Genomic DNA, 55,474 nt, shown 5'->3' with positions numbered 1-55,474 from the left:
GGCCAGTTGACCAGCAAGCTGCGCGAGCGGCTCGTAGCGATCCAGCGCGGAGCGGCTGAGGATCGCCACGGCTGGGTAGTCCGGCTCGACTGAAGGTCTGAATGGCCTTCCGCCTCAAGGCTAGCGACGGGTCGCTTGAGGCAAGTGTAAAGCGGATTGCGGCGGAACAACTGGACAAGGCGCTGGCCTCGATCGAGAGCCAGGGTCCCGATCGCGCGATCCACGCGGTGCGTGAGCGGTGCAAGAAGATGCGCGCCCTCCTTCGCCTCGTGCGAACGGCCTTCCCAAACTACGCGGAAGAGAACGCGTTTCTTCGCGACACCGCGCGCCTGGTGTCGCGAAAACGCGATGCTTACGTCATCCGGGAAACTTTCGCGGCGCTCACTGGCGAGCCGGCCCAGATTGTTGCGGAGCCCGCGCAGGACATCAGCGCCTTGCTTGGGGAATGCCGCCTACGCTTGCTCGCGGTGAAAGCCCGCACCCCGTCCTGGTCGGTCGACGAACGGGGCTGGGATGCGCTGTCGGGCGGCTTCACCAAGACGACACGCGACGCTCGCAGAGCCGCGAAGACAGCTCGCCAGCACCCTGACGCGAGGTCCCACCACGAACTTCGAAAGCAAGTGAAGTACCATGGTTTCCACTGCCAGATCCTGCGTCCCATCAAACCTAGAAAGCTCAAGCGCCGCGTACGCGAGGCGGCTCGGCTCGCCGACGCTTTGGGCCGGCACCACGACCTCGTTTTGCTCACCTCACACCTCACCGGCGCTCCGACGGACTTCATCTCGGTCCGCCGCTCCCATGAAATCCTGATGAAGGCGTCAAACAGCTCGGCAGCGCTCGAACGCGTCGCAAGACGCCGGGCGCGGAAGCTACTGGCCCAGCGTCCCCGCCGATTGTCGAAAAGTTTGGGCAAGCAATGGAAGACCTGGGCAGCCGAAGAAAAATTCGAGCTATGATCAGAAGAGCGCCGTGGTGACCGCCCTTCTCGCCAAGCGGCCGATCGCCTGTCTCAGGCTGCTTCGGACCCGTCAACGCGCTCGGCTACCGTCGAGGGCTGAGCGCTGAGGAACAGGCGAATGTGGTCGAGCAAGGTCGGGTCGAGCGGCTTGGCAAAGCGCACGCCGTGCATCGCGCCCACGCGCCATTTGACCCGTCCTTCGAGTGGTTCCGCGCGCCCTACTTCAAGGCTCACGGGTGAGCCGACCTTGAAGGTGTGGCTCGATGAAAGACGGCAACCGCTCCAGGAGAGATTGGTCACCAGTACCGTATGCGGCTTGCCCAGCTCTTCCTTGAGCTTGGCGCTGACCTGCACGCTATAACGATCAGCGCGTCGGCGATTGATGCTCATTCTCCGCCCCTGAAGACTACCCAAATACCAGGGACGGTATTAGCGATGATTTGTTAACTGTGAGTTAGTTGCTGACTTAAGTTTAGTTGAGATCCCGAAGGCCGCCCAACACCAGGTCGCTGGCCCTTTCGCCAATCATGATCGAAGTTGCATTCGTATTACCCTGAGGGATCGTCGGCATGATCGACGCATCGGCGACCCATAGGCCCTGGACCCCGCGAACGGCGCAATCGGGACCGGTGACCGCGAGTGGATCGCTGGCCGCGCCCATCTTCGCGGTGCCGACGGGGTGGAACATCGGGATTGTCGCCGCGCCGACATAACCTCGCAGCGCCTCGCGACTATCCGCGGATGCGCCGGGCCTTATCTCCGCCTTCACTTGCGGCGCGATCGCGGGCTGGGCCATGATCTTGCGCGCGATCTCGAGCCCCTCCACTAACTGCGCGGCGTCGTCTTCCTCACCCAGCAAACGATGTTCAATCAGCGGCGCGGCATAAGGGTCGCCCGACCGAAGTGAAATCCGCCCGCGCGACTTGGGCCGCATCACCGCGATGAAAGTACTGACCGCCGCATCCTTTGCGAGGGCCAGGTTGCCCTTGGGCGTGATCTCGAAGGCGAAGGCGCTGAAGGCGAGTTGGAGATTGGGAGCCGGCAGCCCCTCACGGCTCTTCACGAACGCCTGCGCATGACCAATCCCAGTCGTCAGCGCGCCGCTACGGGCAAAGGCCAGCTCCAGCACTTGGCGGAATCCGGCAAACCCCCGGGCGTCATCATTGAGCGTGTGAGCCGAGACCGTATTGACCAGATGGCAGCCGGGATGTTCCTGCAGATTCTGCCCAACTCCCGGCAGGTCGGTGACGAGTGCAATCCCATGCCCTTGCAGTTCGCTTGCAGGGCCTATGCCCGACAGCATGAGCAGCCGTGGCGTGTTGAGCGCACCCGCGCTCAGCACCACGCCGTAGCGAGCGGTGAGGGTCAGCACTTCGCCACCTCGACGGATCGTCACACCGCTAGCTCGACCATCCTGCACCTCGATCTTGAGCACTTGCGCCTCAAGCAGAAGCTCGAGCGTCGGTGGCCGGTTTCGCAGGTACCCCGCTGCCGTCGAGCAGCGCAGGCCGTTGCGTTGAGACAGTTGGATCATGTCGACGCCTTCGCCGACTTCGCCATTCAAATCCTTCGACCGCGCAATTCCCGCCTCTTCTGCCGCCTCGATCCATTCGTCGGTGATGGCATAGCGAGAGCGCACTTCCGAGACGTGGATCGGACCACCCTGGCCGCGCCAGGCATCGGCTCCGCGCTCGTTGTGCTCCAGCCGGCGGAAATAGGGCAGCACGCTCGCGTAGTCCCAGCCGGTAGCGCCAAGCTCCGCCCAATGGTCGAAATCCCACCGATGCCCGCGAATGAACATCATCCCGTTGATTGATGAGCCGCCACCGAGGCGCTTTCCGGCCGGCCACACGTCGGGCCGCCCACCCACGGAAGGATCGGGTTCCGCGCTGTAGCACCAGTCGAAGCCCGGCTTGTGAACCACCCCGCTCATCAGCGCGGGGATCGCGATCCGCGGATCCTTGTGGTCCTTACCGGCCTCGATCAGCAGGACCCTCAATCCGCTTTCGGCCAACCGCGTGGCACAGGCCAGTCCGGCTGAACCGCCGCCGACGACAATCAGGTCGGGCTCCCGCCCCATCCGCAATCCCCTCTACCCTTGGACAGAGGGGCGTAGCGGCATTCTACGGCTTCACAAAGCGCTGACTGATCCAATCTGAAATGACATCGAGCGCGGCCGGCGAGACTGTTTCCTCGATGTCGCGATACTCGCCCACCGAGCCGGTAGTGGCCGTCTGGAACAAGTGGTTGAGCCCAGGAAGCTCAACGACCGTGGCGTCCGGATTATTCTTCAGAGCCTCGCGAATGACAGGAAGGTTCTCCTTCGCAGGCACCTGAAGGTCGAGACTGCCGTTGAGCGCCAGTACCGGCACCTTGATCCGCGCAAGGTTGGGCACGGGATCGTACTTGAGGAAATACTGGAACCACGGCCCTGAAATCTGCCGCACCACGAGCGCACCGTCCATATCCGCCGGCATGCCAAGCGCGGTCTTCGCCTCTGGTGTGAGTACCGCCATCGCCGCGTCATAGCCCGCCTCAGGCGTATCGGCGTCGGCCATGGCCTTGAACAGGGCCGCCATGATCGGTTCCTGCCTGTCAATTTCCTCTTCGCTCAGGCCCATCTGAGCCGTCAGCAAGCGACGCTGGGAAAGCATGAGCTGGGATAGGTTCGTGCCCGGCCCGGCGAGCGCGACAAAGTAGGCGACGGCGGGATTGGTGGACATCGCGATGGGTCCGATCATTCCGCCTTCGGAGTGACCGATGAACCCGATTGCGTCGTGGCGAATGTCCGGACGAGCCGCCAGGTAGGCGAAGGCGGCATTGGCATCGGTGGCGAGATCGGCCGAGGTAGCGCTGGGGTAGTTGCCGGTCGACTTACCAACACCACGGTCATCGAAGCGCAAGACGGCGATGCCATGTCGCGTCAGATGATCGGCGATGACGGCGAAAGGCTTGTGCTCGAGCAAGGTCTCGTCACGGTCCTGCGCTCCGGATCCCGTGATCATAATCGCGGCGGGGAAAGGTCCCTTGCCCTCGGGCAGAGTGAGCGTGCCCGCAAGATGTACGTCGGCGAAGGCCGAATTGTCGAAGGCGACCTCTTCAACTTTGTAGGGAAACGGCTCCTTTGGCGTTTGAGGCCGGGAAAGCTGAGCGCGCGCGGCTATCTGCTCTTCGGTGGCCCGCGCGAATGTCATGGTCACGTCGGGTTGGTTGGAGCCCGTCCAGGTGCCCGTGAGCTCGTTGCCGGCCTCGGACAGCGTAGCTGCGAATTTTGCCATGCCGCGAAATACCGAGAGTGAGACGGACTGGCCGTCGCGCGTAAGGTCAGTCACTGGCACGGCCATAACCAGCTGGTCCGGCGAATCGTAAAGCGCGACCGTTCCGCGCTCCGAGGTCTTGATGCGCAGAACCTGCCGTAGCTTCGCTCCGTTGCGTTCGACACTGCCGACCCATACACCATCAAGTCCGGCGACGACCGGTTTTGGCGGCGGACTCCCCTTCGAAAGGTTCAGCTGCAAATCCATTCCCTGAGTCAGGGTGCCCTTCCACTGCTGATCCGCTTCGTCCCAGGTTCCCTGATAGGAAGCGTTGATCGGAGCGACCTTGAAAACAAGCTTGCCGCCAACCGCCGTGATTTCCGTTATCGGCGCCTTGTTGCCCGGATTTTGCTCGTAGTTTTCGATGGATGCGCTCAACACTCCGTCTTCGCCGCGGGTGACATAGAGGACCAGTGTCACGTCGCCGGTATTGGTCGAAATCTTGCCGTTCCAGGTACCAGCCACGTCGGGCGCCTCCTGCGCCACCGAGGGAGAAGCCACAACAACAGCGAGGGGGGCCGCCATGGCGAACGCGCACCTGATAAATCCTGTCATGCAAACTCTCCGAAACCCCTTCGGGCACTTAGTCGGCCAGCCGGACCGAGTCTTACTAGGACCGCAATTATTCCTCTCCTATAGCAAGGATGCATGACATCCTGTCAAGTATCATTGACTCCCTTTGTGGCAATTTGGCCGAACCCGGCTTCTGCGCTAGCAACCGGCATATGGCGGACGACGATGAAGAACGTATCGCAATGCGGGAAAGCGCCGGTTCGAGGCTGGCGCTGATCGCGGAAAGTTATGCCCGATTGACCGGAGAACCGCTTGTCGACGGAGCCTCGGGAGATGTCGAGGAAGCCTTGTGGCAATCTCCGCGCGTGATCATCGTGCACGGAACCGAGCCGGTCCCCCGCATCTTCTACGCCAACCGCAAAGCACTGGATCTATACCATATGTCGGCGAAGGCCTTCATCGGCATGCCGTCGCACCTTTGCGCCGAACCGGTGCGTCGCCACGAGCGGACGCGGGTCCTGAACGCGCTGAAGCGGAGCAACATGGTCCAGGTCGACACCGGAGTGAGGGTCGCCTCAACCGGACAGCGCTTCGAAATCGTACGGGCGCAATCATGGAACCTGCTCGACGAGCAGGGAGAAATCCACGGCGTCGTCGCCAGCTATCTTGAGTGGCGGTACATCGATCCGGCCTAGCCGCCGCGTTTCCAGACGCCCTGCCCCGGCAGGCGGCCGCGTTCGTGTGGAGTGGTGAGGTCGAGCCTTGGACCGATGGCCACGATGTGGTTCCGATCGGACAGGAACCAGTAACCGAACTTGATGAGTTCGAGGTCGACCGTACTCGCGATCCCGGGCCATTGGTAAAGCTCGCGCAAATAGCCGCGCAGGGCCGGATAATCCTCGATCCTCCGCAGGTTGCACTTGAACGCACCGTGGTATCCCACATCGAAGCGTACCAGCGATGTGAACGCCCGCCAGTCGGCTTCCGTCAGGAACTCGCCCGCCAGATAACGATGGCGTGAAAGGTGCTCTTCCATCGTATCGAGGGTGGCAAATACCTCGCGCACGGCTTCGTCATATGCCGCCTGTGTGCTGGCGAACCCGCTGCGGTAGACGCCGTTGTTCAGCCCCGGATAGATCAGCCCGTTCCATCGCTCGATCTCCGCGCGGAGCACCTCAGGATAGAAGTCGAGCCGATTGCCCGTGACTCCGTCGAACGCGGAATTGAGCATTCGGATGATCTCCGAACTCTCGTTGTTCACGATCCGTCGCTGTTTCTTGTCCCACAGCGTGGGCACAGTGACCTTGCCGGTGAAATTCGGATCGTGCTCCACATAGAGCCGGTGCAGCGGATAGCCGCCTTCGACGGGCCCGTCTGGGCCCTCGTCGAATATCCATCCCTCCTTGGGCAAGCCCGGGCGAGCGAAGGAGACAGTGATCACGTCCTCCAGGCCCTTGAGTACCCGAAAGGCTGTCGTGCGGGCGGCCCACGGGCAAACGGCCGCCACCCAGAGATGATAGCGGCCCGCTTCGGCGGGAAAGCTCGCGGCAGGATCCGGCGATATCCACTCCCGCAGCGGACTGTCGATCCGGCGAAAGCGCCCGTCCGCCCCGATCTCCTCGGCCGCCGGGAGTGTATCCACCCACTTGCCGTCTACCAGCTGCGCCATTTGCTCGTCTCCTCACAGCCCACCTAGGCGAAGTTGACCTCCGCACAAGTCCAGGACGATTTTGATTCAGGCCCGAGGTCGGTTACATTCCCCGCGGGGTCGCGTGGAGAGGGGAGACACATCATGTCCCAATTCGCAGCCGAAGCACCAGCCTCCAGGACACCGTGGCATGTTTGGGTCGTCGGTATTCTGTCCTTCCTGTGGAATGCGTCTGGAGCCTACATCATAGTTACCGCCCAACTGGGCAGGCTCGCGGGCGTCAGCGAGGCCGAGGCGGCCTACTACGCCGCCCAGGCGCCGTGGTTCGTAGCGCTAACGGATATCGCCCTGTTCAGCGCCATCGCCGGAGCCCTGGCCTTGCTCATCAAGAGCCGCTTTGCAGTGCCCCTCTTCGCGATCTCCCTGGTCTCGATCGTCGTGACCAATGGCTACGACCTGATCATGGGTACGAGCCAGATGTTCAACAACATGGGCACGATCGTCACGACCTGCCTCATCTGGGTGCTGTCGGTCCTGCAGCTGTGGTATGCGGCCGCGATGCGAGGGCGCGGAGTGTTGCGTTAGGCGAGGCGCTTGATCTCCTTGGGAGCCTTCTCAAGAAGCTTGATCAAGCCGCGCTCGTAACGACTCAGCCACTTGCTCTCGCGCGGAAGCCTGAGGCGCGCGCGCCATTTCTGCTGGCGGTCGACCAAGGCGACGACGGCCGGATGGATGTAGCTCTTGCGGGCCATTGCAGGCGTATTCCCAAGCTGCGCTCCAACCTCTGTGCTGAGCGCCTTCAGGGTCAGCGGCCGCTCGGCCTCGGCCAGCAGACGAAAGGCGAGAACACTCGCGTGCCAGGTGCGGAAGTTCTTGGCGGTGAAGTGTTCGCCCATCGCTTGGGCGATGTAGTCATTGACGTCCTGTGAGCCGACCGGATGAGCTTCGCCCGCGTCGTCGAGGTACTGGAACAGGTTCTGGCCAGGTAGGTCCTGCACTTTGCGCACGAAGCCGGCGAGCCGGCGGTCTGTCACGGTTGCTTCGCGCAATTGGCCGGACTTCGCCTTGAAACGCAACTTGAGCTTGGCCCCGGAAACACTGGCGTGGCGGCGCCGCAAGGTCGTGGCGCCGAAGCTCTTGTTGGCTTTGGCGTAACTCTCGTTTCCAACCCGGATGGCCCCCAGGTCAAGCAATCGGACAACGCTCGCCACCGCCCTCTCCCGGGTAAGTCCCCGGAGCGCAAGGTCCTTCGCCACTTGCTTGCGGACCCTCGGCAACAGCCGCCCGAATTCGGCGCAACCGTCGAACTTCTCGGCTTCTTGCCGGGAGCGGAACTCAGGGTTGTAGCGGTACTGCTTTCGGCCGCGGGCATCGATGCCGGTCGCCAGCAGATGCCCGCAGTCCTTCGGGCAGAACCAGGCATGGGTATAGGCAGGCGGCAAGGCGATCCGGTTGAGTCGGTCAATCTCGTTACGATCGGCAATGCGCTTGCCGCTGGGCAGGAAATAGGCCCAGCCCTTCCCCGCCCGCTTGCGGGTGATGCCCGGTTCGCTGTCATCGACATATTCGAGGTCGGAAGAATTGCGGGCCATGGATCGCTGCAACGACCACCGGACGCTTGCGGTTCCGCATCGGACACGCCATCTCCCCGCGACCCGACCTTTGCAGGAGTTTGCCGATGTCCGACGTTTACACCCCGCCCGAAGTCTGGACGTTCGATCCCGAGAACGGCGGCCAGTTCGCGGGCATCAACCGGCCGACGGCCGGCGCGCGAGAAGAAGTGGTTTTGCCGGTCGGCGACCATCCCTTCCAGCTCTATTCGCTTGGCACCCCTAACGGCGTCAAAGCGACGATCATGTTCGAAGAGTTGCTCGAGGCTGGTTTCTCCGGCGCCGAATACGATGCCTGGATGATCAAGATCTTTGCCGCCGACCAGTTCGGCTCCGGCTTCACCGAGCTCAACCCCAACGGCAAGATTCCCGCCCTGCTCGACCGCAGCGGCCCACAACCTTTCCGGGTTTTCGAAAGCGGATCAATCCTTGTGCACCTCGCGGAGAAGTTCGATTACCTTCTCCCCAAGACCCATCCGGCGCGGGCCGAGACGTTCAGCTGGCTCATGTGGCAGATGGGCAGCGCACCGTTCATCGGCGGCGGGTTCGGACATTTCTATGTCTACGCACCCGAACGCTACAAGTACCCGATCGACCGCTACGCGATGGAGACCAAGCGCCTCTTCTCCGTCGCCGACATGCAACTGGGCCAAACCGAGTATCTGGCCGGCTCCAACTTCACCATCGCCGACATCGCTGCCTACACCTGGCTCGGCAACCTATACCACGGGGCCTACAATGGTTCGGACAAGTTCCTCTCGTTGCACGAGTACGAGAATGTGGGCCGATGGGTGAAGGCGATCGACGCGCGTCCGGGCGTGATTCGCGGGCGCTTGGTCAATACTCAGGCCATGCCCGAGCGCCACTCGGCGGCGGACTTCGATGCAGTCGAGGACAAGTCGCTCTTCAACCCGGTGCGCAAACGCGCTGACGTCTGATCCTGTGCCTTGCGTGAGAGGCGCGACCCGTTATAGGGGCGCCTCTCCGCCATGCTGGGGCGTAGCCAAGCGGTAAGGCACCGGTTTTTGGTACCGGCATGCGCAGGTTCGAATCCTGCCGCCCCAGCCAGACTCCCTCTCTCCAGAGATGCGCTTGATTTGCCCTCGCTCAGCGCGCGGCGCAGTATCGCTTCACTGTTGCCGGTGAGAGGCCGAACTGTTCGGCTGTCTTGGCTATGCTGGCCTTGTTGGCCTTGCGCCACTCCCTCACCTCTTCCGCGTTCGCGGCAAAAGGCCGACCCAGGCTGGACTTCCCCCGGTGGGTCTTGCCCGTCGCTTTCAGCGCTTCTCTGGCCACTTGCCGCCCGGCGGCCGTGCGCTCGGCGATCTTGCGACGCTCCAGTTCAGCCAATTGTGCGAGCAGCGTGAGCAGAAGCTCCCCGACATCGCCGCCGATCCGGCCCAGGCCGCGGACTTCGACGGCCACCCCCGCGTCGATCAATCTCCTAACATTGGTCTGGACATCGAGCGCGTCGCGCCCCAGACGGTCGACCGCAAAAACATAAAGAGTGTCGCCCTTGCGGATGCTGGCAAGCAGGTCTGCAAAACCAGGTCTATCGGCCGCCTTCACCGAGCTGCTGACGCCCTCGTCAGAGAATTCCTGATCGAACGAGCCGCCCATCATGGTGCGCTGGACTTCGATGGAAGGGTCGGACGCGGAAACGCGGTAGTAGGCGATGTGATGAAACATGAGGCGCCCTTAGGCTCGGCTCAAAATATTCGTCAAGCTAAGTTTTGAGCTAGATCAAAAGTTATATTTTCGAGCCATTATCAACGATGGGTTCGCGCGGCTACTCTCGGTTTGACCAGTTACGCCGCCAATCCAGGGCGCCGGTGCGAGCGAGGGAACCGACATGATTGTGACACGGCTAACGTCACCGAGATTGCGCAACTCGATCGCCTGCTTGGCCGCTTCGTTCCTGCTTTCGCATGGGGCGCTCGCCACTGACCCTACGGAAGCGCCAGAGACGCTGACCGTCATCAGTCGCGAGGAATTGGCCAAGCTCCCGCTCGGCCCTGATCTGGTCGCGGTTCTCGATCTGCATAATCAGGCGCGAGCGGAAGCGGGTTCGCCTCCGTTGCAATGGAATCCCACGCTCGCACGTCACGCGCAGGAATACGCCAATGTCATTGCCGACACGGGCCGGCTCCAGCACTCGTCACGGGTCGGCCGGGAGAACGAACGCGAAAATCTCGTCGCGGGGCCACGTGCCGGAAATACTCCCCTCGGACTGGCACAGACCTGGCTCGACGAGCGCCGCTACTTTCGGGCGGGCATTTTTCCAGACGTCTGTGCCGGGGGCTGGTCGCGCTGTGCACACTACACGCAAATGATCTGGTCGACGACGACTGACGTAGGCTGCGGCTTCGCCTCAAAGGCCTACGACGCCCTGGTCTGCCGCTATTCGCCTCCGGGTAACAAGGACGGGCGGCCGGTCATTTCCATGGTACCGCAGGCCGCCCGCTAACTGAACCAAATCGATCAACCGGCCAAAAGCCGTGCCTGTGCGTACGTCGCATCGGGAAGCAATGGCTCGACGGTTGCCGTCTCCGGCACGAGCCGAGCGTGATCGCGACCGTTCTCGCGCAGCAGCTGTGCCAGGAGCGTCTTGCCGAAATGCCAGTCACCAATCCCGGAATCGGCATTGATGTGGCCTATGGCGCCGGCAAAGGCGAAGCGCGCGCCCCAGTCGCGAGCGAGGAGTTGCGCGGTGCGCAGGCTGCACAGCCGGTCATCCTGACTCGCGGCGAGGAACGAAGGGAAGGGAAGAGGTTCGCGCGGACACGAACCAAAGCGGGCCAGACGCGGGTCCGTCCCCGGACGATCGACGTCGGGCGGCGCCACAAGTAGCGCGCCTACGACTGGATTGCCGTATGCCGGTCGCTCGAACTCCGCCCACCACGCTACCGCCAGGCATCCAAGACTATGCGCCACCAGGATGACAGGCCGTTCCGCCCGATGAATCGCCAGGTTGAGCTTGTTGACCCAGGTATTGCGATGCGGATCGTCCCACATCCCCAGGTCGACGCGGCGGCAGTCGCTGCATTGCTGCTCCCAGCGCGATTGCCAGTGCTGCGGGTTGCTGTTGTGCATGCCCGGAACGATCAAGATCAGTGGATCATCGCGCAGGCTGCTATCATCGAGTTCGAGGTAGTGGGCCATTGCCGTCTCTCCCAAGGCAGAGGGATAAGGCCGTCCGATTCGCATGGTCCGACTGCGCTAAATTTAACTCAACAGTTTTGGTTGAGAACCCCCCTGCGACGAGATGAGGGTTCGATGCGATGGCGTCTTCCGACCCTTATTGCGACTCAAACGCAAAGCCATTGAAAACCTTTGGCCCTTGGTTATGGATCGCGGAAGGCGCCATGCGCTCGCCAAAGTGGCTGTCCCGGCCCCCTTGCTTGAAGGATTTCCATGGAATTTTCTAGGACCAGGCTCCGGTTGTTCCGGACCATAGCGTTTGTCGAGGGCGTAACCACTCTCGCGCTCTTTCTGGTCGCGATGCCAATGAAGTACTGGCTGGGGAATCCCGCTCTCGTTCCGCCAGCCGGTGCGATCCATGGCGCGGCGTGGCTAGCTTACCTTGGCGGCATGGTCCTGCTCTTGCCGGGTCAGGGACTTTCGGCCTGGAACTGGACCAGGACGTTCCTCGCTTCGCTTTTCCCGTTCGGCACATTCTTGAACGATGCGATGCTCAAAAAGGCCGAAGCCCGGATTATGCCTTCTGGCGAGGCAGATCCGGCCTGACCGCCCGTTCGCGGGTTACCCACATCAGGGCCCCGACGCTTACCAGGCTCGACACGAAAACCATGGCCGCGGCTCCTGAAACGCCGATCCATCTCATGGCGAACGGCAAGGATGCCAGCGCTAGCCCTGTCGGGACTCCTCGAAGCATGAAGTTGCGCAACGCGTGCCCTCGCGACACCAGCAGGGCCTCCAGAGACGCTCCTGCCAGCTCGATCGCTGCGGCGGCCGACAGGATAATCATCGGCGCATAGGCCGCGATGAATTCGGGGCCGGCGATCACCTTGATCACCCAGTGGCCGCCAAGGACGGAAAACAGAACTGCGCCCAGTCCGGTAAAGAAGGCGATCTTGCCGATCCGCGAAGCAATGTGCCGGGCCGCGTCGGGATCGCGGACGAGTTCCGGATAGGTGGCGCGCATCAGAGCCTGCGCCAACTTGAGCAGGCCCTCGCCAAGCTGGGCCGCCACGCGGTAAATGCCGGCCAGAGTTGCCCCGCCCAGCGCGCCGACCAACAGCACCAGTATCTGCCGCGAGGCGATCTGCAACGTCCCCGACAGCGCGGTCCCCCAGACAAAGCTCCAGACGCCCGGCTCGAACCGAGGCAGTCTCCGAAGGCTGATACGTGACAGGTCGATCTTCTCGCACTGGAGCGCGAAGAGCCAGTAAGTCGCCGCGGTGGCGATCTCTGCCAGGGCCCAAATGACGAGGAACGCTTCGATTGTCGGCACCATCAGCGCCGCGATACCGGCTCCGATAACCCTGACGATCGAGGTGACCGTATCCGCCCCCGCCCCTTTGGCGAAACGATCGTGGAGACGCAGGATCCCGGTGGGCGTCGAACGTATCGCCAGTAGGAAGACCAGGGTGAGCGCGTAAGCCTCCGGGCGAAGGTCGTACGGGATCGGCAGCCAGTCCCCGGCGAAGGCCAGCAACAGGGCCGAAGCGACCGCTCCCACACCGATCGCCAGTAAATCGAGCGCCAGCGCGAAACCGATCGCATCCTTCAGGGTGTCGCGCTGCTGGCCCCACCGGATCACGGCCTGCCAGGTCTGGAATGAGGTGAGCCCTGCCACCGCCTGAGCGAAAGTGAGACAGAGGGTGAAGTAGCCAAAGCCTTCAAGTCCGAGAGCCCGCGTAACGAGCGCAAGATAGGCCAGGCTCAGCACGCCGTTGACACCCCGCGCGCCCATCAGCCAACCGGTGTTCTGCAGTGCTCGGCGGATCATGGTGGGCCCTTTGGCGCAAGCCCTGCGGGATTGCAAAGCCATGTGCTCGCGCTAACTGAACAAAATGGGAGAAAATGGGATGGCTGCTGCTCAAGTCCGGCTGGGATTCTTCAAACTCAACGTGCCGGAGATGGCGCCGGCGTTGGCCTTCTGGGCGGAGGCGTTTGGATTTACGGTTACGACCAGCTTCGATGAGCCTGAGTTCCTTGAGCATATTCTCGCCCTGCCGGGACAGGAGACAGGGCCAAACCTGTTGCTGGTAGCCTATAAGGATGGGCGCGACGTCGGTGTCGGGCCGGGCCACGGTCCCGTAGGCCTGATCTGTGACGACATAGAGACCGCGCACGGCCGGGCACTCGCTTGCGGTGCCAGCCAACTGACGGGCGTGTTTGAGACCGCCGGCGTCAAGGTCGCAATGTTGCGCAGCCCCCAAGGTCACGAAATCGAGCTGATCCAGCTCCCCGCCAGCTGACGGCGGGAACCTAGGCGTACTCCTCGGCGAAGACCGAGATCGTGCGATAGTCAGGGTTCTGCAGGACGCTGGAAAACAAGAAGACCTGCACCGCATCGTAGCGCGGATCGATCCCGCCATCCTTGCGATACCAGAGCAACCTCCAGTTTTCGAGCGGGTGGAGCTGGATGACCTCATCGCGCATTTCCGCCGGCAGGATGGTGTCGGCAAATGACGCGACCCCGACTCCTCGCTCAAGCATGGCGGCCATTACGTCGTAATACTGGGTGTGCCCGATCACGCGGCGTGGAGCGATCCCGTAGCGCTCGAACAGTCTCAAGATCTCGCGCTCCTGCGAACTTGCGGCAAGCGGCATGATGAACGGCAACATGTTCACGAACTCGGAAGACAGCGGCAGCCGCCGCCCCTCGGCGAATTTGCGGTGACCGTAGATGCCGCCGCGAACCAGAGCGAGCTGGCGCAAGTGCGGCTCCACGGGCCGGTCCGCGCGCTGGTGGATCAGAGCGAAGTCAAACCGCCCGTCTTCAACATCGCGGGCAAGTTCCTTGCTGGGAGGATGAGCTTCGAACGTCAGCTCGATCTGAGGATGTGCAGCAAAGAACCGATCCAGCTTGGGACGAATGTAGTTGTCGAGCAGACCCTGCCCGATCAGAACACGAAAACGGATCGCGGGCAGCTCTTCCGGATCCTTGCGTCGATGAGAGGCTAACGCCTCACCCGCCGTCTGGAACGCTTTCAGATCGTCGAGGAACGCCATGCCCTCGGGCGTGAGGGTCGGGCGTTGACCGGGACGGCGCACGAACAGCGCCACGCCCAGTTGATCCTCGAGAACTTTCATCTGGTTGCTGACCGAAGCCTGTGAAATTCCCAGACTTTCCGCGGTGCGGCGAAAGCTACGTGTCCCGCAGAGGTTGGCGAATACTTCGAGCTGACGCAGGGTAAAAGGAAAGGCTGGCATTATCGGTTCCGAATGTATTGATAACTTGAAACCTATCACCTGTCATCACTTTGCAATGCGTTGCTTTGCCAGCCCACTCCGGGTGACCTCTCCCTCATAAGAAGGGGAGGAAGCTTCATGAGGTATGACAAGGACAACCGGGCTTGCTTGCGTCACGCGCTCGCGGGGGGCGTAAGCGCCGTGGTTCTGGCTCTGGGGGCGGCCCCGGCGCTGGCTCAGGGGCAGGCCGCGGCGGCGCCTCCAGCCGATGATATCGTTGAAGGCGCCGAGGAAGGCGGACCGATCTACGTCACCGGCTCACGCATCCGCGCTGACGGCATGCAAGCTCCCGTTCCGGTCACCGTGGTGAATGCCAGCGAGTTGGAAGCTCTCTCCCCAGGGGCCCTCATCACGGCAGTCAGCCAGTTGCCGCAGTTCTATGGCAACCAGACGCCGAACAGCGGGAACTTCTTCCTGCGCAGCGGCTATGGCTCGCTCAACTTGCGCGGCCTCGGCGTCAATCGCACGCTGACCTTGCTCAACGGGCGCCGCGTCCCCTCGACCAGCGCGTTCGGCGGTGTCGACATCAATCTGTTTCCTGAGGCGATGATCGCCAGTGTCGAGACGACGACAGGCGGCGCTTCGGCCGCGTATGGCACCGACGCGGTGGCCGGCGTGGTCAATTTCATTCTCAACACCGAGTTCGAAGGTCTCGAGGTGAGCGGCCAAGTCGGCGTGACCGACCGGGGCGACGGGGATAACTACGAGGTCTCCGCCGCGTGGGGCACATCGTTCGCCGACGACCGGGGCCATTTCCTGGTCTCGGGCGAACATTACAACCAGAACGGCATTCACAACTACCGTGAGCGAGACTGGTATCAGGCCTGGGGCACGGTCGGTGCAGGCACAGCCGACAATCCCTATCGCTTCTCGCCAAACGTCATCTCCGCTACGTCGTCCTTCGACGGCGTCATCTTCGCCCCCGGGACCGCGATCAATGGCCTCGCCTTCGATCGGAACGGCAATGTCTCCCCCTTCGTGCTCGGCGACACGGCGACCGGGCAAGGGGCCATCGGCGTCCCCGGTTCACGGCAAATCGCCGGATCGGGCACCAGCGGGGACGACCTGGGGTCAGAGGTCTTCACGCTCTATCCGGATATCGAGCGCTATTCGGCCTTCGCTTTTGCCGACTTCGACGTGAGCGACGGCTTCACGGTCTTCGGGCAGTATCTGTTCGGCCAGACCAGCATCTTCAGCTACAACACCCCGCGCGGCAGCTTCCAGGGTACGCCGACGACGCTGACGATCTTCCAGGACAACGCGTTCCTGCCTGACGATCTTCGGCAAACGATGATCGACAACGACATTGCCAGCTTCGTCCTGCGCCGCACCGGCAGCATCGAGGATGTCGGCCAGATGACCCTCGACGACACGACCACCCAGCACATCGGCACGGTCGGCTTCGACTGGGACCTCGAAACCGGCGGCCTCATGGATGGCTGGCAGGTGGACGGCTTTTACCAGTACGGCCGCTCCAAGCGTGACTGGCGGCAATACGGCCTGCGCGTCGACCGCATCTTTGCTGCGGCCGACGCCGTGCGCGACAGCAACGGAAATATCGTCTGTCGCGTCTCGACCTTCTCCGGAGGGGCGGCCGCGTTTCCCGGATGCGTCCCGATCAATCTCTTCGGACGCGGAAACGCGTCGGCTGCTGCGGTCGACTATGTCGTCGGGTTCGAGCCGGGCCAGTCGGTCAGCACCCCGCTCTTCTTCCCGGACACCGGCTATTCGCTGGGCGAGACTTACGACTACACTACCTCGGACTCGAAGGTGAACCTGACCACGTTCGAACAGCAACTTGCCGAGGTTTCGGCCTCCGGCAATCTGATCGATCTTTGGGCCGGGCCCGTCGCCCTAGCGTTCGGCGGTTCGTGGCGGCAGGACAAGATCCGCCAAGTGGTCCAGGACGTCACCAATCCGGCGTCCGACCACAGCAGCTTCCACCCGGTACGCTGCAATGATCCCACGATCGGGCTGCGCGGCGTGAGCGGTCCGGATTGCGCCAATACGGTCGGTGTCCAATACTCCAAAGTCTCGAACATCAACGGCAAGTCCGATGTGTGGGAAGCCTTCGGAGAAGTCCTGATTCCGCTGCTCGATTCGAACGGCTTCACCGCCAACCTCAACGGTGCGGGCCGCTGGGCGGACTATTCGGGGTCGGGCACGATCTGGGCCTACAAGGGCGGCGCGGAAGTCGGGCTGTTCGACGAGATGCTACGCCTGCGCGGCACCTATTCCCGCGACGTGCGCGCGGCCAACCTTTCGGAGCGGTTCGACAAGACCGGCGGCGCAGCCACCGTCACCGATCCGCGTAACCTGGACGACAACGATCCGACCAACGACACCCAGCAATACAATGTCACGCGCTTTTCGGGCGGCAACCCCAACGTCGAGCCGGAGCGTGCGGACACCATCACTCTGGGCGCGGTGTTCCAGCCGGATTTCGTTCCCGGGTTCCGCGCGTCGCTCGACTGGTATGACATCAAGATCAAGGACGCGATCAGCCAGGTGGGCACGCAGTCGGTGGTCAATCGCTGCCTGATCGAAGGGGCGCAGGAATTCTGCGACCTCATCACCTTCAATTCGAGCGGCGGTCTCCAGGACGCGATCGTGGGCGACGTGTTCGTCAACGTCGCAGCAGCGCGAGTGAGCGGTATCGACCTCGAGGTCAGTTACACCACCGACTTCAAGCTGCTTGGCGGTGGAATGGAATCGCTCGACTTCCGCGGGTTCGCCAGCTGGCTCAACGAGCGGTCCGAGACCAATAGCACCGGCTTTACCACCGACTACGCCGGGCAAACCGGCGCGCGCCAATCGGACGGGGTCTATTTCCCCTACCCCGACTTCAAGGTGACGGCGGGCCTCACCTACAACAACGGGGGCTTCTCCGCGCTGCTCCAGGGCCGCTACATCGGCAGCGCAATCCAGGATGTGACGCCGAACTTCCCGCCCCTCAACCCACAGGGCCAGCCGACCGCCCCGATCGTCATCGAGGACAACACGGTCGACGACATCCTCTACCTCGACCTGAGGCTCGGCTATCAGTTCCAGGGCGGCGGTCTCGACTGGGAACTCTTCGCCAACGTCACAAACCTCACCGACGCCGATCCGCCGCTGACCCCGTCCTACACCGCGTTCTCAGCCTATTCAGTGCAGTACAACTCGGCGGTTTACGACGTCCTGGGTCGCCGCTTCACCTTCGGTGTGAAGATGAAGATGTGACGAACGCTGGATTGGCCCAAGGTTGAGGCTAGTGTCGCGCCAGAGGTGCTCCTGGCGCGCCACTAGCCGAAACGGGCGGCCCCTGGATCCGGGGCCGCCCCCATTTTCTCTGAAAGAGGGATATACTCGGAACATGACTGACACGACTGCCCGCCACGGAGTAACACGGCGTACCGCGCTAGCCGGCGCCCTGGGGACGGCCGCGCTCGTCGCCGCTGGCCCAGCGTGGGCGCAAGCGGCAGGACGCAAGCCGAACTTCCTGTTCATCATGGCCGACGACCTCGGCTACGCGGACCTCTCGGTCTATGGGCGGCAGGAATACCAGACGCCCGTGCTCGACCGGCTTGCCGCCGAAGGCATGCTGTTCACCGACGGCTACGCCAACAGCGCCGTCTGCAGCGCAACTCGCTTCGGCCTGATTACCGGCCGCTATCAGTACCGCCTGCGAGCCGGCCTCGAAGAACCGCTTGGCGGCACCGAATACGGGCTGCCGCCCGAACACCCGACCCTGCCCTCGCTACTTCGCAAGCAGGGTTATCACACGGGGCTGGTTGGCAAATGGCACCTTGGTTCTCTGCCAAAGTACGGCCCCTTGCAGAGCGGCTACGACGAGTTCTGGGGCAACCGCGGCGGCGGGGTCGACTATTTCACCCACAAGGTCGGCGGCCGGCCCGATTTGTGGGACGGCGACGTCCAGGTGGAGGAAATGGGGTACTACACCGACCTCCTCGCCGACCGGAGCATCGAATTCCTGGAAGCTCGCGCCAAGCAGGACAAGCCATGGCTGCTCAGCCTCCACTTCACCGCCGCTCACTGGCCCTGGGAAGGCAACGATGCCGAAGGCCGTGCCGAATCCGCCCGCCTCGACAGAGACGCATCCGGCGACGCGCTCGCAATCGCGCACTACGATGGCGGCACCATGAAGACTTATGCCGACATGGTGACCAGCCTCGACACTAACGTCGGACGCGTCCTGGCGAAACTGGCCGAGCTTGGCATGGACGACAACACGGTGGTCGTGTTCACCAGCGACAACGGCGGCGAGCGGTTTTCGCACAACTGGCCGTTCACCGGAATGAAGACCGAACTTCTCGAAGGCGGCACGCGCGTGCCGTTCATCGTCAGATGGCCGGGCCTCACGGCTCCTGGCAGCACCAACAGTTCACCGGTGATTTCGATGGACTTCCTGCCGACGTTCCTGGCGGCCGCCGGTGGCGCTCCCGACCCTGCCTATCCCGCCGATGGGATCGACTTCCGCCCGGCCTTGGCGGGCCAGCCACTTCCCGACCGCACACTGTTCTGGCGATACTTCAGCAAGAACCAGAAGGCCGCGCGACATGGCCGCTACAAGTACCTCTCGATCAACGACAACGAGTACCTCTTCGACGTGACCGCCGATCCGCGAGAGCGAGCCAACTTGAAGGAGCGCATGCCCGAGAAGTTCGCGGAGCTGAAATCGGCCTTCGACGAGTGGAATAAGGGCATGCTCAGCGACCCAAAGGTTTCCAGCTATGGCTGGTCTCCCAAGGAACTGGCCGATCATTATGGATGGAACGACTGAAGGTTTGCCCCTCCACCCTCCGCTTCGCGGACGTCCCTCTCCCCGAGCTTGTCTCGGGGAGGTGCGACGGAGGGGCGTTACGCCGTCGCCGGCTCCAACTGCGGCTCCACCCCAGGGCTACGCCGCTCCACGGCCCCAAGCCACAGGATCAGCACCGCAACGAGCACGGCCGGTATGGCGATCACGACCATGATCGTCTGCAGCGGCAGCATGGCCTGCAGCGCAAAGGCCCCGGCCGCTGGGAAAGCGATTCCACCGATCCGGCCCGAGCCGCCGGCCCAGCCAATCCCGCTGCTGCGCATCTCGGGCGGATAGCCCAGCGTGGCGATGGTGTTGATGCCGGTCTGGCCGCCGACCTGGCAATAGTTCCACACCACCAGTCCGATCACGAAGATGACCGTACCCACCGGCAGGAACCCGAGCGAGGCAATCGCTAAAGCATCGACGAAGAAGAACGTCGCAATCAGAATATGCGGGTTCACCCGGTCCATCCACCAGCCCATGGAAAGCGTACCCAACGCCCCGCCGACGAAGCCGATCATCATGTACTTGGCGAACTCCTGGATCGGCACGCCGCCGAGCTCCTGGAAATAGGTCGGAAGCCAATTCGCCAGCAGGGCAATGTTGCCCATCGCCAGGAAGCAGGCGCACCACAGAATCGCAGTCTTGAGCCGATATGGCGCGCTGAACATGGCCAGCGGACCCTTTTGCTCCACCGGCTTCGCCTTTTCGCCTAGGTGGAACGCCTCACCACCGATCACGCCCGCCTGCGGATCGATGCGCTGGATCGTAGCGGCAATCTGAGGGTCGGCAGGATTGCGCGCCACTCTGAAGGGCAGGGATTCGTGCACGAGCAGTAAGAGCGGAAGCCCGAGTAAGGGCAAAAGACCGCCGAGCCAGAAGCCGATCTGCCAGCCGTAGATATCGAGCATCCACGCGGTCATCGCTCCGCTGGCGACGTTCGCTCCGGAAAAGCACACCAGCGCAATTGCCATGAACGAAGCACGGCGGCGTCGAGGGGTCATCTCCGCCAGGAAGGCCAGCGAGATAGGAAGCATCGCCGAAAAGAAGATGCCTGAGATCCCGCGCAGCCAGGCCATCATGGTCGGCGTCGTCGAATAGGCCGTCCACAGCGAGAGGATGCCGAAAGACAGAAGGCAGATCGCCAGGACCGGCTTCCGTCCGATCCGGTCGGCGAGCGGCGGCATCAGGAAGGCGCCGATGGCCATTCCCACCTGCTGTGCCGTCACCACTCCGGCCATCCCCGCCGGAGTCACTCCCAGGCCGTCCGCCACCGCGGGCAGGATCTTGCCGAAGAAGTACATGTCGAAGCCGTCGATGAAGAGCACGATCGAAACCACCACCAGCGTGGTGATCTCGCGCCAGCCGATCGGTCGGTCGTCTATGAAGGCGGCGACGTCAAATCGCTCGCCAGAACCAGTTTCAGCCATGCGTCCCTCTCCGGCAGGACTTTGTCCTTTTGCGCAGAGTGGCCGCGCGAGCGGCTCAGGTCAACGCGCCTCTATCGCTGGTTGCGGGTTGTGCGGCACCAGAATCATCGTGTCGCCTTCGACCCGCCAGGAAGCGAGCCGCGAGAGCAGGTTCATGCCGATGACGTTGGTCGGCCCCAAGCCCGGTGCGATGATCGCGTCGAGTCCGCGGGCCGCCACGTTGCCGAAGCGTAGCTCGTCGATGGTCGTAAGGTCGGCCGCGACCGGGCCGTTGGCCGTCTGCATGCGCACCGGCAGTCCAGCCTCACGCGGCTCGAGGCCGGCCGCCGCAGCGGTCTCGGACGATATGGCGGTCAAGGTCGCCCCCGTATCGACGAGGAAGTTGGCCGGCTCTCCGTTGATCTCGGCGCGAAGCCAGAAATGGCCGTCGGGTGCGAGCTTGACGCGCGTCTCGGCGCCCTCGACCACTTGCTCGGGCAGGCCGATCTCGGGCATCGCCAGCTCGAAGCGTGGATCCATGCGCGAGACCTGCAGCACCACCACCAGCAGCACGCCGACCAGCCCAAACGTGCTCGCCATGCGCAAGGCCTTGCCGAGCGCGGGAGTGTATCGGACAAGCAGCGAGCCCAGTACGCCAAGCAGCATCGCGCCCACTGCGGCCATGAGCAGGCCGGAGCGGGGCACCTGATGCAGGCTATGGACGAGTTGTTCCCAGACCGGTGCTAGATCCATCGGGTCGATATAAGGCGGCCCAAATCGATTTGCGACGTGGGCCTAGGCCGAATGCGGTGGACGACCGACCGAAGGCGGCGGGTCGATGACCAACCCCTGCGGCCATTCGAGCAAGCCCCCGGCCGCCACGAAGGTCGAATTGAGAAAACGCTGCACTTCGAAGTCGGGATCGGCCGCCTCCCTGACCGCGGCATAGGGCAGTATGAATTCGCCTAGCTCCGCTTTCCAGAACGCGGCGTCCGGCTCCACGTCCTGATCGGCCAGTCCAGCGGGTGTCGGGTAGGCGTAAGCATAGAACGCCGCCTCGTCGAAGCCACCGCCACCCGGCCAGAAGCCCGCACTTATGACCTCATGGCTGTAGGCCTCACGCGTGACGCTGTCGGGCAAGTTGGGAACGCCCCCGGAGTGAGCGGGCGCGCCACGGCCCGAAAAGCGCGTCACCGCAAGATCGAAGCTCCCCCAGAACAAGTGGCTGGGCGACGACTTGCCGAGGTAGAGCGAGCGGAACAGGTTGAAGTTGCGGTCGGCGCACAGGAACGCCTCGTGGAGCCGTCGGGCCGCGTCCGCATCCCATTCGCGCGGCCGTTCGTCTTCGGCGAAGGGAATAGGGTCGGGCAGTTCGTTCGGGGCGCCGTGCAGGGGCGCCGGAAGACCAAGGTCCGCAAGCAGTGAACCGAGCTCGCGACTGACCTTGGCGATGGTCTTGCCCGCCACCGGGAGGACCGACTGGAAGCCGTTGCCGCAATCCACCTTGATCGCGCCCTCGAGGAAGTCCAGCTCGACCGCGAAGTAGCGTGCCCCCGCCGGCAGGCTGCGGGTCACGGCGCCGCTAGGCGTCAGCCGCAAGGCAACGTGCCACCCGTGGTTGATCCAGGGATGCAGCCTCACGGGGAGCTTGCCGATCAGTTGCAGCAGCAGGTGCAGTGTCTCGACCGTGCCTTTGTCGGCGGCGTAGTCGAGTTTCGGCCAAGCGCTCATGGTGCGTTCCGCGGGCGCGTGGCTTCGGCGAGAAGGAGCGAGAAGCGTCCTTCGGAATCGAGCCAGCGCTCAACCGGCGTCCAGCCCCCGGCAAGCAATAAGGTGTACTGGCTGCGCCGGTCGAACTTGTGGCTGTTTTCGGTATGGATTGTCTCGCCGCGCGCTAGTCTGAAGGGCTGGCCGGAGACTTCGAAGGTCAACTCTTCGGTCGCCTCCAGATGCATCTCGATGCGGGCGAAGGTATCATTCCAGCGGGCAACATGGCGGAGCTTGTCGAGCGGTAGGGTGCCGCCCAGTTCGCGGTTCACGCGACGGGCCAGGTTGAGGTTGAACTCCGCGGTCACACCCTTGGCGTCGTCGTAGGCCGCTTCGAGGACTTCAATGTCCTTCACCAGGTCCATCCCGATCAGCAGCAGCGCATCCCCGCCAAGGGTCGCACGCATCGACCGCAACAGATCCACTGCCGTGCGGGCCACCATGTTGCCGATGGTCGATCCTGGGAAGAAGCCGAGCTTGGGCATGGCGGCGACTTCGTCTGGCAGGGTCACGGCTCTCATGAAGTCAGCCTCGACCGGATGGATCGGCAAGCCCGGGAACTTAACCGCCAGGTCGGCCGCCGCAGAACGGAGGAAATCGCCTGATATATCGAGCGGTACGTAGGCGGCAGGATCGATGCAGCCGAGCAGGAGCGGAGTCTTGACCGAAGAACCGGAACCGAATTCGACCACCGCTCTTCCCGGCTCGATCATTCGGCGAAAGTCACTGCAGTGGTCAGTCAGGATCTCGGTCTCGGCGCGCGTCAGGTAGTATTCCGGCAAGCGCGTGATGGCTTCGAACAGCTCCGACCCGGCATCGTCGTAGAGCCACCGCGCGGGGATCGCCTTGGGGTCCTGCCCCAGCCCTTCGAGCACCTGCTCGCGAAACGCCCGGTCGACGCCGTCTTCGTCAAGCTCGACCAACGCCAGGCCCTGTCCCGTGTTCATTACAGATCCTTCGCCAGTCTCAGGCCGGTGAATTGCCAGCGTTGTTGTGGATAGAAGAAGTTGCGGTAGCTGGCGCGCGAATGGCCCCTGACGGTCGCGCAACTTGCCCCCTTCAGCACCCACTGCCCCGCCATGAACTTGCCGTTGTATTCCCCCACCGCACCCTCAGCCGGAGCGAAACGGGGATAGGGCAGATAAGCGGAACGGGTGAACTGCCAGCAATCCCCGAACAGCCCCGCGCTTCCGGTGGGCAAGGGCGGCGCGGCAGTATCGAATTGGTTGCCCCCGGAGGGGTCGTGGGACTGGCCGATGGCCTCCCACTCGAACTCGGTCGGCAATCTGGCGCCCGCCCAGGACGCAAACGCGTCTGCCTCGTAGTACGAGATGTGGCACACCGGTGCCTCGGAGGGCCGTGGCTGCCATCCGGCGTGGGTGAAGTGCTCGCCGTCTTTCCAGTAGAGCGGCGCGCCGATTTGCTCGCGCCGCACCCAGTCCCAACCGTCGGACAGCCACAGCGACGCAGCCCGATATCCCCCGTCGTCGATGAACGCCTGCCAGTCGCCATTGGTCACGAGCTTGCCCGCCAACCCGAAAGGTTCGAGCAGCACGCGGTGCGGCGGGCCCTCGTTATCGAAGGCAAAGCCCCCATCCCCTTGCCCGATCAGCGCAATGCCTCCGGGGTGTTCGTACCAATCGGGAAGCGCCTCGGCTGCGATTGTTTCGGTCAAAGGCGCCGTCCACATCGCCGGTCCGAGCGGGTTCTGGAACAGCGCGTGCTTGATGTCGGTGAGCAGCAATTCCTGGTGCTGCTGTTCGTGCGCGATGCCCAGTTCGATCAGCGACGCGTGAGCGGTGTCGCCGAGCAGCGCCTGCATCGATTCGTCCACATGAACCCGCCAGTCGAGGATCTCGCGCAAGGTCGGCCGGGACAGCATGCCTCGACGGGGGCGCAGGATGCGTTCGCCCTCTCCCTCGTAGTAGGAGTTGAACAGGAACGGCCAACGATCGTCGAACAACCGATACGAAGGCAGCCTGTCGCGAAGCAGGAAGGTCTCGAAGAACCAGGTGGTGTGCGCCAGATGCCATTTCGCCGGCGAGGCGTCGGGCATCGACTGGATCGTGGCATCGGCTTCCGAGAGCGGCTCGACCAGAGCCTCGCTCAGCCGCCGCGTGGCAGCGTAGCGTGAAATGAGATCAGGTGCGGCGGTTGTCCGCTGGCGTTGGGCTTCGGGCAAGGTAAACCTCCAGGCCTCGATCGGCCCAGAATGGCCGACCGAGCCTGGAAAGGAAAGCCCTCAACCCGCCGTCATGTTCCTGAAAAGCTTCAGGCTGCGTCCTTCTGACGCACAGTGGCCTCGAGATTGAGCATCTCGGCCAGCAGGAACGCCAGCTCCAGAGACTGGGGCCCATTGAGCCGCGGATCGCAGTGCGTGTGGTAGCGATCGGCCAACCCCTCATCGGTGATCGCCACGGCGCCACCGGTGCATTCGGTGACATCCTGGCCGGTCATCTCGATGTGAATGCCGCCGGCGTGAGTGCCTTCCGCACGGTGCACGGCGAAGAAGCCCTTCACTTCGGAGAGGATGCGGTCGAACGGCCGGGTTTTGTAGCCGCTTTCTGCCTTGATCACGTTGCCGTGCATCGGATCGCAGCTCCAAACGACCGGATGCCCTTCGCGCTTTACGGCACGGATCAGGCGCGGGAGGCCGGCTTCGACCTTGTCATGCCCGAAGCGACTGATGAGCGTGATGCGGCCCGGATCGCGCGTGGGGTTGAGCGTGTCGAGCAAGTCCAGCAGCGCGTCGGGCTCAAGGCTCGGCCCACACTTCATCCCTATCGGGTTGCCGACGCCGCGCAGGAACTCGACATGCGCGCTCCCCGGGAAGCGCGTGCGATCCCCGATCCACAGCATGTGGGCGCTGGTGTCGTACCATTGGCCGGTCAGCGAATCCTGCCGCGTCATCGCCTCCTCATAGGGGAGCAGCAGCGCTTCGTGGCTGGTGTAGAAGTTGGTCGTCTTCAGTTGCGGCACGGTTTCGGGATCGACTCCGCAGGCCTGCATGAAGTCCAGCGCTTCACTGATGCGATTGGCGACATCGGTGAAACGATCCGACCACGGGCTGCGGCCCATGAACTCGAGCGTCCACTGGTGGACCTGCCGCAGGTTCGCGTATCCGCCGCTGGCAAACGCGCGCAGCAGGTTCAGCGTAGCAGCCGACTGGCTGTAGGCGCGGATCATCCGCTGCGGATCGTTGCGGCGCGCTTCGGCCGTGAATTCGATGCCGTTGACGTTATCACCGAGGTAGCTCGGCAGCGTCACATCACCGTGCGTCTCAGTCGGAGCGCTGCGCGGCTTGGCGAACTGACCGGCCATGCGACCGACTTTCACCACCGGCAGCTTGCTGGCGAAGGTCAGCACGACCGCCATCTGCAGCAGCACGCGGAAGGTGTCGCGAATGTTGTTCGGATGGAACTCGGCAAAGCTCTCCGCGCAGTCGCCGCCCTGGAGCAGGAAACCCCGCCCCTCGGCCACTTCAGCCAGTTGCGCCTTGAGGTTACGCGCTTCCCCGGCGAAGACCAGCGGAGGGAAACTCGCCATGGTCGCTTCTGCAGAGGCAAGCGCCTCGGCGTCCTCGTAAACGGGCAAGTGTTTCGCCTCGTGCTGCTTCCAGCCCTCGGGAGTCCAGTTCTTCACTTCAAAATTCCAGCTAATCCTAGGAGGGCCGGGCAACTACGCTCCGGCGGCCTCGCATGCAAATGTTACATGTGCAATCGCCTTAGCGACCGGCGGCAGATGCTTCCTTCTCGGGCAGGACTGCAAGTCGCCAGCCACTGTAGTTACCGAAATAGCGCGCGGCCAAGGCACGCAGCTCTTCAGGGGTCACTTCAGTGTAATCGCGCATCAGCGAGCCCAGATATTGGCGACGATTGGGGTCGAATGCCGAGCCGGAGAGCTGGCTGAGCCAGAACGTGTGACCGGTCTGGATGCGGTTGAGCAATTGCAGCTTCGGTTCCTTGACCCGCGCAATCTCGTCAGCGGTCGGGCCGTTGGCGGCCAGGTCCTTGGCGATCTCGTCCGCGGCGTTGAAAAAGGCCTGAACCTGCTCGGGCGGCAATTGGGCCAACGCCAGGATGCGGCCACCGCTCGGCACGTCGAGCGGCCAGCTCGAGCCGACATAAGGAGAGTAGCTGGCGCCCGCCCGCTCGCGCATCTCATCCATCAGGCGGTTGGAGAAGAGTTCGGCGAGAACCTCCAGCTTGCGGCTTTCCGGCAATCCGGCCGATCCGCCACCTGTCGGCCAAGCGATCACAGCCGCGGCCTGGTCGGGCTCGCCACGATGGGTCAGGATCACCGGATCCTTGTTCGCGGCAGGAAAGCCCGGCGTGTTCGCGAGCATTTCCGGAGCAACGGCCTCACGCGGCGGAAGCGCACCAAAAGTTCGCGAGAGTGCCTCGACAACTTCGTCGCGCTTGAAGTCTCCGAACACGTCGACTTCGATCGGACCCTGCGCGAGCATGCGCGACCAGACTTCCTTGAAGCCCTCAGGGGTCGTGGTCTGGAGCATGGCCGCATCGGGCGTCGCGTAACGCGGGTCGCGGTCATTGAGCAGCCATTCGAGGTCGCGGTTGATCACCCCGTTCGGATTGCCGCCATAAGTTCCGTAGGAGAGCAGCATGCTGGCCTTGGCCCGCTCCACCGGCGCGGCATCCCAGCGCGGCGAGGCGAGCTTCGATGCGAACAGGTAGAGCTGGTCGGCTACGTCTTCTGCCCGGGTCAGGCCCTCGAATACGAACGACCCTTCCTCGATGCGGAAGTCGAAGCTGAACTTGCGGCCCGCGGCGAGGAGCTCAAGTTCGTTCTGGCCGAGCGACCCTTGACCTGAACCCACAAGCGCGAGCTGCCCGAGCTGGACGTAGGCACCCTCCTCCGGCTTGAAAGCCTGCAACCCACCACCAAAACGCACCCGGACCGTGGCGCGGCCCGGCTCGTTCGCCGTAGGCCACAACAAGACGCGCACGCCATTGGGGAAGGCCAGCCCTTCGACGTCGTCGATGTAGGTAGAATCGAAGACACCGAGCGGCCCGCGGACCGAAGGCGCCACTGGTTCGCCGATCGGCGGGAGGTCGGCGAACGAAATCGCTTCCGCCGATGCCCGTTCGTTTCCATTGCCGTCGACCTTGGCGAGCATGGCATTGCGCAAGCCCGCGGCATCGGCCTCGCCGGTTTCCGGCGTGAGGTACAACGAGCGCACCACCACGCCTTCGAACAAGTCGCGCGTGTGCTCATGAACCGCTTCCGGGGTGAACCGGTCGCGCATCGAGCGGAACACCTCGAGGATCGTTTCCGGTGCGGCCACGGCCTCGCGGATGTCGACCGCGTTGACGATGTCATCGGCGAGCTTCGAGCCCGCCTGAATCCGGCGCTGCTCGACCATATTGGCGAAGATAACGTCGTATTCGGACAATTCGCGATCGATCTCGGCCTGGCTCGGCGGCATGGCGATGGCATCGGCAATCACCGCGCGCACGTCGGTCAGCGCAGCCTGCCAGTCCGATGTCAGCGGCGCGACCGATACGTAAGTCGCATCCGCAGAGCGGCTGGTCTTCTCGTTCTCGACCCCGGCGTAGAGGTAGCTGCCTCCGGCTCGTGCCGCGGTCTCGAGCCGGCGGTTGACGATCGCTTCGGCAATCGAGTCAATCAGAAGGCCGCGATTGTATTCGATGTTGTCGGTCACTTGGTGCCACGGACGCATGACCGCGTAAGTCAGCGAGCGGGGCTGGCCCGGTTCCACCAACACGCGTGTCTCGCCTACCGGATTGGCCGGATCGGCCCCGGCAGGAGCAGCAGGAACGCCGAAATCGGGGTCGGGCGTGGGCTCGCCTGGTGCCTGCCAATCACCGAAGTTCTCCTCGACGAGCGCGGCCAGCCGCATGGGGTCAGCGTCGCCGACAATGACCACCACGGTCTTGTCAGGGCGGTACCAGCGTTGGTGGAACGCCTGGACGGCCTGCGACGTGGCGGCCTGCAGCGTTTCGACCTGGCCGATCGGATTGCGTTCGGACAGGCGTTGTCCGGCAAACAGAACTTCACGCGTCGCTTCGGCAATGCGCCGTTCCGGACCATTCCGCTCTCTCCGCTCCGCGAGCACGATCGGCACCTCCGCCGCGAGATTCGCCGCGCTGAGCTTCGGTTCGCGGATCATGCCGGCAAACAGGCGCACGCTCTCGTCAAGAACGGGACCTTGCGCGTTGGGAAGATCGAGCTGGTAGACTGTCTGGGTCGGGCTGGTGATGGCGTTGGTGTCATTGCCCAGGCTCGCCCCCAGCCGCTGGAAATGCGGAATAGCCTCGGCATTCTTGAGGTACTTCGATTCGCGGAACACGAGGTGCTCGATCAAGTGGGCGAAGCCCTGCTCCGAAGCGTTTTCGTGCAGCGAGCCTGCGTCGATGCGAATTCGCATCGAGACCTGACCCGGCGGGACGCCGTTCCGACGAACTGCATAGCGCACGCCGTTCGGCAGCTCGCCGAACAGCCACTCCTTGTCGACCGGGATGTCGGTTCCGCGATAGATCCACGGATCGTCCGGCTGGGCGTAACGCGGCTGAGCCGAGGCGGAGGCAACCGGTGCGACGGCAATGGGGGCTTGCTGCGCCGCAAGGGGGATCGGGGCCAGCAGCAGCAGCGCGGAAAGGGCGCGCAGCGCGCGCGAAGAGAATGTCATGGCCGGGAAATAGGCGGCGATGTGATGAAGGGACAGTGAATAGCGGTCATGATCGTCATAACGGAGGCATTCGACATTGTTCCCTTTCCTACAAGTGGGGATTTGCCCTAGGTCGAATCATCGGCCCATCGCCTGCAGTCCCGGAAACGGGAAATAGGATTTGGGGGGCCACATCATTGCGCGCAACTGTGTCACCCCGTCACCCCTCGTCTCGGATTGCGGGTCGAAGCGCGAGTTGTCGAACCTAAACAAATGCCCTCCGACGTCGGACTAGCCCGAGCTTGCGGGTGGCACCCCGACTCCCTACATCGCGGGCATGTTCATCGAGACCGAAACCACCCCCAATCCGGCCACGCTGAAGTTCTTGCCAGGCCAGCGCGTCATGCCGTCGGGGACTCGCGACTTCGCGTCACCCGAAGATGCGGAAGCCAGCCCCTTGGCACAGGCGCTGTTCGATACCGGCGAAGTGACAGGTGTGTTCTTCGGCCAAGACTTCGTTTCGGTTACCGCTGCTCCCGGGGCTGACTGGTCCGCTCTCAAGTCGCAGGTGGTCGCCGTGCTCCTCGACCATTTCGTCAGTCAGGCGCCGCTATTCGCCGGCGGGGACGCCGGGGCCATCGCGGTGCCTGCCGATGAGGACGTCATGGAAGATGATCCGGCCGATGCCGACATCATCGACCAGATCAAGGAACTGATCGAAACTCGCGTACGCCCCGCTGTCGCAAACGACGGCGGGGACATCCGCTATCGCGGCTTCCGCGACGGAGTGGTGTTCCTGACCATGCAGGGCGCTTGCTCTGGCTGTCCAAGCTCGACCGCGACTCTCAAGAACGGAATTGAAGGCCTGCTCAAGCACTACGTGCCCGAGGTCACTGAAGTCCGGGCGGCGTGATGTCGGCACCGCTCGACGACGCCGCGCTGGACAAGATCTTCGGCGAAGCCCGGAGTTTCAGCAAATTCCTCGATCGCGATGTAAGCGACGAACAGATTCATGCGATCTGGGACCTGGTGAAGATGGGGCCTACTTCGGCCAATCAGCAGCCGGTTCGGTTGATCTGGTGCAAATCGCAAGCATCGCGCGACAGGTTGTCCCTGCATTCCTCTGCGGGCAACAAGGACAAGATCCGCAGCGCTCCAGTTTGCGTGATCGTCGGAATGGACCTGGAATTTCACGAGCACCTGCCGTGGCTGTTCCCGCACACCGATGCGCGCAGCTGGTTCACGAACGATGCTGCCGCGCGCGAGACTTCGGCATTCCGAAATTCCACCCTTCAAGGGGCGTACCTCATCCTCGCGGCTCGTGCGCTCGGGCTCGATTGCGGTCCGATGTCGGGCTTCGACAATGCAGCGGTCGACGCCGATTTCTTTGCTGACCAACCGAATTGGAAGTCGAACTTCATCTGCGCGATCGGTTACGGGGACAGGGAAAGCCTGTTTCCTCGTAGCCCACGCCCGGACTTCGACACCTTCAATCGACTGCTTTGACCGGGCCGGCAGTGCTGACCCTCGCAATCGATAGCGCAACGGAAGCCTGCTCGGCAGCGCTGTTCGAAGACGGCCATTTGCTTCAAGGCACCTGCGAAACGATCGGTCGCGGGCATGTCGAACGGCTCGTGCCGATGATCGCCGCGCTGCCCGGCAAGGGGCGGGCCGATCGTCTGGTCGTGTCGCTGGGTCCGGGAAGCTTTACGGGGGTTCGCATTGGGCTGGCGACGGCGCGAGCGCTGGGACTCGCCTGGAATGCCGAGGTCCTGGGCTATCCAACGCTCGCCTTGATCGCGGCCATGGCCCAACGGCAAAAAGACGGACCCGTCACCGTCTGCACGACGGGCGGCCACGGCGAATGGTTCGTGCAGAACTTCGATGGATCGGGACTGCCGGAAGAGGCCCTGGTCTCGCTACCTCCCGACAACGCCGCTTCGTTTGCGCGCCACCAGTCGGTCGCGGGCAATCAATCCGAAAGACTCGTCGAGTTGCGCGGTGATGGCGACGCGCTGCCGATACTGCCCGATGCGCGAAGCCTGATGCTGCTCCCGACCTCGTTGTTCACCTCGACGCTTGCTCCCCTCTACGGTCGCCCGCCCGACGCAAGGCTTCCATCGAGAACCGCATGATCGACGATCTCGATCGAATAATGCACGTCATGGATGCGGCTTTCGATCCCGCATTCGGCGAAGCATGGAGCCGCGGCCAAGTCGGTGACGCGCTGGTCATGCCCAATACTCATTACTTGCTGGCAGGCGTCGACGGCTCCACTCCGCGAGAGGATCAACAGGCGGCGGGTTTTGCCCTTTCTCGCGGAGCGGCCGACGAAGAGGAATTGCTGCTCATCGCTGTCGATCCAGTCCACCAGGGCAAGGGTATCGGCTCGATCCTTATGCAGCGTTTTATGGAAGCGGCCCATGATCGTGGCGCGGTTCGGTTGTTTCTTGAAATGCGCGAAGGCAATTCGGCCGAAGCACTCTATCGAAAGTACGGCTTCGAAAATGTCGGTCGCCGCAGGCACTATTACCGACGCGGTATGGGAACACCCCTCGATGCGATTACGTTCGCGTTCCACAAAAATGACGCAATCCGCGAAGACTTCAACTAAAACGGTCAAGAATTTTCGATTCCGACCCTTGTAAACGATCTTCGGAAGGGGCAAGTGCCCCTTCGTCTCCGCATATGACGAATTTGCGGCAATAGAGACGAGTCGCGAAGAAGGATTCCCCATGGCTACAATCGAAAGCGATCTCTCCGAGACGCTTATCACTCTCACTTCTGACATCGTTGCCGCTCATGTGAGCAACAACAGCGTTTCAGTCGATGACGTCCCTTCGTTGATCCAGAACGTCTACGGTGCGCTCGCAGGCCTGGGCTCCACGCCGCAGCCTGAAGAGAAGCTGCAGCCGGCCGTTTCGGTCCGTGCATCGGTAAAGTCCGATCATCTGGTTTGCCTTGAAGACGGTAAGAAGATGAAGATGCTCAAGCGCCACCTGATGACGGATCACGGGCTCACCCCGGCCGAATATCGTGCGCGCTGGAACCTGCCGGCCGACTACCCGATGGTCGCTCCTGACTATGCGGAAAAGCGCCGTGTGCTCGCCAAGGAAATCGGCCTCGGCCGCAAGCCCGGCCAGCGTCGGGGACGGCGGAAGAAGGTCGCCGCCTAATTCGTTCCGGCGGTTGAAAAAGGGCCTCGCCGCTTCCATAGTGGCGGGGCCGACTGCCCTGACAGTCGTGGCTTAGAGGCGAACCTTGCATCAACCGATAGATTTAGAAGCGCTATGCGCAGAGAGGGGCCTCAGGATTACCGAGCAGCGGCGCGTTATCGCCCGCGTCTTGTCCGAGGCAGAGGATCATCCTGACGTCGAAGCTCTGCACGAGCGCGCATCCGCGATCGATCCCAAGATTTCCATCGCGACCGTATATCGCACCGTGCGCCTGTTCGAAGAAGCGGGCATTCTCGATCGCCACGATTTCGGCGACGGCAGGGCCCGCTATGAGGCCGCACCGGAAGCGCATCATGACCATCTGATCGATGTCGAGACTGGCAAGGTCGTCGAATTCGTCGATCCGGAGCTCGAGGCCCTTCAGAAGGTGATTGCAGAGAAGCTCGGCTACCGGCTCGTCGACCATCGCATGGAATTGTACGGCGTCCGCATCGACCGCGAGGATTGAGGCTGGCCTTCGTTCGCAGCGGCGTGAGGTGGCTGGGCGTCGCGCTCGTCTTTCTGACCATAGTCCCGCTCCACGTGCTGGTATCGCTGGTCTGGAGGCGGGACGCCGTGCCTCCTATCTTTCTGGGTCTAATGGGCCGTGTGGCAGGCCTGCGCATTCGCACCGAAGGCGTACCCTGCCGGGGTGGGCTGTTCCTTGCCAACCATATTAGCTGGCTCGACATCCTCGCCCTCGCGAAGACCAGCCAGGCTGTCTTCGTCGCCCACAGCGGGCTTGCCGGACACGGTGGGCTCAAGTGGCTGTGCGATCAGAACGATACGGTGTTCATCACCCGCGATCGTCGAGGCTCCGTGGCCAGCCAGGTCGAGCAGGTGCGCGCCGCACTTTCCGACAGGCCGCTGGTCATCTTTCCCGAAGGGACCACCGACGATGGAACCGCCCTTCTGCCATTCCGAAGCTCGCTGCTGTCGGCCGTTGAGCCCCTGGCAGGCCAGGTACCGATCCAGCCTGTCGCGCTCGACTACGCCGATGCTGCCGCGATCGCTTGGTTCGGCGACGAGCCTGGAATGACCAATGTGCGACGGATCCTGTCTCGCCGGGGGCGCATAGAGTTGACCATTCGCTTCCTTGAGCCCCTGTCGGGCGAGGCATTGGCGAACCGCAAGACCATGACGGCGGAAGCCCAGCAGGCCATCGCACAGGCCTTGCGCCTTCCACTCGCGGCGCAAATCCCTTAAGGGGCCAGCCCATGCGACAGATCCGCGCCCCAGAGACCTTCAGGGTCAAGAGCTTCGGCTGCCAGATGAACGTCTACGATGGCGAGCGCATGGCCGAACTCCTGGCAGAGAAAGGCATGCGCGCCGCGCCGGAGGGTGCGGAGGCGGACCTGGTTGTGCTCAACACCTGCCACATCCGCGAGAAGGCGGCCGAGAAGGTCTATTCGGATATCGGGCGCCTCGTGAAAGCTGGTGGCGACCGTCCGCCGATGATCGCGGTCGCCGGCTGTGTCGCGCAGGCAGAGGGCGAAGAGATCATGGCACGCGCGCCGGCCGTCGGTCTGGTGGTCGGTCCTCAGGCCTACCACCGGCTTCCGTCGATGATCGACCAGGTCGTGGGAGGCCAACGAGCCGCCGACACCGACATGCCGGCGGATGCGAAATTCGCCGCCCTTCCCGCTCGGCGCCGCGTTGGGCCGAGCGCGTTTCTGACGATCCAGGAGGGATGCGACAAATTTTGCACTTACTGCGTCGTGCCTTATACGCGAGGGGCGGAAATTTCCCGACCCTTCAGTGATTTGCTGCGCGAAGCGGAGACGTTGGTTGAGCACGGCGCGCGCGAGATCACGCTGCTTGGGCAAAACGTCAACGCCTGGTCAAATGACGAAACCGGTTTCGACAGCCTGATAAGAGAGCTCGCCAAGATCCCTGATCTACGGCGAATCCGCTACACAACAAGCCATCCTAATGACGTGACAGAGGGCCTCATCCGCGCTCATGCGGAAGTGGACAAGCTGATGCCCTACCTGCACCTGCCGGTACAAAGCGGCAGTGACCGAGTGCTCAGGGCGATGAACCGCAGCCACACCGCGGACAGCTATTTGCGCCTGCTTGATCGCTTCCGCGCGGCCCGGCCCGATCTGGCCTTAAGCGGGGACTTCATAGTCGGCTTTCCGGGAGAGAGCGACGCGGAGTTCGAGGAAACGCTCCGACTGGTCGACGCGGTCGGCTACGCGCAGGCCTTCAGCTTCAAGTATTCACCCCGCCCGGGCACTCCCGCAGCCACGATGGACGACCAGATCGCCGGCGACGTGATGGACGAGCGGCTCCAGCGCCTGCAGGCCTCCATCAACCGTGACCAGCTCGCCTTCAACGAAGCGAGTGTCGGCAAGCACTGCCAGGTCCTGGTGGAGCGCAAGGGCAAGAAGCCCGGCCAGTGGCTGGGCAAGTCTCCCTGGCTGCAATCGGTGCATTTCGAGGGCGAAGCCGCGATGGGCGACGTCGTAGAGGTCGAACTGGTCCAGGCCGGCCCGAACTCACTCGCCGCCCTCCTCCTCACATCCGGGGCCGCCGAAGCTGCCTGACGGCTATTGCGCCAGATAGCCACCATCGACCGGGTAGTAGGCCCCGGTCAGGAAACTGGCGGCGTCGCTCAGCAGGAAGTTGGTTAGCGCCGCGACTTCTTCCGAGGTTCCCAAGCGCCCCATCGGATGGAGGCCGACGAGCGCCGCTCGCGCCGCGTCGTCCATGCTGTTTTCGATCAGTGGCGTGGCAATGAACGCGGGCCCGACGGCGTTCACGCGAATGCCCTGCGTCGCATATTCGAGCGCCGCCGTCTTTGTCAGGCCAGCCACCGCGTGCTTGGCGGCGACATAACCCGCCGAACCGCGCCAGCCTACCGCCCCCAATATCGAGGCCATGTTGACGATGGCACCGCCACCGGTCTTCAGCATCGCCGGAATTTCGTAGCGAAGTCCGTAGAACACCCCGTGGAGATTGACGTCGATCACGCGGTGCCAGTCGCTCAGTTCGGTATCGCCGATCGGTGCGCTCTGGCCGCCGATCCCCGCGTTGTTGACCGCCAGGTCGAGCCGGCCGAAGGCCTGCACGGCGAAGGTAACCATCGTTTCCACAGCGCCAGCATCCGAGGTGTCGACCTTGAAGGCCTTGGCACCGCTACCCACCTCGGTAGCCACCTCCTCAGCCCCAGCCAGATTGTAGTCCGCCACGACAACTTTGGCGCCGCGTTCGGCCAGGTCACGGACGATAGCCGCGCCGATACCGGACGCTCCGCCTGTGACGATGGCAACCTTGCCGGAAAAATCTTCAGCCATGACCGATCTCCACCAATTCGATCCCACTCCAATGATCGACCGCTTGTTTTGTTCTGTTCTGTCCTCTGACCCGGGGAGCGGAGTTTGGCGTTTTTCCACCACGGCTTTTCGCAACCCCGCTTGCGGGGAGCTTGGGGCGCAGTATCTTCCGACTCAGACTGAAAGGAGCGCATGGCCCGTAAAGCTACTCGCGCCGGGGAACCCTCGGCGCTCGCCCATCCCGAAGACCGGCGCGACGCAGCGCGCCGCGCCAGGGTCGAAGTCCTGTTCGATGAGCAGGCAATGCTCGGAGCCTTGTTCGGCGAATTCGACGCCAACCTAGTCCTGATCGAAAATCGGCTCGGCGTGCTGATCGCCGCGCGCGGTAACAAGGTCGTGATCGAAGGCGCCGAGGATGACGTCGCCCGTGCCCGCGAGGTTCTCGTGGCCCTCCACGAACGCCTGTTGACGGGTGCCGAGCTGGATTCGGGTATGATCGAAGCTCTCATTGCCCGATCCAACGAACCTACGCTCGAAGGCATCATCACCGGCGACGCCAAGGGCCCGCCGATCATGATCCGGACTCGACGCAAGACGATCGTGCCTCGCACGGCGATGCAGGCCGATTACATGCGCCAGTTAGCCTCGCGAGACATCATCTTCGCGCTTGGCCCAGCCGGGACCGGCAAGACCTATCTAGCGGTCGCTCAGGCCGTCAGCCAGTTGATTACCGGTAGCGTCCAGCGTCTCATCCTCAGCCGTCCTGCGGTCGAGGCCGGGGAACGCCTCGGCTTCCTGCCGGGCGACATGAAGGAGAAGGTCGATCCCTATCTCCGCCCGCTCTACGATGCACTTTACGATTGCATGCCTCCCGAACAGGTCGATCGTCGCATCGCCAGCGGCGAGATCGAAATCGCCCCAATCGCCTTCATGCGCGGCCGCACTCTCGCCGACGCCTTCGTGATCCTGGACGAAGCCCAGAATACCACCCGTGAGCAGATGAAGATGTTTCTCACCCGCTTCGGCCAGAATAGCCGGATGGTGGTCTGCGGAGACCCGAAACAGGTCGACATTCCCGGCGGCGATGCGCAAAGCGGGCTGATCGATGCGGTCAACCGTCTGACCGGCATCGACGGGATCGGGGTCACCCGGTTCTCTGTCATCGACGTGGTCCGCCATCCCGTGGTCGGCCGGATCGTCGAGGCTTACGAGGGCAAGAGCGCCTGAGCTCTTCCGTCTGGGGTAGGAAGCAGAGCGAAGTCGATATGGCGTCAGAGCCCGTTCCCACAGTCTTGATTCTGGCTGGCCAGCGACTCGGTAAAGTCGACCCCCTCGCCGCTAAGTACGGGATCGAACACAAGTGCCTGGTCCCGCTGCTGGGCCGGCCGTTGATCGGCTACGTGCTGGACGCGGTCGATGCCGCCTTCCCCACCGCCCCGATTATCGTTTCGATCAATGACCCCCACGCGCTCGATAACGAGCCGGAGGCGCGCCGCTTCTTTGAGGCCGGTCGGCTGAAGGTGGTTGCCGCTGCGCACAACCTTCTGGAGAGCGTGTTCGCGGCCACGACCGTTGTTAAATACCCTGTACTCGTCACGACTGGCGACAACGTGCTCATGACGCCCGAGGCGCTGCGCGGCTTCCATGAGTTTGCGCTGGCTGAAGGTGCCGACTGCGCCGCCATGTTCGCGCGTAAGGAGGATATTCTGGCTGCCCACTCAGAGGGCCAGCCGCGCTTCTGGAAATTCCGTGACGGAGAGTTTTCGGGCTGCAATTCCTTCTGGATGAAGGACGCCTCGGCCAAGAAGGTGGGCGAGATATTCCGGGGTGGCGGCCAGTTCCTCAAGTTTCCGAAGCGCTTCATCTCGGCCTTCGGCCTGTCCAACCTGATCGGCTTCAGGCTCGGCCTCTTCAACGTGAAACGGATGCTCTCGCGCGTGTCCGCCCGCTTTGGGAAGAAGATCGCCGTTCAGATAGTCGATGACGGAAAACTGGCAATCGACGTCGACACCGAGTTTAGTCATCTCGTGGCCGAAAGGTTGCTGCGCGCCAAAGGCGCGCCCGACCTCGCCGCCTGATGGAGCTCGAGATCGATATCGAAGAGCCCTGGCCGGAAGGCCGGTGGGAAGTATTGGCATCTCGCGCGGCAGAGGCTGCCGCGGCGGTGGCGCCCGAACTGGCCAACAAACGCTTGTCGGCCAGTCTCCTGTTCACGTCCGATGGGGAAATCCACGAACTCAATCGCGACTGGCGACAGCGGGACAAGCCCACCAATGTCCTATCCTTCCCGATGCTTGAGCGGCAGGGTCTGCTTGAGCTCGGGCACACGGGCCCCCCGGAACTGCTCGGTGACATCGCCCTCGCCCACGAGACTTGCGCACGTGAGGCCCTGGAAAAGGGCGTGTCGCTGGAAGCTCACGCGAGCCATCTGATCGTGCACGGCCTGCTGCATCTTGCCGGATACGACCACGAGATTTCTCCCGCCGACGCCGATGCCATGGAGACGCTGGAAATAAAGGCGCTTGCGATTTGCGGTATCGCTGACCCATATGGGGACCGCGACATGGAAAAAGGAAAGCAAGAGGGCGATGCCCGATAATTCAAGACCGGGCGAATCCAGTACAGGAGACGCGGACAGTAGACGCGGGCTCTGGCACGCGATCCGGAGCTTTTTCGACGAAGGCGAAACCTCGCTGCGGGCGCAGATCGAGGAAGCGCTCGACGAGCACGAAGATGAGCAGTCCGCCGGGGACGACCGGCCTTCCAAGAGCGACATGTCGCCAGCGGAGCTCACCATGCTCCGCAACCTGTTGCACTTCAGCGAACATGACGCCGACGACGTGGCGATCCCGCGGGGTGAAATCATCGCGGTTTCGGCGGATGCCAGCTGGGACGAGCTCGTCGGCCTGTTTGCCGAGCATGGGCATTCGCGTCTTCCGGTCTACCGCGAAACGCTCGACCAGGTGATCGGCATGATGCACCTCAAGGACGTGTTTCCGTTTCTCGCGAACGGTACGCCGCCGCCTGCCGACTGGACAACGCTGATGCGCCAACCGCTCTACGTGCCGCAGGCGCGCGGAGCGCTCGACGTGTTGGCCGACATGCGTTCTCGCCGGATTCACTTGGCCATCGTGGTGGACGAATTCTCCGGCACCGACGGGATCATCACCATCGAGGACCTCGTCGAAGAGATCGTCGGCAACATTGAAGACGAACACGACGACGCTCCAATCGAGCTCGTAGTGCCGATCGGCGACGGCATGTGGGATGTCGATGCCCGGGCTGAGCTCGACGACGTGGCCCGCGCTGTAGGAGATCCGCGCATAGCCGAGGTCGACGAAGCGGTCGACACGCTCGGCGGCCTCGCGACAATTCTGGCGGAGCAGGTTCCCGAGGTCGGAGCTGTCCTGCGCCACCCTAGCGGATGGTGCATCGAAGTGACCGGCGGCGACGAAACCCACGTCACTCGGTTGCGTTTACATCAACCTGACGAAGCCGAAGCTGAAGTCGAGGAGTGAACGGAGCGCGCCAAGCTGCCCAGGCAGCCCTCTCCCACGACAGAGTTCAGGTCCGGCCTCGGCCGTCGCCGTGCGGACACCTCAAGCGAAGCGCTGCCGTTCAACTGTAGTACACCCGGACCTCGCTTTACGGGTAAGATCCGGGAGAACGGGGCGATGGGGCTGCGAAAACTTCGGCATGACAAAACGGAAAGGCGCCAGGGCCACGGGGCCGGGCTTGGGAGAGGCATGATTTCGAACACTTTGCATTTCAGTTCATCTTTTTCCTCAACTTGCTGCCAATACGGCTCGACACCAGTTGCATTTTTCTGAACAGAAGCATTGATGCGCCGTCTTCCTCCTCTTCGTGCGCTTGAAGCGTTCGTGCGCGTCGTCCGTCTCGGATCGGCGCGGGCGGCGGCGAACGAGCTTGGCCTAAGCCCGTCGGCGCTTTCGCGGCGTATCGGCAACCTCGAGGAGTTCACCGGCCGCAAACTGTTCTCGCGCACCGGCCAGACCATGCGACTGACAGAAGAAGGCCGGCAATTCTACGACAACGTCGCGCCCCACCTGGAAGCGCTGGCCGTGGCCGTGCAGGCACAATCGGAGAACCTGCAGCTCCTGCGCCTGCGGCTGGGCGTCCTTCCGCTTTTCGGCACGCAGCGGCTGTTTCCCCGGCTCCCCGAGCTACGCGGTCTCCATCCGCGATTGCACATCGACATCGACACCGGCCCACACCTGATCGACCGGGTCGGCGATACCCTCGACGCCGCAATACTGCTCACGACCGATCCCGGCCCCGGCTTTCATTCGGTGCAGCTGGACCAGAACACGGTCCACGCCATCTGCAGCCGCACCCTGGCCGACGAGCTGGGGCCGGCTCCCGACATCAAGGCGCTAAGCAAGCAGACCTTCCTGATCCATACCGACATGCCGCTGAGCTTCGACGCGTGGAAATCCGCGCTCGGTTTTCAGGGGCTGCAGCCGCAGGCGATCGACCACTACGATTCCGGGCAGCTCATCCTCGAAGCCGCCGCCCAGGGCCTGGGTATTGCCGTGATGCACGACGATCACCTGAAGCGGAACAACGACCCCCGTCTTGCCAAGCTTTACGACATCCGTATCGACAGCCCCTATAGTTACTGGTTCGTCTGCCGGCCCGTCGATCTCGACAGCCGGCCCGTGCGCCTATTTCATGATTGGCTCGTGGAAGCAGGACTGTAGGATATTGCCGCCATTCACCGGCCAAGAAGCGCCGGGAGGTTCAGGAGAGGAAACACCGTGCAAATGAAGTTCGCTTTGTTGGCCGCTGCGCTGACGCTCAGTCCAGCGATCGCCCCGACCACTGCCTTTGCCCAGATGCGGGCCCTGAGCGACCCGGTCGTCGGCCACCCCGACCCGGAATCGCTGTTCACCAGCCCGGACCGCAAGCTCCATCGCAACAAGCAGGCAGCGCTGCGTATTCAGCGTGAACTGCTCAAGTGCAACGAATGGGCTCGCGCCGGCGAATGGCTGACCGATCGCTATATTCAGCACAACCCTGTGGCCGCCTCGGGCCTGAAGGGCGTGCAGGACTACTTCCTCAATGTAGCCAAGCGCACTCCGACGGTTCCCTGCCCCAACCTGAGCGCCAACGATCCCAACGCGGTCGTCGCGGTGATGGCCGAAGGGGACTACGTCACCATCCTTACCAAGCGCATCGTTCCGTACGCCGACGATCCGAGCCAGAGCTACACCACCACCTGGTTCGACACCTGGCGCTTCGTTGACGGCAAGGCCGACGAGCATTGGGACCCGGCGACCCTTCCGACGGGCCCGGCGCCCCAGGCCGCGGCCTCGGCGCCTTATCTCGGAACCGACGAAGACCGAGCGGCCATCAACGCCCTGATGTGGCGCTACGACCGCTCGCTCGATCACTACGATGCCGAGGCCTACGCCGCCAACTTCACCCCGGACGGCGCGTTCGGGCAGGTCAAGGGCCACGACGCCTTGCGCAAGATGATCACCGACCTCGTCGCCGGGCAAGACAAGCGCCGGGCCGAAGGCGCGACGATCGGGAAGATGCACCACTTCACGATGAACCAGTGGCTCGAGTTCACCGGACCGACGACTGCCCGCTATCACTACTATCACCAGACCGTGTTCGGCACCGGTGGCGCCCTCGGTAGCCCCACGGCCCCGGTGATGGCCGCGGCGGGCCAGGGCGTGGACGATCTCGTGAAGGTCGATGGCAAGTGGTACATCCAGTACCGCAACGTCGCTCCGACGAGGGAGCAGGAGTAGGCGCGGGTCTTAGCCGAATGTAGAAGGGGCGCCTTCCGGCGCCCCTTTTTTTGTTTCAGCTAACCGTCGCTTTGACGATCTTGCCGGGCTGCCGCGGCGGCTCGCCCTTGGGCAGCGCGTCGATGTGTTCCATGCCGCTCTCGACCTGGCCCCAGACGGTGTACTGCTTGTCGAGGAAGCGGGCATCGTCGAAGCAGATGAAGAACTGGCTGTTGGCGCTGTCGGGCACTTGGGTCCGCGCCATCGAGCAGGTTCCACGCACGTGCGGTTCGGCGTTGAATTCGGCCTTGATGTCGGGTCGGTCGGAACCGCCCATGCCCGTTCCGGTCGGGTCGCCGCCCTGGGCCATGAAGCCCGGGATCACGCGGTGGAACACGACGCCGTCGTAAAAGCCTTCCTTCGCGAGATCGGTGATCCGCTCGACATGACCGGGCGCGAGATCAGGCCGTAGCTTGATCACGACATCCCTGGCCTCCCCGTCGCCAGTATCGAGAGTAAAGGTCAGCTTTTCGTCGGCCATGAGGGTATCTCCTGAAAGTTGTGGGCGGGATATAAGCTTATAGCCAAGGATGTCACCCGCCCGCTTTGCTTTTGCGGCCTACGAGAATAGGGCCGAATCATGGCCGAACAGGATCTCACCGAGCTGGAACAGGAGGCACCCCGCGAGGATGGTGCCGAGCTCGACGAGGAGAATCGGTTGAAGCCGCAGTTCGTCAACGCCGTGATCGAAGCGCTCGACCAGGGCGACGAGAGCCGCGCCTACGAGCTGGTGGAACCACTCCACCCAGCCGACATCGCCGACTTGTTCGAATTGCTCGAACGTGACCAGCGCCGTCGCCTCGCCGCCGCCATCACCGATCTGCTGACCGGCGAGGTCATCGCCGAACTCAACGACTACGTCCGCGACGACATGATGGAGGCCCTGCCCGCCTCTGCCGTGGCCGAGATCGCCGAGCAACTCGACACTGACGACGCCGTCCAGTTGATCGAGGACCTCGAGCCCGAAGACCAGCGCGCCATTCTCGCGGAAATGGAGCCGGAAGACCGCGCGGCCATCGAAAGCGCGTTGTCCTACCCCGAAGAGTCCGCCGGCCGCCTGATGCAGCGCGAGCTGGTGGCGGTGCCCGAACACCTCAGCGTGGGCGACCTGATCGACTATCTGCGCGAGCATGACGAGCTCACCACCGAGTTCTGGGAAGTGTTCATCGTCGACCACACGCACAAGCCGGTGGGCACCTGTCAGCTCAGCTGGATCCTGCGCACTCCGCGGCAGATCCCGCTGGCGGACGTAATGAAGCGTGACCAGACCCTGATCCCGGTAACGATGGACCAGGAAGAAGTCGCTCTGCGCTTTCAGAAGTACGCCCTGATCAGCGCCGCGGTGGTCGACGAGGACGGCAGGCTGGTCGGCCAGATCACCGTCGACGACGTAGTCCACATCATCCAGGAAGAGGCTGACGAGGACGTCATGCTTCTGTCCGGCGCGGGCGAAGGCGACATCAACGAGCCGATCCGGGAGTCCTATTCCGCACGTGTTCGCTGGCTGATGGCGAACCTCATCACCGCTTCGGTCGCCTCGTTCGTCATCTACCGCTTTGAAGGCGTCCTGGCCCAACTCATCACGCTCGCGGTATTGATGCCGATCGTTGCCGGGATCGGCGGAAATGCCGGCACGCAAACGTTGGCGGTGACCGTCCGGGCCCTGGCGACCAACCAGCTCACATCGAGCAACAGCTGGCGCGCGGTGCGGCGCGAGCTGTCGATCGCCTTGCTCAACGGCCTCAGTCTCGCCCTGGTGACGGGCACGGCGGTGAGCATCCTGTTCGCCGACTGGAGCCTTGGACTACCGGCGGGAATCGAATGGCACCTCGGTTTGGTGATCGGCCTGGCGATGATGGCCAACATTCTCATTGCGGGCATGGCCGGCGTGGTCGTCCCGCTGACTATCGAGAGGTTCCGCGCCGACCCGGCGATCGCTTCGTCGATCTTCGTGACCATGACGACGGATTCGATGGGCTTCCTGGTCTTCCTGGGGCTGGCGGTCGCGACCGGATTGGTGAACTGATTTGTCATGCCGCTGAGCATGACCAAGATCGCCTATCGTTCGGGCAGCATCGAGAACCTCAGGCAATGGGTCGAGGCCGGGCCGGAGGCTCTGATGACGACGCGCTATCTGCCCAAGAGGCATGAGGAAATGATCGGGGGATCGCTCTACTGGATCATCGAGCATGCGATCGTGGCCCGCAGTGAAATTTGCGGCTTCGAGCAACGCCCCGATGGGCGATGGACCATCCGCCTCGCTCCGCGCCTGGTCCTGGTCCACCCCCGCGCCAAACGGGCACACCAGGGTTGGCGTTATCTCGAGGAAGCGGATGCGCCCGCAGATCTGGAAGACGGCGAGACCTCGGGCGACGTCATGCCCGGCCGCCTGGTTCGCGAACTGAGCAAGCTGGGGCTGGCCTGAAGAGGTTAAGCGCCGCGCAACCCTTTGCCACGGCTCTGTAACAATCCTCTGCCAGCGCGCCCGTTAGTTAAGGGACGCAAAAGCCGGGGGATCAATGATGAGCGAGGTGGTTCCGGCGCAAACAGGCGCCGCATCCGCGCGCCTGCACGGCGTGGTGGTGCTCGCACCGCACGATGCCTTGCTCGCTTCGATCAAGGAGCGACTGGCCCGGCCCTGGCGCCAGGCGCGCCAGTCGCTGGCCGCCCGTATCGGGCTAGCGGCAGGGGGCATGACCCTGCTGCTGGTCGTTCTTGGCCTGACTGTCGGTGCCGCCATGGTCACACTCGCCACCAGCAGTGAACGATCACGGGTCCTCAATGAAGCGGCCCTGGCTTCCGCCGAACTGACTTCGAGCATCGCCGACAGCCGGTACTACGCCTCCCGCTACGCCGCGACCGGCGAGGGGGACGAGATCGAGCGAGCTGGGAAAACGCTCGCCAGGGCCAAGGAGCGGCTGGAGCTGGCTCGGGAAAGGTCGCTCAATACCGATGCGCAAGCGGTCGAGGCGATGGAGTGGCTGCGCTACCAGGTCGACGGGTTCGAGAATGAACTCGGCGCGCTCAAGAACTCGGTCGCTCGGTACGGTCCGTCGGCGAGCGGCGACGCCCTCGCCAAGGCCATCGACGTCAGCGGCGAGCAACTGGCCGAGCAGGCTCGCGGAGTCGAGAAGCGGCTGGCCGGAGCCTCGGAGTCCACCACGGCCAGAGTTTCCCGGCTCGGCTGGCAACTCGTCGCGGCCGTGGTCGCACTTCTGGCCGCCGGCCTCGCGGTCACCGTCGTGGGAGCTCGCTTCGTTGCCCGGACGACCTCGCATTCGATTCGTGAGATAACCGCCGCGATGAGCGCTCTCGCCAAAGGCGATCGCCATGTCGCCGTCCCCGGCACGGCGCGCGAAGACGAAATAGGCGAGATGGCGCGAGCGCTCGCGGTGTTCCGGAAGAGCGCGCAGGACTTGGCCACCTTGCAGGAAGAGGCTGCCCGGTCCGCGCGTGAGGAGCTCGTGCGGCAGGAAATGGAGCGCGACCGCAGGATTCGGCTGATGCACGAGGTGGCGTCGCAATTCGAGCATACCGTCGGTGGCATCGTGAGCGGCGTCGCCACCGCGTCCAAGCAACTGGAATTGACCGCCAGTTCTATGGCCGCCAGGGCCAGCCAATCGGCGCAGGTCACCGGTGACGTCTCCCGGTCGATCCAGCAGTCGACCGGTGGCATGACCGCCGCCGCATCGGTTAGCGACCAGTTCGCGGCCTCGATCGGCGAGATCAGCCAGCAGGCGGCCAGCTCCGCCGCAAGGGCACAAGACGCGCGGCGGATCGTCCAGGGAGCCGACGCTATTGTCGCCGCCCTGGCCAACTCCACCGGCGAGATCGAAACCATTGTCGGGATGATCGATGGGATCGCTCAGCGGACCTCGCTCCTCGCCCTCAACGCCTCGATCGAGGCGGCGCGCAGCGGTGAGGCCGGGCGTGGCTTTGCGGTCGTGGCGGGAGAGGTGAAGGCGCTCGCCAGGCAAACCAGCGACGCGACCGGCGATGTGGCGGATCGCATTCAGGCGATCCAGCATGCGACCGGAGAGAGCATCGCCGCGCTGCGCCAGATCGCGGAACAGGTCCACCTACTCGAAGGCAGTGCCGTGGCGATCGCGCAATCGGTCGACGAGCAGATGATGGCGAGCAAGGAACTGGCCAGCAACCTCGCCCGCGCCGCGTCCGGAGCGGACGAAGTCGGTTACAATATGGGTCAGGTCAGCGAGACGGCGGACTCGACAGGGGCGGCGGCGGCGCAAGTGCTCGATGCGGCCAGCGATCTCCATCGCCAGGCCGAAGTCCTGCGGGGTCAGGTGGACGAGTTTCTCGGTTACGTGCGCGCGGCTTGATCCTCCCGCGAGAGCCCGTCCGCCCCCGACTGCGTCGGCGGTCCCCCTCCCCGAGCGAACTCGGGGAGGATCTGGAGGGTATCCCCCTCCCGCTTGCGGGAGGGGAGCAGGCACAGCCAACCACCCGCGGGCGAGTGCGGGCCTAACGCCGGGAAGACCAAAGTCGCGGACGGGCAAAGGCCGGCGCGTCCTGGGCGTCACAGGATTGCCTTGCGCGAGCATGGAGTGCGAACGGCGGCGAGGGCTGCGGCAAACCTCGCTGCTCGGCCCTGTCGGACCCGAGGCGCTGGCGGTTAGGGCTCGCAGGTCCCGCCAGCGGTTGTCATCCCCGTATCCTGCGGACACCCTCTGACGATGTCGGAAGGGCGCCGGCCTTGCGCGGGAGAGAGAAGCGAAGCGCTAACCGCTCCCGCACCCGTCGCTGGTGTCAGTGGCATTCTGACGGCGGGGCACATAACCGATATGGTTCGTTGTGTCAAGATTTAAGCGGCCTGAACCAGACCCGCGACCTGCCGCAGCATCTTGGAGAAGTCCTGCTGCTCGCGGGCACCGAGGATCAGGTATTTGCCGTCGATCACGAAGCTCGGCACCGAGTTAATCCCCGCTTGCCGCCCCCGCTCTTCCTCGTAACGCGTGGCGATAGCGAGCGCCTCGTCATCCAGCGCGGCCGCCGCCTTGGCGCGGTCGAGCCCCTCGGCAGCCGCGATGTCGAGCAGCACCTCCCGGTCGCTCACGTTGCGGCGCTGCTGGAAATGCGCCTTGAACAAAGCTACCTCGAGCCGGGTCTGCGCCTCGGGCCCCTGCTCCGCCAGCGCCCAGCGCAGAAGCTTGTGGGCGTCGAAGGTGTTCCAGATCATCGGCGCGGGCTCGTCACCCTCGCCGGTGTAGGCCATCGGAAAGCCCGCACGCTCGGCGGTCTCCTGCATATTGCTGCGCATCGCAGCGATCTCCGCCGGAGTGCGGCTGTAGACTTCCGCAAGGTGCCGGGCCTGATCCTTGCCTTCGGCAGGAAGTTCGGGATTGAGTTCGAACGGCATCCAGCGAACGGTGACGTCGACCTCGCTCGACAGTTCGCTAACCGATTTGGCAAATTGCGTATAGCCGATGGCGCACCAGGGACACATGACATCGGACCAGATGTCGACAGCGATCTTGGGTCTCTCGGTCATGCGGTTTGCTCCAGCCACCATTGCAACAAGTGATGGGCGATCGCCTGGCGTGGCGGGGGAATGAAACTTTCACTCTCCGCCCCCTTCGCCATCGCCTCGGCCACGTCGGATCTCGTGAACCAGTTTGCGTCTTCGATCTCGGTCTTGTCGATCGCAAGTTCACGGCTGTCCGCTTTTCCTATGCACCCGATCATCAGCTGTGAGGGGAACGGCCAGGGCTGGCTGGCGACGTAGCGCACGTCGCGCACCCGCACCCCGGCCTCTTCGAACACCTCGCGCGCCACGGCCTCCTCGATCGTCTCGCCGGGTTCGACGAAGCCGGCGAGTGCAGAATAGCTGCGCGGCGGAAATCGCGACTGTCGGCCGAGCAGGAGCTTGCCCTCGCATTCGACGAGCATGATCGCGACAGGGTCGACACGGGGGAAATGCTGGGCCGAGCAGGACCCGCAGTCCCGCTGCCAACCGCCCTTGGCCAAGTGCGTCGGCCGTCCGCAACGGGCGCAGAAACGGTGTCGCGCGTGCCAGTCGAGCACACTGCGTGCGGTGCCGAAGATCGCGAGGTCTGCCGCCCCCAGCTGCGCGATCGCGCCCCAGGTCTTGCGGTGAGCGTAGGCCGGGTCCGGATCGCCTTCGGTGGGAACGGCAGCGAACAGCGCCTGTCCCTCTCGCTGACCGAGGAACACCAGTTCGACGTCACCCGGCGCTTCGCTCACCGGCCCCCACGCCAGGCCCCCGTCCTCGGACAGCTCCGGCAAGAGACCCTCCAGCTTGAGCAGCAGGGCATCACCCGCGCGCAGCGCCGCCAGCTTCTCAGGATCGGTACGCAGATGGTCGGCGCGGTCTAGCGGCTGACCGGCAAAGGCGATGGAGTTCATGCCCGGCCCATAGCCGCTAGGTCAGCGCGAATGGCGGCGGGAAATTCTTCGAGCAACGGATACTCCATCTGCGGCATGTATTGGGTGAACAGTCCGGCGCGCAGGCCAAGCGGCAGGTGGACGAAGCCGATGGTCCCCGCTGCGCCGGCCCAGCCGTAAACCCCCGCCTCGTCGCCGCGCCCCACACGAGCCCCGGCACCGAAGTCCCAGGTCTTGGTGAAGTCGTCCTCGGGCAAGATGGTGTTCGGCAGGATGTTAGAGGTGCCGAGACGGACCGCCTGCTCGCTTATGACGCGCAGCCCCCCGGTCTCGCCGTAGCCGACCAGCATCTTGAGGAACTTGTCGTAGTCGAGCGGCGTGCTCGCCAGTCCTGCCCCACCGAAAGGAAACGGCGGCTTGTCGAAGTAGATGGAATTCGCACCCAGATCGATCGGCAGCAGGGTGCCGTTGAGCAGGAAATAGCTAGTCGTCATGCGGTCCGCGTTTTCGCGCGGAACCTGGAAGCCGGTATCCGCCATTGTCAGCGGGTCGAAGAAGCGTTCCTGCAGGAAGCGATCGAAGGGTTGGCCGGAAACGACCTCGATCACCCGGCCCATCAAGTCGAGCGCCATCGAGTAGCTCCACCGCGTGCCTGGCTGGTAGACCAGCGGCATCTCCGCCAGCCGGTCGGCGAACACATCTAGCCCCTGCACCGGCGTGCCGCGGAAGATCGGCAGCGCCTGGAGCCGAGTGACCATGCCGGGGACGATTCCGTTCTCCCGGAAGGCCGTGGCGATTGGGCCCTGTTGGACGATGCCATAGCCTATGCCCGCCGTGTGGGTGAGCATCTGGCGGATCGTGATCGGGCGGATCGCCGGCTCCAGATTGTCGGGCGTGATCGGTCCGTCATAGACCTTCTGCACCTGCATGTTCCGATACTTGGGCAGGATTTCGTAGAGGGGTTGGTCGAGGCCGAGCTTGCCCTCGTCGATCAGCGAGATCGCGGCCATGCCGGTGATTGGCTTGGTCATCGAATAGATGCGGTAGATGCTGCGTCCGTCCGACTGGCGTGGGCCGGTGAAGCTGTCGACTCCCGCCGCGATCACCATCGGATCCTCCTGCCCAAAGCCGAGAGTCACCACCATGTTGGCGACCTTGCGGCTATCGACGTAGCTGGAGATAAGGCGGGTGACGTTGGGCCACGCGGCCGGGGCCTGGGCGAAGGCCGGAATGCCTGGCAGCAAGGCCCCCGCTCCCAGCATCGCCGCGCCGCCAAGGCATTGGCGGCGAGTGAGACCGACGTCCTTCAGAAGCTCCTGCATCGCTCAGTTTCCTCCCTAGGGGTGACGGGGTGACACGGTACGTGAAAGTGTCAACTTAGCCGTTTCCGCCCCCGTTTCCGCCCCCGTTTTCCGTAGCCTGACGCCGACTGTTTGGACCTCGCATGAATGGAAGACTCGGCCATCGGGCGACCCTGCGCCGAAATGGGGTGAGTAGGAAAGTTCTATTCTTCCGGGCTCTTGATTAGCTCCAGTGTATTAGCGATATAACGCACATGCTCAACGTACTCTCGATCCTCACCGGTATTGTCGCGCTGGTTCTGGCCATCCCTTCCGCCATCCCGTTCCTTGGTTGGGGCAATTGGATTGTGCTGCCCATTGCCGTGGTCGGCATCGGGCTTGGCGCCTTGTCGCGTTCGAATGGAGGGCGGAACTTCTGCCTGATCGTGTTCGGGATCGCGGTCGTACGGCTGATGCTGGGCGGCGGGATTATTTGACGGTCCTGCTTAGCTTGCCGGATCGTACCCGAACTCGCGCAGCTCCTGCGAGCAACGACAAGCCTTTGCGATCTTCGCCGCCCAACGAACGGCCTCGTCCCGCGTCGGCAATTCCAGGATGGTGAAACCGCCGTTCAGCGTGCTTCCGGGATAAAGTTCATGCGAGATCAGGCCCCCGGACGATACCAGCACCGGAGCCGCCTGCTCATCTATCCCGCCGCCAAATACGTAGACACCGGCCTTCTTTGCTTCTTCGATGACGGCATGTGAGTCGGCCACCACATTGGGAAAATCCTCGTCGGTGACGACCATGGCTTCGCTGGGAAACGAAATCAGGTACTTCGTCATTTGGCATTCCTCGATCCAGGCAAGCCCATGATGAACGAAGTAGCCTACCGACCGGAGCGATGGCCGCAATGGGTGTAATGCGGTCGTTCAGCTACCAATTGTACCGAACTCCGATCTTCGCGTCGTAGGCTTTACTGTCTCCGTCGAAGGTCGAGTTGTAGCTGCCTGCTCCGAAGAGCGTAGTGTTGCGATCGAGGTGCCAGCTCACACCGGCGTCGATCTCCCACCAGGTGCGCGGAAGCTCGGCTTCGAACGCCAGAAAGCCGGTTTCTGTCGAGAACTCGGTCTTGGGGTGTCCGGTGAACTCGTGCCACAAGTTCACCCGGATCCAGCCCAGCTCGTCGCCGATATTATTGAGCCTGGCGCCGATGCGTCCCGCGAGGGAATTGAGATCGCGAAAACGGATGGTGGAAGCGACGTCGCTCATGTCGTCGAGTGACAAGGTCTGGTAGATCAACTGCGCTTGGGGTTCGAGCCGCCAATCGTCATCGATCTCGAGCGGATATCCGCCCTCGAGAGAGGCGGCCAGGCTGAATCCGTCAGTTCTGACTTCCGCAAGGCGTCGCGGCCGGACGTGGATGTTGAGCCAGGTGGCCTGAACCACGGCATCGAGATATTCCCCGCCCTCCTCAAAGTGAGTCCAATAGGCACCCAGGGTGCCATTCTTCATGGTCACCGTTCCGCCAGCGAACTCCTGGTCCAGTATCTGGTGCGTGACTCGGGAGTCGGCTTCTCCGTAAACGCCATAGATTCCCGCGTGGTCGCGATCGCCCTCGTCGTCTTCGGCACGGTAGATATCGATCCCGCCCTGAAATGCCCAGCTATCCATCTTGTAGCTGGGCCCCGTTCCGTAGATGCCTCTGTCGGTGTGGTGCCGGACGTCCTTCGCGATGAAGCGCCCCCACACGCCATTGGGGTTTTCATCGTCATTCAGTTCCGGATCGCCGCGCAACTGCTCTTCATCTCCCACTCGTTCGTGGAGAGTGTCGAGGATACCCCGGCCATAGACGAGCGCGGCCGTCGGTAACGCCGTTATGAGAGAAACCTCCTCGCGATAATTGGGCGTTGGCCGGGGATGCGGCGTCGGCGTTGGAGTGGGTGTCGGCGTTGGCGTCGGAGCGGGTGTCGGCGTCGGCGTCGGCGTTGGTGTCGGAGTGGGTGTCGGCGTTGGTGTCGGCGTCGGAGTGGGGGTCGGAGTGGGCGTTGGCGTGGGCGTTGGCGTGGGCGTCGGAGTGGGCGTTGGCGTTGGCGTGGGCGTGGGCGTGGGTGTTGGCGTCGGAGTCGGAGTGGGTGTCGGTGTCGGTGTCGGCGTTGGTGTTGGTGTTGGCGTCGGAGTGGGTGTCGGTGTCGGTGTCGGTGTCGGTGTCGGCGTTGGTGTTGGTGTTGGTGTTGGTGTTGGTGTTGGCGTAGGTGTGGGGCACGGCGGCGAGGGGGCGCCCGGGACGGAGCAATCGAGAGTGGACCGCAAGTACCAGCTGTCAGGCCCACTCGTGTCGACACTCCCCCGATACAGCAGGTACTCGTACGGTCCTGCTATCGCGGGGGCACCAAGCTGAAATGCCCCCGTCGCGGTCGTGCCGCCGTTGACGGCATCCACGACAAGAATGCCGTTTCCCGTTGTGACTGCACCGCGACCGGTCGTGTTTGTGATGCGAAGCGCGGTATTCCCCGTGCCGGTCCCGCCGTCGATAACCAATAGGTCGGAAGGGGAGCCGTCCAGGCCGAGATAAGTGTTGAGCCCGAGTACGCCTCCCTGCCCAATCCAGTTGATCACCGTCAGCGTTTTGTAGCTCGAAAGAAGCGTGGGATCGCTCGTCGGAGCCAGGTACAAAATGCTGCTCAGGTTATTCGTGACGCTGGTGAGATTGGAGTTGCCGGTGAGATCCCACACGCTGCCCTGGTCCAGGACCAGATTGGACACGCTGCCGGACGCTGTCAGCGCCGAACCCGTCGCCCGCGAAGCTGTGAGGGTCACGTTCGCAAGACCGGGCAGCGCTGCCGGAGCCAGGGCAGCCGGCGACAGCCGTGCCGAAACGAGCGTCAGACCCGGATCCTGGTTTTCGCTCAACGGAGCTTGGGCATCGAGCGGAGCGAAATCATCCGACGTCGCAACTTGCAACCACTGCTCGTTTCCACCTTCGGCAAGCGGAGTGCCCACTGTCGAGCGGAGAAAGACAATGTCGGCATTTCCGGCCGCGACAACAGTGGCTCCATTCGCGTTGGCGAGCTCGCTGTCGGCGACGCTGGCGAGCGACGCGGGCCCGAAATCCCCGAGTACAAAAAGCGCGGCGGCGCCGGACCCCGTAGCGTCGATCGAGACATCCGTTCCCGACAAGCGGGCTCCGTTCTGGACGACGGCGCCGTGCGCGAGCGCTCCACTTGTTTCGATCGACAACCCCGTCAGCGTGATCGAGGTCGGTTCGTCGCGGCCGTCGGGCACAACCGCATCGACGAAGTACCGCGACTGCACTCCGTAGGCACTCGGCCCGGACGTAACGACTTGTCCGTTCTGTGCCGTCAATTGTCCGCCACCAATGGCTCGTAGCCCGATAGCGTCGCTGCCCGATGTCGTGATTGAAATCCCGGCGAGGTCCATCGTTGCCGTGGCGATGTGGAAGTCCCGCGAGACGTACGCCCCATAGGCTCGCAGGCCTTCGGTAGTAACCACCAGGTCCGTGCCGGTGACATCGACAAGGAATTGCGCGCCTTCCTGGTCGATGCCCGCGTAAAGCCCGATCCCAAGAGCGCCCTCCGTGCTGATCGAATTGCCGTCGAGCGTGACGATCCCGCCATCGTCCGCGACCACGCCAAAGGCTTCCAGTCCGGTCACGAGAACCGAGGTGCCGGTAGAGTCGAGAAGGCCACCCGAATTGTAGGCGGTCATTCCATGGGCGCGCCGGGCGCTTGCCGTGCCCGCATTCTCAGCATCCCCCGAAGTGGTGATCGAACCCCCTGTCAGTGAGATGGTACTGCTTCCGCCCGAAACCGCCCCGTAGGATCGGCCAGCGCCCGTCGTCGCAATGACGACATTGGTCGCATCGACGGTGGAGGACCCAGCTTCGAGGGCGGCAGAATTGATTCCGCCCGTGCTGATCGATCCGCCACTCAACGTGGCTGTCGATTGATTCACCACGCGCACGCCTGGCGCTGTGGGACCGGTCGCCGTGATGCTGGTATCGGTCGCGGAAAAGCTGGAACCAGTCCCGCCAAGCACGCCCACTGCGACGGCAGTCACAACCGCCGTCAGGCTGCTATCCGAGACACTGACCGTCGCACCGTTTTGAATGTCGATCGCATTCGCTGCCGCGTTACCTTGCGTACCACTCGTCGTAACCGTGATGTCGCTCGCATCTATGCGCGATCCCGCCCCGTCGGCGTGCAGGCCGTCTCCGCGACCCCCGGTGGTGGTAATCGTCACACCGTCGAGGGTCATCGTACCACCGGTGCGGACGTCCGCCGCCGCCGCGTTGAGCACTTCTGAGCCGCCGCTTCCGGTGGTGTGAAGGGTGCCGCCGGTCAATTCGATGCGGGCGCCATCTTCGGCTCGGGCGGCGTTGGTCGCCGTTCCACCGGCACTGGCAGCGAGGTTCGTTCCGATCACGGAACTACCCGTCCCGGTAGCCAACAAGGTGTGACTGGCCCCAGCCGCCGTGCTGTAGGTGCCGTCCGTCAACTCAATCGCCGCCCCGGCCTCGCTGCGCGCTGCGCTCGCCGTCGCGTTGGTTGTGTTGACCGTGAGCGATTGGCCTTCGATCCGTGAATGGGTGCCCGTAGCGAACAACGCATGCGCGTTGGCCGCACTAGTGGAAAGGCTGCTGGTAAACAGATCGATCGTAGCCCCGCTTTCGGCCCGTGCAGCGTTGGCAAAGGCTCCGGCCGTGGTGACGGTGATGTCTCGGCCCAGGATCGAGCTGCCGGTTCCGGTTGCGGTCAGGGCGTAGCTGCTGGTGTTGGCGGGCACGCCTACCGCGGCACTCGTCGTGTTGGTCGTCGCGATCGTCGCACCTTGAGACAAGGAGATTGCGCCGCCGTTCTCCGCCCGCACGCCGAACGACGCGCGCGATGTGGTCGTGACAGAGCCCCCCGTCATCTCGATCCGGCTGTCTTGCCCTGACGCGACCAGACCATGGTTGAAGTAGCTTACTGTCCCGCTGTTTCCGCCCAGCATCTGTATGCTTGATGTCGTCAAAGCGACGAAGCCGCCATCCACGGCGCGTATCGCGGTAAGGTTGTTCGCGGCGGTCGTGCCGTTTCCCAAGGTAAACGCGCTGTCGGTGACTCTTGCGAGGCTGCCGATACCCGTGACGATCGCCCCCGTTTGGCCGCTGATGGTCGTGGTTGCGGTCGAGGTGGTCTTGAGCGTGCTGTTAGTGACAGTGATGTCGGCGCCGGTCTGCAACCTCGCACCGGTCGCGTTCCCGGCCTGCAGGTTGATGGTTATGCCGTCGGCGGTGACGTCTCCATTGGCACCGCTATTCGAGAGGCCGGTCCCACCGGCAGTGGTTACTGTAATGATTGTGCCGCTCGGCACCGTGCATTCGAGATCGTTTACATTAAGAGTCGGACAAGTTTGCGCCTGTGCCGACCGAATGAGGCACGCACTCGTCAGGCACCCCACCGCAAGCGCGAGCGCGGAACTCCCCGCCAGTAAGTTAAAGCGCGCTCCGCCACACGATCTCGCATGACTTCCGGCCCAATCGAGCCACGCTTGACCTGGTGAATTCACTGACATCTCAGCGAACTCCTCTCAAGTGTCTGCTATTTTTCGAAATACCGGGCCGCGTCTGTGTCGCGCCATCGGGTAATCCCCCGACAAGCCGTGACGATTGTACTCACTAAGCTATAAGGGTCCGGTCGAGCCGGGCGGCTCAGAAATGGCTACTTTGAGTGTCCGCAACGGGTGGGAACCGCTCAGTCCGGTTCCGTTGCGATCTCTCCCGACAGGCGATCGAGCCAGGCTTGCGCCTGCTTGGGTTCACCTACCGCTTGCGGACCCACCGGGCCTCGTGAAGCGAGGAACTGTCGATGAAGTTCGAATGGCGGCAGCGCGAGTTGGTCTCTCGCTCGGTCAATCGCTTCACTTATCTCATTCAGATTATCGATGACTGGTGCAATCGCTTCACGTGTACGGCGGTCGCCATTATGATCGAACAGACCCCACTTCCCCGACGCCGCAACACGAAGTGCAACAAGCAGCGCATCGGAATATTCCGCTTCAAGTTCCAAGCGGCGGACGTCTAAACGAGCAAGGCGATCGATCTTTGCCATCACGTAAGTCCTAGGCCGTCGTGGTTTCGGCCGCAACATGCCCGCAATGGGTCGAAAGCAGTCTGTCCGCTTCCGACCCATGCACCGCTTCGCGCCTTGGTGCCTTTGCGCGGACCCCGCTCGCCGCTCGCGCGCGCGACGAACTTGGGGAGGGCCTACTCCACCGCCATCGCCAACAGCGCTGCCTTGGCAAAGAGCGTCGGCAACCCCGCCTCCTCGATCCGGGCAATCGGCCACCACTCTCCCTCACCCAATGCGCCGAATTTCTCCCCGGCATAGATCGCGAGGCC

Annotated in this window: 53 protein-coding genes and 1 tRNA gene (2 of these 54 only partly in view); 29 read left to right on the top strand and 25 right to left on the bottom strand. The window is 63.4% G+C overall.

What is annotated here, in order from left to right; all coding sequences use genetic code 11:
- Together KK137_RS03015 and KK137_RS03010 are read left to right on the top strand one after the other, a co-directional pair.
- A protein-coding gene (locus tag KK137_RS03015) for a branched-chain amino acid aminotransferase (RefSeq protein WP_214534563.1) crosses the window boundary here: on the top strand, nucleotides 1-93 show its end. It extends 1,011 nt beyond the left edge of the window; only the last 93 of its 1,104 coding nucleotides appear in the window; the start codon falls outside the window, past its left edge; its stop codon occupies nucleotides 91-93.
- A gap of 8 nt (nucleotides 94-101) precedes the next feature.
- A complete protein-coding gene (locus tag KK137_RS03010; protein ID WP_214534562.1) occupies nucleotides 102-956 on the top strand; it encodes a CHAD domain-containing protein in 855 nt (284 codons plus the stop codon).
- A 53-nt stretch (nucleotides 957-1,009) separates the two neighbouring features.
- Here the strand turns inward: KK137_RS03010 and KK137_RS03005 are convergent, their stop codons facing one another.
- The 3 genes from KK137_RS03005 to KK137_RS02995 all read right to left on the bottom strand — a co-directional run bounded on the left by KK137_RS03005 (nucleotide 1,010) and on the right by KK137_RS02995 (nucleotide 4,800).
- Nucleotides 1,010-1,348, bottom strand: a complete 339-nt coding sequence (locus KK137_RS03005; protein ID WP_214534561.1) for a PilZ domain-containing protein — start codon at nucleotides 1,346-1,348, stop codon at nucleotides 1,010-1,012.
- A gap of 82 nt (nucleotides 1,349-1,430) precedes the next feature.
- Nucleotides 1,431-3,038: a GMC family oxidoreductase gene (locus KK137_RS03000; protein ID WP_214534560.1), complete on the bottom strand. Its 1,608-nt coding sequence runs from the start codon at nucleotides 3,036-3,038 to the stop codon at nucleotides 1,431-1,433.
- 43 nt (nucleotides 3,039-3,081) lie between these two features.
- Nucleotides 3,082-4,800 carry an alpha/beta hydrolase family protein gene (locus KK137_RS02995; protein WP_214534559.1) on the bottom strand — a complete coding sequence of 573 codons (1,719 nt, stop codon included), beginning with the start codon at nucleotides 4,798-4,800 and terminating at the stop codon, nucleotides 3,082-3,084.
- 200 nt (nucleotides 4,801-5,000) lie between these two features.
- Here KK137_RS02995 and KK137_RS02990 point away from each other — a divergent pair, with 200 nt between their 5' ends.
- The gene (locus tag KK137_RS02990) at nucleotides 5,001-5,483 is read left to right on the top strand and encodes an MEKHLA domain-containing protein (RefSeq protein WP_214534558.1); all 483 of its coding nucleotides are present in this window, start codon (nucleotides 5,001-5,003) and stop codon (nucleotides 5,481-5,483) included.
- Here KK137_RS02990 and KK137_RS02985 read toward each other — a convergent pair.
- Nucleotides 5,480-6,457 carry a glutathione S-transferase family protein gene (locus KK137_RS02985; protein WP_214534557.1) on the bottom strand — a complete coding sequence of 326 codons (978 nt, stop codon included), beginning with the start codon at nucleotides 6,455-6,457 and terminating at the stop codon, nucleotides 5,480-5,482. The genes KK137_RS02990 and KK137_RS02985 overlap by 4 nt on opposite strands.
- A gap of 123 nt (nucleotides 6,458-6,580) precedes the next feature.
- On the opposite strand from KK137_RS02985, the gene KK137_RS02980 reads away from it, so the two are divergent.
- On the top strand, nucleotides 6,581-7,021 hold the full coding sequence (locus KK137_RS02980) for a hypothetical protein (protein ID WP_214534556.1): 441 nt from the start codon (nucleotides 6,581-6,583) through the stop codon (nucleotides 7,019-7,021).
- Here KK137_RS02980 and KK137_RS02975 read toward each other — a convergent pair.
- Complete coding sequence (locus KK137_RS02975; RefSeq protein ID WP_214534555.1) at nucleotides 7,018-8,028, bottom strand: DNA topoisomerase IB; 1,011 nt, start codon at nucleotides 8,026-8,028, stop codon at nucleotides 7,018-7,020. The two genes, KK137_RS02980 and KK137_RS02975, sit on opposite strands and share 4 nt — an antisense overlap.
- A gap of 86 nt (nucleotides 8,029-8,114) precedes the next feature.
- Between KK137_RS02975 and yghU the strand changes: the two genes are divergently transcribed.
- Together yghU and KK137_RS02965 are read left to right on the top strand one after the other, a co-directional pair.
- Nucleotides 8,115-8,984: a glutathione-dependent disulfide-bond oxidoreductase gene (gene yghU / locus KK137_RS02970; protein WP_214534554.1), complete on the top strand. Its 870-nt coding sequence runs from the start codon at nucleotides 8,115-8,117 to the stop codon at nucleotides 8,982-8,984.
- A gap of 55 nt (nucleotides 8,985-9,039) precedes the next feature.
- Nucleotides 9,040-9,114: transfer RNA gene (locus KK137_RS02965), tRNA-Gln, on the top strand.
- Nucleotides 9,115-9,153: 39 nt separating this feature from the next.
- Here the strand turns inward: KK137_RS02965 and KK137_RS02960 are convergent.
- Entirely contained in the window at nucleotides 9,154-9,735 is a 582-nt protein-coding gene (locus KK137_RS02960) for a recombinase family protein (RefSeq protein ID WP_214534553.1), read from the bottom strand.
- A 163-nt stretch (nucleotides 9,736-9,898) separates the two neighbouring features.
- On the opposite strand from KK137_RS02960, the gene KK137_RS02955 reads away from it, so the two are divergent.
- Nucleotides 9,899-10,513 (top strand): CAP domain-containing protein, encoded by a 615-nt coding sequence (locus KK137_RS02955; RefSeq protein ID WP_214534552.1) that lies wholly within the window; start codon nucleotides 9,899-9,901, stop codon nucleotides 10,511-10,513.
- 14 nt (nucleotides 10,514-10,527) lie between these two features.
- Here KK137_RS02955 and KK137_RS02950 read toward each other — a convergent pair whose 3' ends face one another.
- Nucleotides 10,528-11,208: an RBBP9/YdeN family alpha/beta hydrolase gene (locus KK137_RS02950; RefSeq protein WP_214534551.1), complete on the bottom strand. Its 681-nt coding sequence runs from the start codon at nucleotides 11,206-11,208 to the stop codon at nucleotides 10,528-10,530.
- 252 nt (nucleotides 11,209-11,460) lie between these two features.
- Between KK137_RS02950 and KK137_RS02945 the strand changes: the two genes are divergently transcribed.
- Nucleotides 11,461-11,793 carry a DUF3817 domain-containing protein gene (locus KK137_RS02945; RefSeq protein ID WP_250893559.1) on the top strand — a complete coding sequence of 111 codons (333 nt, stop codon included), beginning with the start codon at nucleotides 11,461-11,463 and terminating at the stop codon, nucleotides 11,791-11,793.
- On the opposite strand, the gene KK137_RS02940 is transcribed toward KK137_RS02945, so the two are convergent.
- Nucleotides 11,762-13,018: a lipopolysaccharide biosynthesis protein gene (locus KK137_RS02940; RefSeq protein WP_214534550.1), complete on the bottom strand. Its 1,257-nt coding sequence runs from the start codon at nucleotides 13,016-13,018 to the stop codon at nucleotides 11,762-11,764. The two genes, KK137_RS02945 and KK137_RS02940, sit on opposite strands and share 32 nt — an antisense overlap.
- Before the next feature lie 79 nt (nucleotides 13,019-13,097).
- Between KK137_RS02940 and KK137_RS02935 the strand changes: the two genes are divergently transcribed.
- Complete coding sequence (locus KK137_RS02935) at nucleotides 13,098-13,490, top strand: VOC family protein (protein ID WP_214534549.1); 393 nt, start codon at nucleotides 13,098-13,100, stop codon at nucleotides 13,488-13,490.
- A gap of 10 nt (nucleotides 13,491-13,500) precedes the next feature.
- Here the strand turns inward: KK137_RS02935 and KK137_RS02930 are convergent, their stop codons facing one another.
- Nucleotides 13,501-14,448 carry a LysR family transcriptional regulator gene (locus tag KK137_RS02930; RefSeq protein WP_214534548.1) on the bottom strand — a complete coding sequence of 316 codons (948 nt, stop codon included), beginning with the start codon at nucleotides 14,446-14,448 and terminating at the stop codon, nucleotides 13,501-13,503.
- A 117-nt stretch (nucleotides 14,449-14,565) separates the two neighbouring features.
- On the opposite strand from KK137_RS02930, the gene KK137_RS02925 reads away from it, so the two are divergent.
- Both KK137_RS02925 and KK137_RS02920 read left to right on the top strand, forming a co-directional pair.
- Nucleotides 14,566-17,709 (top strand): TonB-dependent receptor domain-containing protein, encoded by a 3,144-nt coding sequence (locus tag KK137_RS02925; RefSeq protein ID WP_214534547.1) that lies wholly within the window; start codon nucleotides 14,566-14,568, stop codon nucleotides 17,707-17,709.
- A gap of 133 nt (nucleotides 17,710-17,842) precedes the next feature.
- Nucleotides 17,843-19,270, top strand: coding sequence for a sulfatase-like hydrolase/transferase (locus KK137_RS02920; protein WP_214534546.1), 1,428 nt, complete (start codon nucleotides 17,843-17,845; stop codon nucleotides 19,268-19,270).
- Nucleotides 19,271-19,347: 77 nt separating this feature from the next.
- Here the strand turns inward: KK137_RS02920 and KK137_RS02915 are convergent, their stop codons facing one another.
- From KK137_RS02915 to KK137_RS02885, 7 genes are all read right to left on the bottom strand, one after another.
- Nucleotides 19,348-20,721, bottom strand: coding sequence for an MFS transporter (locus tag KK137_RS02915; RefSeq protein ID WP_214534545.1), 1,374 nt, complete (start codon nucleotides 20,719-20,721; stop codon nucleotides 19,348-19,350).
- A gap of 60 nt (nucleotides 20,722-20,781) precedes the next feature.
- Complete coding sequence (locus KK137_RS02910) at nucleotides 20,782-21,453, bottom strand: retropepsin-like aspartic protease family protein (protein WP_214534544.1); 672 nt, start codon at nucleotides 21,451-21,453, stop codon at nucleotides 20,782-20,784.
- A gap of 42 nt (nucleotides 21,454-21,495) precedes the next feature.
- A complete protein-coding gene (locus KK137_RS02905; protein WP_214534543.1) occupies nucleotides 21,496-22,431 on the bottom strand; it encodes a DUF5996 family protein in 936 nt (311 codons plus the stop codon).
- The gene (gene egtD / locus KK137_RS02900; RefSeq protein WP_214534542.1) at nucleotides 22,428-23,414 is read right to left on the bottom strand and encodes an L-histidine N(alpha)-methyltransferase; all 987 of its coding nucleotides are present in this window, start codon (nucleotides 23,412-23,414) and stop codon (nucleotides 22,428-22,430) included. Before egtD ends, KK137_RS02905 begins: the two co-directional genes overlap by 4 nt.
- Nucleotides 23,414-24,649, bottom strand: a complete 1,236-nt coding sequence (gene egtB, locus KK137_RS02895; RefSeq protein ID WP_214534541.1) for an ergothioneine biosynthesis protein EgtB — start codon at nucleotides 24,647-24,649, stop codon at nucleotides 23,414-23,416. The genes egtD and egtB overlap by 1 nt, the downstream gene beginning before the upstream one ends.
- An 89-nt stretch (nucleotides 24,650-24,738) precedes the next feature.
- Nucleotides 24,739-26,109 carry a class II 3-deoxy-7-phosphoheptulonate synthase gene (locus tag KK137_RS02890; protein WP_214534540.1) on the bottom strand — a complete coding sequence of 457 codons (1,371 nt, stop codon included), beginning with the start codon at nucleotides 26,107-26,109 and terminating at the stop codon, nucleotides 24,739-24,741.
- 82 nt (nucleotides 26,110-26,191) lie between these two features.
- A complete protein-coding gene (locus KK137_RS02885; RefSeq protein WP_214534539.1) occupies nucleotides 26,192-29,137 on the bottom strand; it encodes a M16 family metallopeptidase in 2,946 nt (981 codons plus the stop codon).
- A gap of 316 nt (nucleotides 29,138-29,453) precedes the next feature.
- Here KK137_RS02885 and KK137_RS02880 point away from each other — a divergent pair, with 316 nt between their 5' ends.
- From KK137_RS02880 to miaB, 8 genes are all read left to right on the top strand, one after another.
- Entirely contained in the window at nucleotides 29,454-30,029 is a 576-nt protein-coding gene (locus KK137_RS02880; protein WP_214534538.1) for a NifU family protein, read from the top strand.
- On the top strand, nucleotides 30,029-30,622 hold the full coding sequence (locus tag KK137_RS02875; protein WP_214534537.1) for a malonic semialdehyde reductase: 594 nt from the start codon (nucleotides 30,029-30,031) through the stop codon (nucleotides 30,620-30,622). The genes KK137_RS02880 and KK137_RS02875 overlap by 1 nt, the downstream gene beginning before the upstream one ends.
- 11 nt (nucleotides 30,623-30,633) lie before the next feature.
- Nucleotides 30,634-31,251 (top strand): tRNA (adenosine(37)-N6)-threonylcarbamoyltransferase complex dimerization subunit type 1 TsaB, encoded by a 618-nt coding sequence (gene tsaB, locus KK137_RS02870; protein WP_214534536.1) that lies wholly within the window; start codon nucleotides 30,634-30,636, stop codon nucleotides 31,249-31,251.
- Entirely contained in the window at nucleotides 31,248-31,730 is a 483-nt protein-coding gene (rimI, locus tag KK137_RS02865; protein WP_214534535.1) for a ribosomal protein S18-alanine N-acetyltransferase, read from the top strand. Before tsaB ends, rimI begins: the two co-directional genes overlap by 4 nt.
- A 121-nt stretch (nucleotides 31,731-31,851) precedes the next feature.
- Nucleotides 31,852-32,292 (top strand): Ros/MucR family transcriptional regulator, encoded by a 441-nt coding sequence (locus tag KK137_RS02860; protein WP_214534534.1) that lies wholly within the window; start codon nucleotides 31,852-31,854, stop codon nucleotides 32,290-32,292.
- An 85-nt stretch (nucleotides 32,293-32,377) separates the two neighbouring features.
- Nucleotides 32,378-32,800, top strand: a complete 423-nt coding sequence (locus KK137_RS02855) for a Fur family transcriptional regulator (RefSeq protein WP_214534533.1) — start codon at nucleotides 32,378-32,380, stop codon at nucleotides 32,798-32,800.
- Nucleotides 32,801-32,823: 23 nt separating this feature from the next.
- Nucleotides 32,824-33,537, top strand: coding sequence for a lysophospholipid acyltransferase family protein (locus KK137_RS02850; protein ID WP_214534532.1), 714 nt, complete (start codon nucleotides 32,824-32,826; stop codon nucleotides 33,535-33,537).
- 11 nt (nucleotides 33,538-33,548) lie between these two features.
- Nucleotides 33,549-34,880 (top strand): tRNA (N6-isopentenyl adenosine(37)-C2)-methylthiotransferase MiaB, encoded by a 1,332-nt coding sequence (gene miaB, locus KK137_RS02845; protein ID WP_214534531.1) that lies wholly within the window; start codon nucleotides 33,549-33,551, stop codon nucleotides 34,878-34,880.
- Nucleotides 34,881-34,883: 3 nt separating this feature from the next.
- Here miaB and KK137_RS02840 read toward each other — a convergent pair whose 3' ends face one another.
- Nucleotides 34,884-35,630 (bottom strand): SDR family NAD(P)-dependent oxidoreductase, encoded by a 747-nt coding sequence (locus KK137_RS02840; protein ID WP_214534530.1) that lies wholly within the window; start codon nucleotides 35,628-35,630, stop codon nucleotides 34,884-34,886.
- 171 nt (nucleotides 35,631-35,801) lie between these two features.
- Between KK137_RS02840 and KK137_RS02835 the strand changes: the two genes are divergently transcribed.
- The 6 genes from KK137_RS02835 to KK137_RS02810 all read left to right on the top strand — a co-directional run bounded on the left by KK137_RS02835 (nucleotide 35,802) and on the right by KK137_RS02810 (nucleotide 41,389).
- Entirely contained in the window at nucleotides 35,802-36,836 is a 1,035-nt protein-coding gene (locus tag KK137_RS02835; RefSeq protein WP_214534529.1) for a PhoH family protein, read from the top strand.
- 38 nt (nucleotides 36,837-36,874) lie between these two features.
- The gene (locus KK137_RS02830; RefSeq protein ID WP_214534528.1) at nucleotides 36,875-37,687 is read left to right on the top strand and encodes a nucleotidyltransferase family protein; all 813 of its coding nucleotides are present in this window, start codon (nucleotides 36,875-36,877) and stop codon (nucleotides 37,685-37,687) included.
- A complete protein-coding gene (gene ybeY / locus KK137_RS02825) occupies nucleotides 37,687-38,208 on the top strand; it encodes an rRNA maturation RNase YbeY (RefSeq protein ID WP_214534527.1) in 522 nt (173 codons plus the stop codon). The genes KK137_RS02830 and ybeY overlap by 1 nt, the downstream gene beginning before the upstream one ends.
- Nucleotides 38,198-39,127: a hemolysin family protein gene (locus tag KK137_RS02820; protein ID WP_214534526.1), complete on the top strand. Its 930-nt coding sequence runs from the start codon at nucleotides 38,198-38,200 to the stop codon at nucleotides 39,125-39,127. Before ybeY ends, KK137_RS02820 begins: the two co-directional genes overlap by 11 nt.
- 324 nt (nucleotides 39,128-39,451) lie before the next feature.
- The gene (locus KK137_RS02815) at nucleotides 39,452-40,330 is read left to right on the top strand and encodes a LysR substrate-binding domain-containing protein (RefSeq protein WP_214534525.1); all 879 of its coding nucleotides are present in this window, start codon (nucleotides 39,452-39,454) and stop codon (nucleotides 40,328-40,330) included.
- A 63-nt stretch (nucleotides 40,331-40,393) separates the two neighbouring features.
- Nucleotides 40,394-41,389 carry a nuclear transport factor 2 family protein gene (locus tag KK137_RS02810; RefSeq protein ID WP_214534524.1) on the top strand — a complete coding sequence of 332 codons (996 nt, stop codon included), beginning with the start codon at nucleotides 40,394-40,396 and terminating at the stop codon, nucleotides 41,387-41,389.
- Between the two features lie 55 nt (nucleotides 41,390-41,444).
- Here KK137_RS02810 and KK137_RS02805 read toward each other — a convergent pair whose 3' ends face one another.
- Entirely contained in the window at nucleotides 41,445-41,909 is a 465-nt protein-coding gene (locus tag KK137_RS02805; protein ID WP_214534523.1) for a peptidylprolyl isomerase, read from the bottom strand.
- A gap of 99 nt (nucleotides 41,910-42,008) precedes the next feature.
- On the opposite strand from KK137_RS02805, the gene mgtE reads away from it, so the two are divergent.
- The 3 genes from mgtE to KK137_RS02790 all read left to right on the top strand — a co-directional run bounded on the left by mgtE (nucleotide 42,009) and on the right by KK137_RS02790 (nucleotide 45,768).
- Complete coding sequence (gene mgtE, locus KK137_RS02800; protein WP_214534522.1) at nucleotides 42,009-43,454, top strand: magnesium transporter; 1,446 nt, start codon at nucleotides 42,009-42,011, stop codon at nucleotides 43,452-43,454.
- Nucleotides 43,455-43,460: 6 nt separating this feature from the next.
- Nucleotides 43,461-43,853, top strand: a complete 393-nt coding sequence (locus tag KK137_RS02795; protein WP_214534521.1) for a DUF1489 family protein — start codon at nucleotides 43,461-43,463, stop codon at nucleotides 43,851-43,853.
- A 97-nt stretch (nucleotides 43,854-43,950) separates the two neighbouring features.
- Nucleotides 43,951-45,768, top strand: a complete 1,818-nt coding sequence (locus KK137_RS02790) for a methyl-accepting chemotaxis protein (RefSeq protein WP_214534520.1) — start codon at nucleotides 43,951-43,953, stop codon at nucleotides 45,766-45,768.
- 482 nt (nucleotides 45,769-46,250) lie between these two features.
- Here the strand turns inward: KK137_RS02790 and KK137_RS02785 are convergent, their stop codons facing one another.
- The 3 genes from KK137_RS02785 to KK137_RS02775 are packed head-to-tail and all read right to left on the bottom strand — an operon-like array spanning nucleotide 46,251 to nucleotide 49,113.
- Complete coding sequence (locus tag KK137_RS02785; protein ID WP_214534519.1) at nucleotides 46,251-46,937, bottom strand: DsbA family oxidoreductase; 687 nt, start codon at nucleotides 46,935-46,937, stop codon at nucleotides 46,251-46,253.
- Entirely contained in the window at nucleotides 46,934-47,812 is an 879-nt protein-coding gene (nudC, locus tag KK137_RS02780; RefSeq protein WP_214534518.1) for an NAD(+) diphosphatase, read from the bottom strand. The genes KK137_RS02785 and nudC overlap by 4 nt, the downstream gene beginning before the upstream one ends.
- Nucleotides 47,809-49,113, bottom strand: coding sequence for a serine hydrolase domain-containing protein (locus tag KK137_RS02775; protein WP_214534517.1), 1,305 nt, complete (start codon nucleotides 49,111-49,113; stop codon nucleotides 47,809-47,811). The genes nudC and KK137_RS02775 overlap by 4 nt, the downstream gene beginning before the upstream one ends.
- Before the next feature lie 233 nt (nucleotides 49,114-49,346).
- On the opposite strand from KK137_RS02775, the gene KK137_RS02770 reads away from it, so the two are divergent.
- Nucleotides 49,347-49,568 (top strand): hypothetical protein, encoded by a 222-nt coding sequence (locus KK137_RS02770; RefSeq protein ID WP_214534516.1) that lies wholly within the window; start codon nucleotides 49,347-49,349, stop codon nucleotides 49,566-49,568.
- A gap of 9 nt (nucleotides 49,569-49,577) precedes the next feature.
- On the opposite strand, the gene KK137_RS02765 is transcribed toward KK137_RS02770, so the two are convergent.
- The 4 genes from KK137_RS02765 to KK137_RS02750 all read right to left on the bottom strand — a co-directional run.
- A complete protein-coding gene (locus KK137_RS02765) occupies nucleotides 49,578-49,916 on the bottom strand; it encodes a YciI family protein (protein WP_214534515.1) in 339 nt (112 codons plus the stop codon).
- Between the two features lie 91 nt (nucleotides 49,917-50,007).
- The gene (locus KK137_RS16800) at nucleotides 50,008-54,447 is read right to left on the bottom strand and encodes an autotransporter outer membrane beta-barrel domain-containing protein (RefSeq protein ID WP_214534514.1); all 4,440 of its coding nucleotides are present in this window, start codon (nucleotides 54,445-54,447) and stop codon (nucleotides 50,008-50,010) included.
- A 380-nt stretch (nucleotides 54,448-54,827) separates the two neighbouring features.
- The gene (locus KK137_RS02755) at nucleotides 54,828-55,184 is read right to left on the bottom strand and encodes a hypothetical protein (protein ID WP_214534513.1); all 357 of its coding nucleotides are present in this window, start codon (nucleotides 55,182-55,184) and stop codon (nucleotides 54,828-54,830) included.
- 155 nt (nucleotides 55,185-55,339) lie between these two features.
- Nucleotides 55,340-55,474, bottom strand: the 3' portion of a protein-coding gene (locus KK137_RS02750; RefSeq protein WP_214534512.1) for an A/G-specific adenine glycosylase. 897 nt of this gene lie beyond the right edge of the window; the window shows 135 of its 1,032 coding nt (coding positions 898-1,032); its start codon lies beyond the right edge, outside the window — the gene reads right to left on this strand; its stop codon occupies nucleotides 55,340-55,342.

It is taken from the genome of Croceibacterium selenioxidans (assembly GCF_018599195.1).
GTDB classification, from domain to species: domain Bacteria; phylum Pseudomonadota; class Alphaproteobacteria; order Sphingomonadales; family Sphingomonadaceae; genus Croceibacterium_A; species Croceibacterium_A selenioxidans.
This window is presented reverse-complemented; position numbering and strand designations above follow the sequence as displayed.

What these genes read in the sequence shown, in the direction of transcription:
- KK137_RS03010 (WP_214534562.1), top strand. Translation starts at nt 102, where the DNA reads ATGGCCTTCCGCCTCAAGGCTAGCGACGGGTCGCTTGAGGCAAGTGTA.
- KK137_RS03005 (WP_214534561.1), bottom strand. Translation starts at nt 1,348, where the DNA reads ATGAGCATCAATCGCCGACGCGCTGATCGTTATAGCGTGCAGGTCAGC.
- KK137_RS03000 (WP_214534560.1), bottom strand. Translation starts at nt 3,038, where the DNA reads ATGGGGCGGGAGCCCGACCTGATTGTCGTCGGCGGCGGTTCAGCCGGA.
- KK137_RS02995 (WP_214534559.1), bottom strand. Translation starts at nt 4,800, where the DNA reads ATGGCGGCCCCCCTCGCTGTTGTTGTGGCTTCTCCCTCGGTGGCGCAG.
- KK137_RS02990 (WP_214534558.1), top strand. Translation starts at nt 5,001, where the DNA reads ATGGCGGACGACGATGAAGAACGTATCGCAATGCGGGAAAGCGCCGGT.
- KK137_RS02985 (WP_214534557.1), bottom strand. Translation starts at nt 6,457, where the DNA reads ATGGCGCAGCTGGTAGACGGCAAGTGGGTGGATACACTCCCGGCGGCC.
- KK137_RS02980 (WP_214534556.1), top strand. Translation starts at nt 6,581, where the DNA reads ATGTCCCAATTCGCAGCCGAAGCACCAGCCTCCAGGACACCGTGGCAT.
- KK137_RS02975 (WP_214534555.1), bottom strand. Translation starts at nt 8,028, where the DNA reads ATGGCCCGCAATTCTTCCGACCTCGAATATGTCGATGACAGCGAACCG.
- yghU (WP_214534554.1), top strand. Translation starts at nt 8,115, where the DNA reads ATGTCCGACGTTTACACCCCGCCCGAAGTCTGGACGTTCGATCCCGAG.
- KK137_RS02960 (WP_214534553.1), bottom strand. Translation starts at nt 9,735, where the DNA reads ATGTTTCATCACATCGCCTACTACCGCGTTTCCGCGTCCGACCCTTCC.
- KK137_RS02955 (WP_214534552.1), top strand. Translation starts at nt 9,899, where the DNA reads ATGATTGTGACACGGCTAACGTCACCGAGATTGCGCAACTCGATCGCC.
- KK137_RS02950 (WP_214534551.1), bottom strand. Translation starts at nt 11,208, where the DNA reads ATGGCCCACTACCTCGAACTCGATGATAGCAGCCTGCGCGATGATCCA.
- KK137_RS02945 (WP_250893559.1), top strand. Translation starts at nt 11,461, where the DNA reads ATGGAATTTTCTAGGACCAGGCTCCGGTTGTTCCGGACCATAGCGTTT.
- KK137_RS02940 (WP_214534550.1), bottom strand. Translation starts at nt 13,018, where the DNA reads ATGATCCGCCGAGCACTGCAGAACACCGGTTGGCTGATGGGCGCGCGG.
- KK137_RS02935 (WP_214534549.1), top strand. Translation starts at nt 13,098, where the DNA reads ATGGCTGCTGCTCAAGTCCGGCTGGGATTCTTCAAACTCAACGTGCCG.
- KK137_RS02930 (WP_214534548.1), bottom strand. Translation starts at nt 14,448, where the DNA reads ATGCCAGCCTTTCCTTTTACCCTGCGTCAGCTCGAAGTATTCGCCAAC.
- KK137_RS02925 (WP_214534547.1), top strand. Translation starts at nt 14,566, where the DNA reads ATGAGGTATGACAAGGACAACCGGGCTTGCTTGCGTCACGCGCTCGCG.
- KK137_RS02920 (WP_214534546.1), top strand. Translation starts at nt 17,843, where the DNA reads ATGACTGACACGACTGCCCGCCACGGAGTAACACGGCGTACCGCGCTA.
- KK137_RS02915 (WP_214534545.1), bottom strand. Translation starts at nt 20,721, where the DNA reads ATGGCTGAAACTGGTTCTGGCGAGCGATTTGACGTCGCCGCCTTCATA.
- KK137_RS02910 (WP_214534544.1), bottom strand. Translation starts at nt 21,453, where the DNA reads ATGGATCTAGCACCGGTCTGGGAACAACTCGTCCATAGCCTGCATCAG.
- KK137_RS02905 (WP_214534543.1), bottom strand. Translation starts at nt 22,431, where the DNA reads ATGAGCGCTTGGCCGAAACTCGACTACGCCGCCGACAAAGGCACGGTC.
- egtD (WP_214534542.1), bottom strand. Translation starts at nt 23,414, where the DNA reads ATGAACACGGGACAGGGCCTGGCGTTGGTCGAGCTTGACGAAGACGGC.
- KK137_RS02885 (WP_214534539.1), bottom strand. Translation starts at nt 29,137, where the DNA reads ATGACATTCTCTTCGCGCGCGCTGCGCGCCCTTTCCGCGCTGCTGCTG.
- KK137_RS02880 (WP_214534538.1), top strand. Translation starts at nt 29,454, where the DNA reads ATGTTCATCGAGACCGAAACCACCCCCAATCCGGCCACGCTGAAGTTC.
- KK137_RS02875 (WP_214534537.1), top strand. Translation starts at nt 30,029, where the DNA reads ATGTCGGCACCGCTCGACGACGCCGCGCTGGACAAGATCTTCGGCGAA.
- rimI (WP_214534535.1), top strand. Translation starts at nt 31,248, where the DNA reads ATGATCGACGATCTCGATCGAATAATGCACGTCATGGATGCGGCTTTC.
- KK137_RS02860 (WP_214534534.1), top strand. Translation starts at nt 31,852, where the DNA reads ATGGCTACAATCGAAAGCGATCTCTCCGAGACGCTTATCACTCTCACT.
- miaB (WP_214534531.1), top strand. Translation starts at nt 33,549, where the DNA reads ATGCGACAGATCCGCGCCCCAGAGACCTTCAGGGTCAAGAGCTTCGGC.
- KK137_RS02840 (WP_214534530.1), bottom strand. Translation starts at nt 35,630, where the DNA reads ATGGCTGAAGATTTTTCCGGCAAGGTTGCCATCGTCACAGGCGGAGCG.
- KK137_RS02835 (WP_214534529.1), top strand. Translation starts at nt 35,802, where the DNA reads ATGGCCCGTAAAGCTACTCGCGCCGGGGAACCCTCGGCGCTCGCCCAT.
- KK137_RS02830 (WP_214534528.1), top strand. Translation starts at nt 36,875, where the DNA reads ATGGCGTCAGAGCCCGTTCCCACAGTCTTGATTCTGGCTGGCCAGCGA.
- ybeY (WP_214534527.1), top strand. Translation starts at nt 37,687, where the DNA reads ATGGAGCTCGAGATCGATATCGAAGAGCCCTGGCCGGAAGGCCGGTGG.
- KK137_RS02820 (WP_214534526.1), top strand. Translation starts at nt 38,198, where the DNA reads ATGCCCGATAATTCAAGACCGGGCGAATCCAGTACAGGAGACGCGGAC.
- KK137_RS02815 (WP_214534525.1), top strand. Translation starts at nt 39,452, where the DNA reads ATGCGCCGTCTTCCTCCTCTTCGTGCGCTTGAAGCGTTCGTGCGCGTC.
- KK137_RS02810 (WP_214534524.1), top strand. Translation starts at nt 40,394, where the DNA reads ATGAAGTTCGCTTTGTTGGCCGCTGCGCTGACGCTCAGTCCAGCGATC.
- KK137_RS02805 (WP_214534523.1), bottom strand. Translation starts at nt 41,909, where the DNA reads ATGGCCGACGAAAAGCTGACCTTTACTCTCGATACTGGCGACGGGGAG.
- mgtE (WP_214534522.1), top strand. Translation starts at nt 42,009, where the DNA reads ATGGCCGAACAGGATCTCACCGAGCTGGAACAGGAGGCACCCCGCGAG.
- KK137_RS02795 (WP_214534521.1), top strand. Translation starts at nt 43,461, where the DNA reads ATGCCGCTGAGCATGACCAAGATCGCCTATCGTTCGGGCAGCATCGAG.
- KK137_RS02790 (WP_214534520.1), top strand. Translation starts at nt 43,951, where the DNA reads ATGAGCGAGGTGGTTCCGGCGCAAACAGGCGCCGCATCCGCGCGCCTG.
- KK137_RS02785 (WP_214534519.1), bottom strand. Translation starts at nt 46,937, where the DNA reads ATGACCGAGAGACCCAAGATCGCTGTCGACATCTGGTCCGATGTCATG.
- nudC (WP_214534518.1), bottom strand. Translation starts at nt 47,812, where the DNA reads ATGAACTCCATCGCCTTTGCCGGTCAGCCGCTAGACCGCGCCGACCAT.
- KK137_RS02775 (WP_214534517.1), bottom strand. Translation starts at nt 49,113, where the DNA reads ATGCAGGAGCTTCTGAAGGACGTCGGTCTCACTCGCCGCCAATGCCTT.
- KK137_RS02770 (WP_214534516.1), top strand. Translation starts at nt 49,347, where the DNA reads ATGCTCAACGTACTCTCGATCCTCACCGGTATTGTCGCGCTGGTTCTG.
- KK137_RS02765 (WP_214534515.1), bottom strand. Translation starts at nt 49,916, where the DNA reads ATGACGAAGTACCTGATTTCGTTTCCCAGCGAAGCCATGGTCGTCACC.
- KK137_RS02755 (WP_214534513.1), bottom strand. Translation starts at nt 55,184, where the DNA reads ATGGCAAAGATCGATCGCCTTGCTCGTTTAGACGTCCGCCGCTTGGAA.